The organism is Clostridium celatum DSM 1785 (assembly GCF_000320405.1).
Lineage (GTDB): Bacteria > Bacillota > Clostridia > Clostridiales > Clostridiaceae > Clostridium > Clostridium celatum.
The window spans coordinates 1-57,671 of sequence record NZ_KB291616.1; the positions used below are offsets into that span (position 1 = coordinate 1).

The 57,671-nt window shown below is 27.1% G+C and carries 44 protein-coding genes, 3 pseudogenes and 1 riboswitch (1 of these 48 running past the window's edge); of the genes and pseudogenes, 38 read left to right on the forward strand and 9 right to left on the reverse strand.

What is annotated here, in order from left to right; translation table 11 throughout:
* The first annotated feature begins 52 nt into the window (after positions 1-52).
* Positions 53-1,303: a DUF6179 domain-containing protein gene (locus HMPREF0216_RS03395; protein ID WP_040418743.1), complete on the forward strand. Its 1,251-nt coding sequence runs from the start codon at positions 53-55 to the stop codon at positions 1,301-1,303.
* A 142-nt stretch (positions 1,304-1,445) separates the two neighbouring features.
* On the opposite strand, the gene HMPREF0216_RS03400 is transcribed toward HMPREF0216_RS03395, so the two are convergent.
* Entirely contained in the window at positions 1,446-1,790 is a 345-nt protein-coding gene (locus HMPREF0216_RS03400; protein ID WP_005211157.1) for a hypothetical protein, read from the reverse strand.
* Positions 1,791-2,119: 329 nt separating this feature from the next.
* Between HMPREF0216_RS03400 and HMPREF0216_RS03405 the strand changes: the two genes are divergently transcribed.
* The 4 genes from HMPREF0216_RS03405 to HMPREF0216_RS03420 all read left to right on the forward strand — a co-directional run bounded on the left by HMPREF0216_RS03405 (position 2,120) and on the right by HMPREF0216_RS03420 (position 8,095).
* Positions 2,120-2,797, forward strand: coding sequence for a response regulator transcription factor (locus HMPREF0216_RS03405; RefSeq protein ID WP_005211159.1), 678 nt, complete (start codon positions 2,120-2,122; stop codon positions 2,795-2,797).
* Positions 2,790-3,830, forward strand: coding sequence for a HAMP domain-containing sensor histidine kinase (locus HMPREF0216_RS03410; RefSeq protein WP_005211161.1), 1,041 nt, complete (start codon positions 2,790-2,792; stop codon positions 3,828-3,830). Before HMPREF0216_RS03405 ends, HMPREF0216_RS03410 begins: the two co-directional genes overlap by 8 nt.
* Positions 3,831-4,529: 699 nt before the next feature.
* The gene (locus tag HMPREF0216_RS03415) at positions 4,530-6,335 is read left to right on the forward strand and encodes an ABC transporter ATP-binding protein (RefSeq protein WP_005211163.1); all 1,806 of its coding nucleotides are present in this window, start codon (positions 4,530-4,532) and stop codon (positions 6,333-6,335) included.
* Entirely contained in the window at positions 6,335-8,095 is a 1,761-nt protein-coding gene (locus HMPREF0216_RS03420; protein ID WP_005211165.1) for an ABC transporter ATP-binding protein, read from the forward strand. The genes HMPREF0216_RS03415 and HMPREF0216_RS03420 overlap by 1 nt, the downstream gene beginning before the upstream one ends.
* Before the next feature lie 87 nt (positions 8,096-8,182).
* Here the strand turns inward: HMPREF0216_RS03420 and HMPREF0216_RS17615 are convergent, their stop codons facing one another.
* Positions 8,183-8,602: a hypothetical protein gene (locus tag HMPREF0216_RS17615; RefSeq protein ID WP_005211167.1), complete on the reverse strand. Its 420-nt coding sequence runs from the start codon at positions 8,600-8,602 to the stop codon at positions 8,183-8,185.
* A 56-nt stretch (positions 8,603-8,658) separates the two neighbouring features.
* Positions 8,659-9,186: a hypothetical protein gene (locus HMPREF0216_RS17620; protein WP_005211169.1), complete on the reverse strand. Its 528-nt coding sequence runs from the start codon at positions 9,184-9,186 to the stop codon at positions 8,659-8,661.
* 233 nt (positions 9,187-9,419) lie between these two features.
* On the opposite strand from HMPREF0216_RS17620, the gene HMPREF0216_RS18075 reads away from it, so the two are divergent.
* The 5 genes and pseudogenes from HMPREF0216_RS18075 (at position 9,420) to HMPREF0216_RS03450 (ending at position 13,837) form a co-directional block, all read left to right on the forward strand.
* Complete coding sequence (locus tag HMPREF0216_RS18075) at positions 9,420-10,061, forward strand: ABC transporter permease (protein WP_005211176.1); 642 nt, start codon at positions 9,420-9,422, stop codon at positions 10,059-10,061.
* Positions 10,061-10,963 carry a glycine betaine ABC transporter substrate-binding protein gene (locus HMPREF0216_RS18080; protein WP_316319959.1) on the forward strand — a complete coding sequence of 301 codons (903 nt, stop codon included), beginning with the start codon at positions 10,061-10,063 and terminating at the stop codon, positions 10,961-10,963. Before HMPREF0216_RS18075 ends, HMPREF0216_RS18080 begins: the two co-directional genes overlap by 1 nt.
* 52 nt (positions 10,964-11,015) lie before the next feature.
* Positions 11,016-11,747 (forward strand): annotated as a pseudogene (locus HMPREF0216_RS03440) (ATP-binding cassette domain-containing protein).
* 128 nt (positions 11,748-11,875) lie between these two features.
* Positions 11,876-12,745, forward strand: a complete 870-nt coding sequence (locus tag HMPREF0216_RS03445; RefSeq protein ID WP_005211182.1) for a DUF362 domain-containing protein — start codon at positions 11,876-11,878, stop codon at positions 12,743-12,745.
* Positions 12,746-12,997: 252 nt separating this feature from the next.
* Complete coding sequence (locus tag HMPREF0216_RS03450) at positions 12,998-13,837, forward strand: Cof-type HAD-IIB family hydrolase (protein ID WP_207733643.1); 840 nt, start codon at positions 12,998-13,000, stop codon at positions 13,835-13,837.
* 140 nt (positions 13,838-13,977) lie between these two features.
* Here the strand turns inward: HMPREF0216_RS03450 and HMPREF0216_RS03455 are convergent, their stop codons facing one another.
* On the reverse strand, positions 13,978-14,823 hold the full coding sequence (locus tag HMPREF0216_RS03455) for a MurR/RpiR family transcriptional regulator (protein ID WP_005211186.1): 846 nt from the start codon (positions 14,821-14,823) through the stop codon (positions 13,978-13,980).
* A gap of 54 nt (positions 14,824-14,877) precedes the next feature.
* Positions 14,878-15,771, reverse strand: coding sequence for an AraC family transcriptional regulator (locus tag HMPREF0216_RS03460; RefSeq protein WP_005211189.1), 894 nt, complete (start codon positions 15,769-15,771; stop codon positions 14,878-14,880).
* A 151-nt stretch (positions 15,772-15,922) separates the two neighbouring features.
* Here HMPREF0216_RS03460 and HMPREF0216_RS03465 point away from each other — a divergent pair, with 151 nt between their 5' ends.
* The 6 genes and pseudogenes from HMPREF0216_RS03465 (at position 15,923) to eutH (ending at position 20,777) form a co-directional block, all read left to right on the forward strand.
* Positions 15,923-16,816: a PHP domain-containing protein gene (locus HMPREF0216_RS03465; protein ID WP_005211191.1), complete on the forward strand. Its 894-nt coding sequence runs from the start codon at positions 15,923-15,925 to the stop codon at positions 16,814-16,816.
* A 158-nt stretch (positions 16,817-16,974) separates the two neighbouring features.
* A pseudogene (locus HMPREF0216_RS17625) lies at positions 16,975-17,277 on the forward strand (DapH/DapD/GlmU-related protein); the annotation flags it as partial.
* Positions 17,264-18,625, forward strand: coding sequence for an MATE family efflux transporter (locus HMPREF0216_RS03475; protein ID WP_005211196.1), 1,362 nt, complete (start codon positions 17,264-17,266; stop codon positions 18,623-18,625). The pseudogene HMPREF0216_RS17625 and the gene HMPREF0216_RS03475, both read left to right, overlap by 14 nt.
* 30 nt (positions 18,626-18,655) lie before the next feature.
* On the forward strand, positions 18,656-19,276 hold the full coding sequence (locus HMPREF0216_RS03480) for a sugar O-acetyltransferase (protein ID WP_040418747.1): 621 nt from the start codon (positions 18,656-18,658) through the stop codon (positions 19,274-19,276).
* Between the two features lie 21 nt (positions 19,277-19,297).
* Positions 19,298-19,426 carry a hypothetical protein gene (locus tag HMPREF0216_RS17875; protein ID WP_005211198.1) on the forward strand — a complete coding sequence of 43 codons (129 nt, stop codon included), beginning with the start codon at positions 19,298-19,300 and terminating at the stop codon, positions 19,424-19,426.
* Positions 19,427-19,646: 220 nt separating this feature from the next.
* Positions 19,647-20,777: an ethanolamine utilization protein EutH gene (gene eutH, locus HMPREF0216_RS03485; protein WP_005211200.1), complete on the forward strand. Its 1,131-nt coding sequence runs from the start codon at positions 19,647-19,649 to the stop codon at positions 20,775-20,777.
* A gap of 173 nt (positions 20,778-20,950) precedes the next feature.
* On the opposite strand, the gene HMPREF0216_RS03490 is transcribed toward eutH, so the two are convergent.
* Complete coding sequence (locus HMPREF0216_RS03490; RefSeq protein ID WP_005211202.1) at positions 20,951-21,421, reverse strand: GNAT family N-acetyltransferase; 471 nt, start codon at positions 21,419-21,421, stop codon at positions 20,951-20,953.
* 255 nt (positions 21,422-21,676) lie between these two features.
* Here HMPREF0216_RS03490 and HMPREF0216_RS03495 point away from each other — a divergent pair, with 255 nt between their 5' ends.
* The 9 genes and pseudogenes from HMPREF0216_RS03495 to HMPREF0216_RS03530 all read left to right on the forward strand — a co-directional run bounded on the left by HMPREF0216_RS03495 (position 21,677) and on the right by HMPREF0216_RS03530 (position 36,988).
* Positions 21,677-21,886, forward strand: a complete 210-nt coding sequence (locus HMPREF0216_RS03495) for a FeoA family protein (RefSeq protein WP_005211204.1) — start codon at positions 21,677-21,679, stop codon at positions 21,884-21,886.
* 13 nt (positions 21,887-21,899) lie between these two features.
* Positions 21,900-22,121, forward strand: a complete 222-nt coding sequence (locus HMPREF0216_RS03500) for a FeoA family protein (RefSeq protein ID WP_005211207.1) — start codon at positions 21,900-21,902, stop codon at positions 22,119-22,121.
* A 39-nt stretch (positions 22,122-22,160) separates the two neighbouring features.
* A complete protein-coding gene (gene feoB, locus HMPREF0216_RS03505) occupies positions 22,161-24,308 on the forward strand; it encodes a ferrous iron transport protein B (RefSeq protein WP_005211209.1) in 2,148 nt (715 codons plus the stop codon).
* Between the two features lie 37 nt (positions 24,309-24,345).
* The gene (locus tag HMPREF0216_RS16670; RefSeq protein WP_005211211.1) at positions 24,346-24,507 is read left to right on the forward strand and encodes a FeoB-associated Cys-rich membrane protein; all 162 of its coding nucleotides are present in this window, start codon (positions 24,346-24,348) and stop codon (positions 24,505-24,507) included.
* 469 nt (positions 24,508-24,976) lie between these two features.
* Positions 24,977-29,545 (forward strand): annotated as a pseudogene (gene gltB / locus HMPREF0216_RS03510) (glutamate synthase large subunit).
* Positions 29,546-29,557: 12 nt separating this feature from the next.
* On the forward strand, positions 29,558-31,027 hold the full coding sequence (locus tag HMPREF0216_RS03515; RefSeq protein WP_005211218.1) for a glutamate synthase subunit beta: 1,470 nt from the start codon (positions 29,558-29,560) through the stop codon (positions 31,025-31,027).
* A gap of 237 nt (positions 31,028-31,264) precedes the next feature.
* Positions 31,265-31,648, forward strand: a complete 384-nt coding sequence (locus tag HMPREF0216_RS03520; protein ID WP_005211219.1) for a MerR family transcriptional regulator — start codon at positions 31,265-31,267, stop codon at positions 31,646-31,648.
* A 66-nt stretch (positions 31,649-31,714) separates the two neighbouring features.
* Positions 31,715-32,572, forward strand: coding sequence for a peptidoglycan recognition protein family protein (locus tag HMPREF0216_RS03525; protein WP_005211221.1), 858 nt, complete (start codon positions 31,715-31,717; stop codon positions 32,570-32,572).
* Positions 32,573-33,067: 495 nt separating this feature from the next.
* On the forward strand, positions 33,068-36,988 hold the full coding sequence (locus HMPREF0216_RS03530; RefSeq protein ID WP_005211224.1) for a beta-N-acetylglucosaminidase domain-containing protein: 3,921 nt from the start codon (positions 33,068-33,070) through the stop codon (positions 36,986-36,988).
* A 158-nt stretch (positions 36,989-37,146) separates the two neighbouring features.
* On the opposite strand, the gene HMPREF0216_RS03535 is transcribed toward HMPREF0216_RS03530, so the two are convergent.
* On the reverse strand, positions 37,147-37,725 hold the full coding sequence (locus HMPREF0216_RS03535) for a hypothetical protein (protein ID WP_005211226.1): 579 nt from the start codon (positions 37,723-37,725) through the stop codon (positions 37,147-37,149).
* 170 nt (positions 37,726-37,895) lie between these two features.
* Positions 37,896-38,012, forward strand: a riboswitch (FMN riboswitch).
* A 305-nt stretch (positions 38,013-38,317) separates the two neighbouring features.
* Between HMPREF0216_RS03535 and ribD the strand changes: the two genes are divergently transcribed.
* The 6 genes from ribD (at position 38,318) to HMPREF0216_RS03565 (ending at position 44,131) form a co-directional block, all read left to right on the forward strand.
* On the forward strand, positions 38,318-39,442 hold the full coding sequence (ribD, locus tag HMPREF0216_RS03540) for a bifunctional diaminohydroxyphosphoribosylaminopyrimidine deaminase/5-amino-6-(5-phosphoribosylamino)uracil reductase RibD (RefSeq protein ID WP_040418751.1): 1,125 nt from the start codon (positions 38,318-38,320) through the stop codon (positions 39,440-39,442).
* Complete coding sequence (locus HMPREF0216_RS03545; protein WP_005211230.1) at positions 39,443-40,096, forward strand: riboflavin synthase; 654 nt, start codon at positions 39,443-39,445, stop codon at positions 40,094-40,096.
* An 82-nt stretch (positions 40,097-40,178) separates the two neighbouring features.
* On the forward strand, positions 40,179-41,375 hold the full coding sequence (locus HMPREF0216_RS03550; RefSeq protein WP_005211237.1) for a bifunctional 3,4-dihydroxy-2-butanone-4-phosphate synthase/GTP cyclohydrolase II: 1,197 nt from the start codon (positions 40,179-40,181) through the stop codon (positions 41,373-41,375).
* 140 nt (positions 41,376-41,515) lie between these two features.
* Positions 41,516-41,977 (forward strand): 6,7-dimethyl-8-ribityllumazine synthase, encoded by a 462-nt coding sequence (gene ribH / locus HMPREF0216_RS03555; RefSeq protein ID WP_005211239.1) that lies wholly within the window; start codon positions 41,516-41,518, stop codon positions 41,975-41,977.
* 23 nt (positions 41,978-42,000) lie between these two features.
* A complete protein-coding gene (locus HMPREF0216_RS03560) occupies positions 42,001-42,684 on the forward strand; it encodes an HAD family hydrolase (protein ID WP_005211241.1) in 684 nt (227 codons plus the stop codon).
* 223 nt (positions 42,685-42,907) lie between these two features.
* Positions 42,908-44,131: a chloride channel protein gene (locus HMPREF0216_RS03565; RefSeq protein ID WP_005211242.1), complete on the forward strand. Its 1,224-nt coding sequence runs from the start codon at positions 42,908-42,910 to the stop codon at positions 44,129-44,131.
* Between the two features lie 88 nt (positions 44,132-44,219).
* Here HMPREF0216_RS03565 and HMPREF0216_RS03570 read toward each other — a convergent pair whose 3' ends face one another.
* Positions 44,220-44,435 carry a hypothetical protein gene (locus HMPREF0216_RS03570; protein WP_005211244.1) on the reverse strand — a complete coding sequence of 72 codons (216 nt, stop codon included), beginning with the start codon at positions 44,433-44,435 and terminating at the stop codon, positions 44,220-44,222.
* A gap of 282 nt (positions 44,436-44,717) precedes the next feature.
* Between HMPREF0216_RS03570 and HMPREF0216_RS03575 the strand changes: the two genes are divergently transcribed.
* The 6 genes from HMPREF0216_RS03575 to HMPREF0216_RS03600 all read left to right on the forward strand — a co-directional run bounded on the left by HMPREF0216_RS03575 (position 44,718) and on the right by HMPREF0216_RS03600 (position 53,777).
* Positions 44,718-46,175, forward strand: coding sequence for a hypothetical protein (locus tag HMPREF0216_RS03575; RefSeq protein WP_005211246.1), 1,458 nt, complete (start codon positions 44,718-44,720; stop codon positions 46,173-46,175).
* 280 nt (positions 46,176-46,455) lie between these two features.
* Positions 46,456-46,944: a hypothetical protein gene (locus tag HMPREF0216_RS03580; RefSeq protein ID WP_005211248.1), complete on the forward strand. Its 489-nt coding sequence runs from the start codon at positions 46,456-46,458 to the stop codon at positions 46,942-46,944.
* A 134-nt stretch (positions 46,945-47,078) separates the two neighbouring features.
* Positions 47,079-47,696, forward strand: coding sequence for a hypothetical protein (locus HMPREF0216_RS03585; protein ID WP_005211258.1), 618 nt, complete (start codon positions 47,079-47,081; stop codon positions 47,694-47,696).
* A 286-nt stretch (positions 47,697-47,982) separates the two neighbouring features.
* Entirely contained in the window at positions 47,983-52,266 is a 4,284-nt protein-coding gene (locus HMPREF0216_RS03590) for a DUF445 family protein (protein ID WP_005211261.1), read from the forward strand.
* A 203-nt stretch (positions 52,267-52,469) separates the two neighbouring features.
* Entirely contained in the window at positions 52,470-52,988 is a 519-nt protein-coding gene (locus HMPREF0216_RS03595; RefSeq protein ID WP_005211263.1) for a GNAT family N-acetyltransferase, read from the forward strand.
* Between the two features lie 216 nt (positions 52,989-53,204).
* Positions 53,205-53,777 carry a hypothetical protein gene (locus tag HMPREF0216_RS03600; protein ID WP_005211266.1) on the forward strand — a complete coding sequence of 191 codons (573 nt, stop codon included), beginning with the start codon at positions 53,205-53,207 and terminating at the stop codon, positions 53,775-53,777.
* Between the two features lie 25 nt (positions 53,778-53,802).
* On the opposite strand, the gene HMPREF0216_RS03605 is transcribed toward HMPREF0216_RS03600, so the two are convergent.
* Entirely contained in the window at positions 53,803-55,158 is a 1,356-nt protein-coding gene (locus tag HMPREF0216_RS03605; RefSeq protein ID WP_005211269.1) for an MATE family efflux transporter, read from the reverse strand.
* 494 nt (positions 55,159-55,652) lie between these two features.
* Between HMPREF0216_RS03605 and HMPREF0216_RS03610 the strand changes: the two genes are divergently transcribed.
* Positions 55,653-57,671, forward strand: partial view of a 3'-5' exonuclease gene (locus HMPREF0216_RS03610; RefSeq protein WP_005211272.1) — the 5' portion only. 564 nt of this gene lie beyond the right edge of the window; 2,019 of the gene's 2,583 nt are visible here — the first part of the coding sequence; its start codon is at positions 55,653-55,655; its stop codon lies off the right edge, out of view.

Consider the following 57,671-nt stretch of genomic DNA (forward strand, 5'->3'; position numbering starts at 1 on the left):
AGAGCAATGTTCATATAACTTAACAGATCGAAATATAGTTTTAGGAGGGATTATGAAAGAAAATAATAATGGCTTATTTAAACTTTCTGATAATTTACAAATAGATAAAAATATTAGTGAAGATGACAGAAATCTTATTGAAATTAAAATATGGAAACTGCTTAGTGATAGAATTGAAAGATATACAATGGGGGATAGTACTTCAGTTCCAATAGAAATAGCAGAGGAATTACTTAAATCAATTTGTTTTTCGCTAGAATTAGAGTTAAATGAATTAGAAAGTAAAAATAAAATAATTATAGAAGAGGACTTATCAAATTTATTGAAAGATTCTTGGAGTAAAATAGAATCTATGATGAAAGAAGGAAAAGAGCTATTAGAAGCGGTTATAAAAAGCTCACCAGATATAGAAAATATATCTTATAATGATACCTTAAATGAAATAGGTGAATTTTTTAAAAGATATGATTATAGGTTTTTTGCTCATAAGATAGATTGTAGTATAGATTATCAACTTTCCAATCCTATATCGGAAAGCTTACAAGGAATTGAATATATAAACGAATATTTAAAAGCATTACTTATTGAAAATGAATTTTGCAGCTGTTTCCGTAAGGAAAATATAATTAATATTTTAAATAGTTATTGTCCAGATTATAAAGGTTTATTAATTAATATTTTTGAACCAATAGTAATAAATACTATAGGTCTTGATATTTTAGGAGAAGATATACTAAGATTAGATATTTCAGAATTTCAAAGAGAAATGTTATTAAATACTTTTAAAAATATGTCTAAAAGTGAAGTTTTAGAAGTATTAATGAATTCAACAAGAAATATATGCAATACTTTAAGAATAATTAATAGAGAAAAGATAGATTACATAAATAAAACTGTTCTAAATATATATCCTAGAATTGAAGTAGCATTGTTAGTAGGTAATATTGATAATATATTTTTAAGTTTTAAATATAAAGAGCATTTAAAAGAAGTTGATTTTATAGATAATGATACTATGGATAATGAAAAGTTACGTGATTTAATTGAAGAGATAAAAGAGTGTAGATTTATTTCAGATAAGATAGCTATGGTAAAAGAAGAAGTTAAGAGTGTAAGAGATTTAGTAGAAGTGTTAAATGAGTGTTTTTGGGATGATGAAGCCTTCGAGCTATTTAAAACATTTTCAAAAGAAGAGTTATATTTAATTAAATATTATTTAGATAATAATGATAAAAGTTATATTTCAAATTCAAAATGGGAATTAAACTTTTTAAAGTATTTAAAAGGTTATGAAATACCATAAAATAAGTTTTACTTTGGAGATAATAGAGTACAAAAATCAATTAAAACCTTATGAATTAGGGAAAACACATATATTTTTTAGATTTTTCAAATAAAGAGCACATAGTAAGATTAAATATTCTTATTATGTGCTTTTATCTAAATTATTTAGAAGGCTCAAATGATAAAGCCACTTCACCTTTACCAACTATTCCTATTATTTGCCCTGGTTCAACGTTACGGATATAGAATTTATAATTGTAAGGTATCTTACTAATAAATTCAATATTTCTTTCGTCATCAAGAATCATAATTTTAGTAGGAGTATCAGAAAGTAGTGTTACAGTTATATCAACATTAACTAAATTATCAAAAGTATAAAATCCTTCTTTATAAACATTTGAAACAGCAGGTATAACTGTAGTGCTAGAAATTGTATTTGCAGTAACATTAATTGGTAATGTTATAAATAGCATAAGCGGTATGAAAAAATATATCTTTTTAAGCATATAAATTCTCCCTTATTTTTTATATTAGTATTTGAAGAAATTATTTTTTTATGCATAATACATTGCTTCGTGACTACTATTCATTCCATATCTAAATTCTATTTGCTTAAAGCTTAAGTAAATAGAATTTAGATATGGAAAATATAGTACTCTTGATAAATAAGCTGAAAATAAACTAATGATGTTATGAGTTTATTTTCAGTTAATAATTTAGTATTATTATAAAAGTAAAAAAATGTTTATACCAATTAGATTAATAAATACATCTTATTGAAGTTTAGATTATTTTAATATATATTTTTTATTAATGATAAAGGAGATTTTATACTATGGTTAATATATTAGTCGTTGAAGATGATAAGCATACAAGAAAATTATTAGAAACTATTTTAAAAAGAGAGGGATATGGGGTTTTAAAAGCAGAAGATGGGGTAGTGGCAATGGAAGTATTAGATAATCATCATATAGATTTGATTATATTAGATATAATGATGCCTAATATGGATGGTTATGAGTTTGCAAAAGAGCTTAGAGATGCAAATTGTATGATACCAATACTTATGGCTACAGCAAAACAGCTTCCAGAAGACAAAAAGAAAGGATTTATTGTAGGAACTGATGATTATATGACAAAACCTATTGATACAGAAGAAATGATCCTTAGAATAAAAGCTCTTCTTAGAAGAGCACAAATTGTAAATGCTCGAAAACTTGTAATTGGAAATGTGACTTTAGATTATGATACTTTAACAGTAACTCGTGGAGATGAAAAGCAAACACTTCCTCAAAAGGAGTTTTATTTATTATATAAGCTTTTATCTTATCCAGATAAGATTTTTACACGTATTCAATTAATGGATGAGATTTGGGGAATGGAAACAGAAAGTGGGGATACAACTGTTAATGTTCATATTAATAGATTAAGAAGGCGTTTTGATTCTTATCCAGAATTTGAAATAATTTCAGTTCGAGGATTAGGGTATAAGGCGGTAAAAAATAATGAATAAACTAAATAAAAGGATTACCTTATCAATGCACTTTGGTATTTCAATATTTATTATTAATTTAATAACTACAATTATTACAGGATTTTTAATGTATTTATCATTTTCTTTAGGTATTTTAAATGAAAATACTATTGAAAATGTAATGGTACTGCCAATAATGACATTAATAGCTTCCATAATTATAGGAGTTATAGTATCAGCTTGTTCAAGTAGGATTGTATTAAAAAATGTTAGAGAATTTATTACTGCAACGGATAAACTTTCAAAGGGTGATTTTTCAGCGCGTCTTAATATAAAAAGACCTCCTGAATTTAAAGTGCTTTCTAAAAACTTTAATAAAATGGCAGAAGAATTAGGTGGAATAGAAGTATTACGTACAGATTTCATAAATAATTTTTCTCATGAATTTAAAACACCAATTATATCTATTAAAGGTTTTGCAGAAATATTGAAGGATGATGAACTGCCTAAGGAAGAAAAAAATGAATACTTAGATATAATTATTGAAGAATCTAAAAGGTTAACTTCTCTTGCAACAAATGTTTTAAATCTTTCAAAAATAGAAACACAAGTTATATTAAAAGATATACAAAGATTTAATATGGGAGAACAAATTCGTCAAAGTATATTACTTTTAGATTCAAAATTTGAAAGTAAAAATATTTTATTAGATGTTAATATTCAAGATTGCTATATAAATGGAAACAAAGAAATGCTAAATCAAGTATGGGTAAATTTATTAGATAATGCAATTAAATTTAATAATAAAAATGGCATGGTTAGTATTAATATGAAGAGGGAAGAGGACAACATTCTTATAACTATTATTGACACAGGAGTAGGAATTAATAAAGAAGCCATTAATAAAATATTTGATAAATTTTATCAAGAAGATACCTCTCATGCAACGAATGGTAATGGTCTTGGTCTATCAATAGTAAAGAAAATAATAGAACTACATGGTGGAACCATTCAGTGTGATAGCATTGTTTCAAAAGGAACAAAATTTACAGTAACAATACCACTAAATTAATATTGATAGTTAAAGTTAACCGAAAAAGTGCTGATATAACATTACAGGAATTAATATGATTTCATCAAGAATTTATATCCTCAGCTACAGAAAAGCTACTAAAGCCTCCAATTGTCTTATGAGGCAAGTCGACTTCTTAACGTAGCTTTTCTTACACCAAGGATTAAATTCTAAGATTCATCATATATATTCCTTCCAGTTATATCAGCACTTTTTCTATTGTAATCTTTAATCTACTTGGTTGAGTAAGAATCTTTTAAGTCAATGTTTCATTCTATAAAATCATATTTAATGACACCTCATAAAAATATAAAATTACTTATTAATTTTACTAATTTGAATTTAATCACTATATAGAAGAAACATTAACTTTTTAGTTTGTCCACCAAGTATTATTGCTAAATTAAGTGATATAGAAAAGGTGGTTATGTTATCGTAAGGAACATTTATAATAAGCTTTAGAATTTAATCAGAATTGAAATAAAAATAGCGTGAAGAAACCGACGGAGCGTGAGCGACTTGGAGGTTTTAGCTATTTTTATGGAAATTATGATATAAATTCTTAGCGAAATTATAGTAGTTCCTGGAGATAATATAGGCAACTTTTTGGCATCACGATTATTAGTAATATAAGTTTATTTTCAGTTAATCTTTCTGTTGTAGTATGTAAATATGATAACAAGGAAGGAGTTTTAGCGTATGTTAAAAATATTTAAGAATTTTAAGGCGAAGGAATGGATACTTTTTAGTATTAGTATTATATTTGTTGTTTCACAAGTATGGCTTGATTTAAAGTTACCAGATTATATGAGTGAAATAACTAAACTTGTTCAAACACCAGGAAGTGAAATGAAGGAAATTTTAAGTTCTGGAGGATGGATGTTACTTTGCGCCTTAGGAAGTTTAGTTGCTTCAATTATTGTGGCTGCTCTTGCTGCAAAAATGGCTTCAAACTTTTCAGCAAGAATTAGATTTAGATTATTTGATAAAGTACAATCATTTTCTATGGAGGAAATTAATAATTACTCAACAGCTAGTTTAATAACTCGTTCTACAAATGATGTTACTCAAGTTCAAATGTTTATAGTTATGGGATTGCAAGTATTAGTAAAAGCACCAATTCTTGCAGTATGGGCAATATGCAAGATATTAGGTAGAAACTGGGAACTGTCATTAGTTACAGGTGGAGCAGTGGTATTATTAATGATTATTGTTGGAACTTGTATTGTTCTAGCACTTCCTAAGTTCACAAGGCTTCAAAAATTAACAGATAACTTAAATCGTGTTTCAAGAGAAAATATTTCAGGAATAGCTGTTACTCGTGCTTATAATGCAGAAAAATATCAAGAAGATAAATTTGAAACTGCAAACTCTGAGCTTACAAGTGTTAACTTATTTGCAAATCGTGTTATGGCAACTTTAATGCCAAGTATTAGCTTTATAATGAGTGGTGTAAGTCTTGCAATTTACTGGGTTGGTGCAGTGCTTATTCAAAATGCAGATATTACAGAAAAGATGACATTATTTTCAGATGTTATAGTATTTTCTTCATATGCAATGCAAGTTATTATGGCATTTATGATGTTAGTTATGGTATTTATCATGCTTCCACGTGCTACTGTAGCTGCAAAAAGAATTAATGAAGTATTAGATACTAAAGTTACAATAAAAAATGGAACATCTACTCAATCACCAATTGGAGTACTTGGAGAAGTAGAATTTAAAAATGTAAGCTTTAAATATCCAGATGCAGATGACTATGTTATAAAAGATATTAGTTTTAAAGCTAATAGAGGAGAAACAATTGCATTTATTGGAGCAACAGGTTCAGGTAAGAGTACATTAATCAATCTTATTCCACGTTTTTATGACGCTACAGAAGGCGAAGTATTAGTTGATGGAGTTAATGTAAAAGAATATGATCAAAAATATCTTAGAAATAAATTAGGATATGTTTATCAAAAGGTTACTTTATTTGAAGGAACAGTTGAATCAAATGTAGCTTTTGGAGAAAATGGAAAGGCTGAAATTACAAAAAATGATGTTGTTTATGGTGTGTATGCAGCACAAGCATCTGAATTTGTAGAAAATTTAGAGGGTGAATATGATGCACATATTTCACAAGGTGGTACTAATCTTTCTGGAGGTCAAAAGCAACGTATATCTATAGCAAGAGCAATAGCACGTTATCCAGAAGTATTAATTTTTGATGATTCTTTCTCAGCACTTGATTATAAAACAGACAGTAAACTTCGTAAGTTCTTAAAGAAGGAAAGTAAAGGAACAACTATGATTGTAGTTGCTCAAAGAATAAGTAGTATAAAGGATGCAGACAAGATTATTGTATTAGAAGATGGAAAAATGGTTGGTATGGGTAAACATGACGAATTAATGAGTACATGTAATGTATATCAAGAAATTGCATATTCACAGCTTTCAAAAGAAGAGTTAGCTGTAGATAAAGAAGTAGCTTGTTCAGAATTATCAAAGGAGGAAGCTGTATAATGGATAAAAAGAAAAATTCAGAAAAAAACTTAGGTAAGCTTATAACTTATTGTAAAAAGCATATTCCAGTAATAGTTATTGCACTTATCAGTGCAGTAATAGGAACTATATTATCTTTAATAGGACCAGATAAGCTTTCGGAGATGACAGATATTATTACTGAAGGAATAATGGGTAATATAGATATAGATAAAATAACATCTATAGGATTAACATTAGTTGTTATTTATGTTATTAGTGCTATATTAACTTTCACTCAAGGTTATATTATGGCAACTATCACTCAAAAAGTTTCTAAAAGTTTAAGAAGTGATATTTCTAAGAAAATAAATAAACTTCCTATGTCATATTACAATAATAATACTACAGGAGATTTACTTTCTCGTATTACAAATGACGTAGATACAATAGGCCAAGCTTTAAATCAAAGTCTAGGAACATTAATAAGTGCAGTATGTTTATTTTTTGGTTCTTTAATTATGATGCTAAAAACAAATGTAATAATGACAGTAACTGCAGTTTTAGCTACTATACTTGGTTTTGTATTAATGATGATAATTATGAAAAGCTCTCAAAAGTATTTTACTAGCCAACAAGAATATCTTGGTAAAATAAATGGGCATATTGAAGAAGTATATTCAGGTCATACTATTGTTAAAGCGTATAATGCAGAAGAACAAATGGATAATAAATTTAGAGATTTAAATTCTAACCTAAAAAATAGTGCATTTAAGGCACAGTTTCTTTCAGGACTTATGATGCCTATTATGACTTTTATAGGTAATTTAGGGTATGTTGCAGTTTGTATAGTAGGTGCAGCACTTGCAATGAATGGAAGTATTTCTTTTGGTGTAATTGTAGCATTTATTATGTATGTTCGTTACTTTACTCAACCTCTTTCTCAAATTGCGCAAGGCGTTCAAAATATGCAGTCAGCAGCAGCTGCAAGTCACCGTGTATTTGAATTCTTAGAAGCAAAGGAAATGGATGATGAAAGTCATAAAACTACAGTACTTGAAAATGCTAAAGGAAAAGTAGAATTTAAAAATGTTAAGTTTGGTTATGAAGGTTCTGATAGAATTATAATAAATGATTTCTCAGCAGTTGCAAAACCAGGACAAAAAATTGCTATTGTTGGACCTACTGGAGCTGGTAAATCAACATTAGTAAATTTATTAATGAGATTTAATGAGATAAATAGTGGAGAAATTTTAATTGATGATATTTCTATAAAGGATTTAACAAGAGAAAATATTCATGATTTATTCTGTATGGTTCTACAAGATACATGGCTATTTGAAGGTACTATTAGAGAAAATCTTGTATACAATCAAAAGGATGTACCAGATGAAGTAATAAAAAATGCTTGTAAAGCAGTTGGCTTAGATCATTTTATAGAAACATTACATGATGGATATGACACAATTTTAAATGATAAAGTTAATTTATCTGCTGGTCAAAAGCAACAACTTACAATTGCAAGAGCAATGATTAAAGATTCTCCAATGTTAATTTTAGATGAAGCAACAAGTTCAGTTGACACAAGAACAGAGCTTTTAATTCAAAATGCAATGGATAAACTTATGGAAGGAAGAACTTCATTTGTTATTGCTCATAGACTTTCAACTATAAAGAATGCTGATGTTATTCTTGTGTTAAAGGGTGGAGATATTTTAGAAAGTGGAAATCATGATGATTTAATTGCTAAAAATGGCTTCTATGCAGAATTATATAATAGCCAATTTGAGCAAGCATCTTAATAATAATATATAAGAATAAAACCCTCGATAATTCAAAAATGAGTTATTGAGGGTTTATTTTTTGACCTTTTGTTTACCTACTTCTTTTTATTTCGTTTGCCAGTTTTCATGACAAACTTCTTCTTTTATGCAGAAGTTTATATTATCTCTATAAAGAGACATTTTTTTAAGGTTACTATTAAAAGAATAGTTAAAGTTGTTTAAAATTTTTGGTATTAATGTTACTAATCTATTAAAGATTTCTAAAGGATTAGCATAATCATTATTAACTCTATACTTATCCAAAAAATCAAAAGCTTCAATACTTGATTCTTTAGCAATTTCATTTATTTTTCTTTTCAATGATTCATCAAAAGCATCTGGATAGGAAACTTGTAGTACTAATTTATAGTTGCTATTTCTATATTTTAAACAAGGAATTTTAGCAGTTATAGAATCTTCATCAATATATCCTATGGTTTCAACAATATAATCTTCCTTAATTTCAGGGATATTAATAGAAGTCAAAACTTGAGTATAATAATTTCTATTTCCGTTTAATGTATATTCGTTGCAAGTTATTTTTAAATTATCATCTTCATTTCTAGAGTCTCTATTATCTTAACTCTATAACAGATAAAAGAATCAATTCTTCTTAAATCTAAGCCAAAATATACCCAATTTCTTCCTAGCCATCTAAATCCAGATACAGTAGTCCTATCTATATAAAGTAAGAAGGTCCAATAGCTTCTACCACTTGTTTCCCATATATAAGTATATTTATATAGGCAAAAACTTATAGAAGTAGGGCTTACAGCTTTTGTACTGATATTATCTTTAGATTCTCCCCCTTTAAGATTTTGAACTCCTTTATCTTTTTTACTTGGAACATAATTAGGAGGAGGACTTTGAGGCATAGGAGTAGGGTTAAATCCTTTACCAGGAATATTTGGAGATGGTCCAAAAGGAAAAGAACCACCGGGATTAAAGTTGCTAGGATTAAAGTTCCCGAAAGGAGGTTCTTCCTGCCGATAATTTTCATATGGGATAGGAGAAAATTCATAGTTTAAGTAATCAAATAACGTATTATCATGATCTTTATTATTAGTCATAAAAAAAACTCCTAAGTATTTATATAAAATAAGATATTTTTTCTTATTAGTATTTATGCATATATTTTTTAGTTAATTGATATTATAAGCGGTATAAAGAGAGAAGACATCAAATATGGAGAATTTTTAAAAGTATAGTGGCATAAAGTAAATAGAATAATATTTAAATTTCTATAAATGTTTATATAAGAAAATTTATAGAAATTAATTATAAAACAAAGGGGAGGGAAATAATGTTTCAAAAAGTAATTGAATTATTTATAAGTAGGTATGATTTTTTCTTAAAGTTAACTTTAGAACATCTAAGAATTTCAGCAGTTTCAATATTAATAGCGTCAATATTAGGATTAGCTTTAGGAATATTAATTAGCCAATATAAGAAGACAAGCCCTATAGTTTTAGGTATAACAAACTTTATATATACAATACCATCAATATCATTATTGGGGTTTCTTATACCTATTTCAGGAATAGGAGATACTACAGCAATAATTGCTTTAACAGTTTATGCATTATTACCAATGGTTAGAAATACATATACAGGAATTTGCAATATAGATTCTTCAATAATAGAAGTAGCAAAGGGAATGGGAAGTACACCTTTTCAAATCTTATATAAGGTTAAATTACCTTTAGCAATCCCAATTATTATAGCTGGATTAAGGAATATGGCTGTAATGACAATAGCACTTACAGGTATAGCATCATTTATAGGGGCAGGTGGACTAGGTGTTGCAATTTATAGAGGTATTACTACAAATAATTCAGCAATGACAGTTGCAGGAAGTTTATTAATTGCAATACTAGCATTAGTTATTGATTTTATAATTGGGAAAGTTGAGAAAGTAATTAAGAAAAAATGGAGGTTATTATAGTGATTAATTTAAAAAAGCATATTAAAAATGGAATTTTAGGAATATTAGCTATAGGAATTATTTCAATGGCTGGATGCTCTAAATCAGAAAATAATGAAACTATAAAAATAGCAACAAAGCCAATGACGGAACAGTTAATATTAGGTGAAATGTTAGGAATGCTTATAGAGCAAGATACTAATTTAAATGTAGAAATTACTCATGGAGTTGGTGGAGGAACAAGTAATATTCATCCAGCAATATTAAAAGGTGATTTTGATTTATATCCTGAATATACAGGAACGGGATGGAATTTTGTATTAAAAGAAGAAGGAACTATAAATGAACAAGAGTTATTTGATAAATATGAAAGTGAGTATAATTTAGAGTGGGTTGGTATGTATGGATTTAATAATACTTATGGATTAGTTATTAGAAAAGAAATTGCAGATAAATATAATATTAAAACTTATTCAGATTTAGCTAAATATTCACAAGAACTTAACTTTGGAGCAGAATATGATTTTTATGAAAGAGAAGATGGATATGATGCTTTATGCAAAGAATATGGACTTAAATTTAAGAGTACTTCTGATTTAGATATAGGGCTTAAATATGCAGCTATAAACTCTGGAGAAATAGATGTTATGAATATATTTACAACAGATGGACAACTATCTACATCAGATATAGTAGTTTTAGAAGATGATAAAGAATTTTATCCTACTTATTATTGTGGAACTGTAATAAGAAAAGATACTTTAGAGAAAAATCCCAAACTTAGAGATGTATTAATGAAGATGGAAAATATAATAAATGAAAGTGAAATGGCTAAATTAAATTATCAAGTTGAGGGCAATGGAGTTGATGAAAAGACTGTTGCTAAAGACTTTTTAATATCAAAAGGATTACTAAAAAATTAGAAGCGTAAGTGTATAGCTAATATTTATAATATATATTAGGGAGTATTAATTTATGAAAAGCGAAGTAATAATAAAATTCAAAAACATTTCCAAAAGTTATGAAAATAATTTAATATTAGATAACTTTAATTTAGAAATAAATCGAGGAGAATTTTTAACTATAATAGGTAGTTCTGGTTGCGGAAAAACTACAGTATTAAAGCTTATTAATGGATTATTGACACCAGAGGCCGGTAATATTTATGTAGAAGGAAAAGATATAGGAGAAGTAGACCAAATAAAGTTAAGAAGAAAAATAGGCTATGCAATACAAGGTATAGGTTTATTTCCACATATGAGTATTGAGAAAAATATTTCATATGTATTAAATCTTATAAGTAAAAAGGATAAAGTTAAAATTGACAAGAAAGTTAGAGAATTAATAAAGCTTGTTGGTATGAATGAAGATGTTTTAAAAAGATATCCTTCAGAGCTTTCAGGTGGACAAAGACAAAGAATAGGTATTGCATGAGCTTTAGCTGCCGAACCACATATATTACTGATGGATGAGCCATTTGGAGCTGTTGATGAAATAACAAGAAAGATGTTGCAAGAAGAAATAATTAAGATTCATAAGGAATTAGGAGTAACAATTATTTTTGTAACTCATGATATTAGAGAGGCTTTAAAGCTTGGAACTAAAGTATTAGTTATGGATAAGGGACAGATCATTCAGTATGATTCTCCAAGTAAAATACAAGAAAATCCTAAGAGTGATTTTGTTAAAGAACTTATAGGGGCATAAATAAAATAAATTATAAAAAGCATTGACTTAGAGTTAACTCCAAAGACTAAAATATAAATATATGAAAATTTTTTGTATTACAAGATTCTTTATCTATTAAATATTAGATATAAAAGGGAGGTAACTCTATGAAAACAGCAAAGGTTTATTTTACAAAGGATATTACATCTGAAGGATTGATTAAAGCATTTGATGCTTTAGGAATTACTTTAAATGGTAAGGTAGCAATAAAGATATCAACGGGAGAACCAGGAGGTCACAATTTCTTAAACCCACAATTAATCAAGCCATTAATAGATAAGTTGAATGGAACTATTGTAGAGTGTAATACAGCTTATGAAAGAAAACGTAATACATCAGAAGAACATTGGAAAGCAATAAAAGATCATGGATTTTTAGATATAGCACCATGTGATATTATGGATGAAGATGGGGATATAGCAATCCCTGTAAATGGAGGAAAGCATTTAAAAGAAAACTATGTTGGAGCACATTTAAAAAATTATAAGTCTATGGTAGTATTATCACATTTTAAAGGGCATTTAATGGGTGGCTTTGGTGGTGCTTTAAAGAATATGTCAATAGGAATAGCATCTTCTAGAGGAAAGGCGTATATTCATGGAGCAGGAAATCCAGATGAGATTTGGACTGCTGACCATGATTCATTTTTAGAGTCAATGGCTGATGCAGATATGTCTGTTATGGATTATATGGGAAGAGAAAACATAGTTTATATAAATGTAGCTAATAATTTATCTGTAGATTGTGATTGTGATGCAAATCCTCATGCTCCTGAAATGGCCGATATAGGTATATTTGCATCAACTGATCCAGTTGCACTTGATCAGGCATGTGTAGATGCTGTATATAATTCTAAAGATAATGGAAATAAAGCATTAATTGAAAGAATGGAGAGTCGAAATGGAATTCATACAGTTGAAACTGCTTACGATTTAAAGTTAGGCTCTACATCATATAATATCATTTCTTTAGATTAATAGTATTTAATAAAAAAAGATTAACAAAGAAATTCACTTTGTTAGTCTTTTTTTTATAGGAAATACACTTAAGTTTGAAAGAAAATTTTCAAGATATTATTTAATAAATATAGTAAAGATGAAAAAATAATTCTTTAATAAGCTAATATATTTACTTTATGTTTATAAAATTTATAATCTATCTTAGAGATAGATATAGAGCAAAAGAGATTACTTATATCTATTAAAACAATGTTTTACGGGGGAGTAATTATGAGTATAAAATTAATAGCAATGGATGTTGATGGAACATTAACTAATAGTAAAAAGGTAATAACTGAAAGAACTAAAGAAGCACTAATTAAAGCACAAGAAAATGGAGCTATATTAATTTTAGCATCAGGAAGACCTACTTCTGGACTAATGGATTTTGCAAAAGAGTTAGAGATGGATAAACATCATGGACTTTTAGTTTCTTTTAATGGATCTAAAGTTGTTGATTGTGAAAGTAACAAAGTATTATTTAATGAAACTATGACTGTAGAAGAGGGACAAGCTGTACTTGAACACTTAAAAAACTTTAATGTTAAGCCAATGATTGATAAAGATGATTATATGTATGTTAATGATGTTTTTGATAATGAAATAATACATGATGGTAAAGCAATTAATATAATTCAATATGAATCTCGTGGTGGTAAGTTTAAGTTATGTGAAGAACATGATTTAGCAGCATTTGCTGATTATCCATTAAATAAAATTTTAACTGCAGCAGATTCAGAATATTTAAAAGAAAATTATAAAGCTATAATGGAGCCTTTTAAAGATAAATTAAGTTGTATGTTTACAGCACCTTTTTATTTTGAATTTACAGCTAATGGAATTGATAAAGCTAAGGCATTGGATACTGTATTAACACCTATGGGGTATAAGAGTGAAGAAATGATTGCTTTTGGAGATGGACATAATGATGCATCAATGCTTAAATATGCTGGTATTGGCGTAGCAATGGCAAATGCTGTAGATGATTTAAAAGAAATAGCTGATGAAATAACTTTATCTAATGAAGAAGATGGTATTGCTATAGCTTTAAGTAAATATATGAATATATAGTGTTATTAAGAATTTTTTAATTAACTGGAAAACATATTTATAAATATTTACAATATTTTTACTTTTTATTAAATTATTTATAAAAATATTATGTGTAAAAGAGGATTCTAGTTAGAATCCTCTTTTTATTGTATATAGTATTATTCACAAATCTTTTTATAATATGTTAATTTCTTTTTTAGGTTATTTTCATAATCAGTTTCAAAATAGCAAGCAAATAAAATATCTAAAATGTATAACAAAGATAATCTAGTGGAGAAAGATGAAATTTTATTATAGTGATTTTCATTAGAGCATAGATAAAGTTGATAATTTGCATATTCTTTAATTGGATTATCATCTGTTGAAGAAATAAGTATTATAGGGGTTCCATTGTTTTTTAAAGTTTTTGCAATTTTATTTACTAAAAGTCCCCTACCACCAAAAGAGATTAATATAGCTATATGCGTTTTATCACTACATGCTGCTACAAGCCTTTGATTATATTCTTCTTCTGGAACATTAACATTAATACCGATTTCTTGCATTTGAAATTTAAAATTCTCAGCAAAAAATATATTTCCAGCAGAAGTATATATATCAATATGTTTTGCTTTTTTTAAGGCATTAATAGAAAGTTTTAATTGCTCAAGATTAAATAAATTAAAAGTAGATAATAATGTTTGGTCATAACCTTCTTTTATTTTTGTAAGTATTTCATAATGGCTTTGATTTTGTTTAACTGGAAAATCAAAATCGAAATCTTTATTTTCTTTAAGGTAATTATCAATTGAAGCAGACATTTTAACTTTAAGTTCTGATAGACCAGATAAATTTAATTTTTGGCAAAGACGATATAAGGTAGTTGTGGAAACAAAACATTCTTTAGAAATTTGTTCAGAATTCATATCTAAAAATTTACTAGGATTTTCTAAAATTAAATCTACTATTTGCTTTTCATTATTGGTTAAATTATTGGTATTTTTTAATTGAGTAAAGATATTCATTGTATTCTCCTTGAAAAATAGTTTAATTATTACGGTATTGTATTAATATAATAACTACATTTTAATTAGATTATTTTTTCTGTATTCAGATGGAGTGCATCCCATAGTTCGTCTAAACATTTCAGTAAAGTAACTTGAACTATTAAAACCACATTGAAGTGCTATTTCCGTAACTGAATATGAAGAAATTTTAAGTAGTTTAATACTTTTATCTAAACGGTACTCCATAAGATAAGTTATTGGAGATTTATTTAATAATGATTGAAAAATTTTGCAACAATTACTGCGACAAACATTGCCAGAAACTGCTATTTCGCTTAAGGTAATTTTATTTTTATAATTTTTTTGAATATAGCCAACCATATCATGCAGAGCTTCTAAATTTTTATCCTGAAAGTTTTCTTGATATACTTTATCATTCTTTACATTGTGATAAAGATTATAGCAAATTGAATAGAAGTTGCTCATGATTTGTAATTCAAAGCCTTCTTTAGCCTCAGTGCAAAGTTCATAGATTTTAATAAGTTTTTCAATAAATTCTTTTTGCCATGCTATAGATGGATCAAATATATAAAATGGATGTGAAGTATCTGTACATACTGGAACAATATAAGAATCTTTTATATGTCCTATACCTGAAAGAAGAAATGGATTCAATAATATACAAATAAAATTGCAATCAGAATTATCAGAAGAATAACCATAATGCATTTGAGTTGAATTCACAAAAATAGCTTGTCCTTCTTTTAAATAATGATTTTTCCCATTAACAGAGTAAGTCATTTTTCCATTTAAAATTATTATAAACTCAAAATCATTATGCCAATGATTAGCAGCAGTCATATTAGGATATTCTGAAAGTCTTGATTTACAAGAACGAATTGGAAAGTGTTCGAAATTATAAGATACAACTTCAGAATTATCATTTAATAAATTTAATTCAATCATTTTAAATCTCCTATGTCGCAATAATATACTATTGTTATAAAAAAATAGTCAATTATTATATTTTATATTAATTATATAGAATATTATTATAATATAAAGATGTAAAAAGAAAAAGGAAAATTAAATATAAAAATAATGTTAGGAGATAGATATGAGTTATATAGATTTACACATGCATTCAAATTATAGTGATGATGGAGAATTTTCACCAAAGGAATTAGTAAGGTTATGCTTAGAGAAAGGAATTAAGTATTTTTCAATATCAGATCATAATTCTACTAAGGGGATAAATGAAGCTATAAGATATTGTGAAGATAAAGAAATAACAATAATACCAGCAATAGAATTAGATTGCACTATTGATGGAGTAAATTTACACCTTTTAGGCTATGGGATAGATTATGAAAGTGATGTATTTGAAGATATAGAAGCAAATATAATCTCGCAAGAACAAATAGCATCTAAAGAACGAATGAGATTAATAAGAGAATTAGGAATAGATTTTGACAATGAATTAATAGATAGATTATCTAAAAATGGAGTAGTTAATGGTGAAATCATCGCTGAAGCTGCAATGATTTTTGATAAAAATCAAGAGAATCCATTATTAAAGCCCTATTACGAAAATGGTTCAAGAAGTGATAATCCTTATGTTAATTTTTACTGGGATTTTTGTTCTCAAGGAAAAGCTGCATATTCTGAGGTGAAGTTTATTTCATTAAAAGAAGCTATTAAAGTTATTAAAGATAATGGTGGAGTTACTGTATTAGCTCATCCTGGTAATAATGTAAAAGAAAATAAGGAGTTATTAGAAAAGATTATTTCATTTGGAGTTGAAGGAATAGAAGTTTATAGTAGTTATCATAATAAAAATCAGATTAATTTTTATTATGATTTCGCACTTAAGAATAATTTACTTATGACATGTGGAAGTGATTTTCATGGTAAAACAAAACCAAGTATAAGTATTGGTAGTGTAAGTAGTGGAGATAATGAAGAAAAAATAATAAAAGAATTAAAAAGCAGAATAATGTTTAAAAAGTAAAAAGAAATTTTATAAGGGGATAAATAAACATGAATAATACAGATCGTAGAGATGCTGAAATGCCCTATATATCTGATAGCTCTGTTATGGAGGAGCAAAGGATAACGAGAAGACTAGTACAAGAACTTAATACTTCAGATAGAGGAGATTTTGAAAATATTAAACCAATTTCACGAAATTCTACTTATGAATATGGAATAAAAGTAGAAATAGGAAATAATGTATGGATTGGTGGTAATGTTGTAATTACACCAGGAGTAACTATTGGAGATAACGTTGTAATTGGAGCTGGTAGTGTTGTAACTAAAGATATACCTGCAAATGTAATTGCAGCAGGAAATCCTTGTAGAGTTATAAGAGAAATAACTGAAGATGATAAAAGATATTACTACAAGAATAGAGAATTTGATGAAGAATCATGGAAGGTTATACAAGGGGAAGGAAGTAGTGAAAGTAGATAAAGTATTTTATAGAAAATTAACTACATTGATATTTCCAATTGCATTTCAAAATTTCATGATGGCTGCAGTAAGTGCTTCTGATGCATTAATGCTAGGAGTATTAAATCAAGATTCTTTATCAGCAGTTTCATTAGCTGGACAGGTACAATTTGTATTAAATCTGTTTCTAGCGGCATTAACAATAGGAACAACGGTTTTAGTAGCTCAATATTGGGGTAAGAAAGATAAGGTAGTGGTAGAAAAGGTATTTGCAATTGTAATGAAGATTTCAATTATAATATCAGTAATATTTTTTATAGTAACAACGTTTGCTACTAAATATGTAATGAGAATTTTTACAGCAGATTCAATTTTAATAGAAAATGGAATAAAGTATTTAAGAATCGTTGGTATATCTTATTTTCTTACTGGAATTTCACAAATTTACTTGTGCATAATGAAAAATACTGGCTATGCTTTGAAAAGTACTGTTATTAGTTCATTTTCTATGATATTAAATATTATTTTAAATATAATTTTTATTTTTGGAGTAGGAAATATTCCAGTAATGGGGATATCAGGAGCAGCTATTGCAACAGTTGTTTCAAGAGTTATTGAATTAGTTTGGGTAGTTATTGAATCATTTAAGCAAGATAGAATCAGAATACGAAAGAGTTACATTATTAATGTAGATAAAATTTTAAAAACTGATTTTTGGACATATACAATGCCTATATTAGGAAATGAATTAGTATGGGGAGTAGGCTTTACAATGTATTCAGTTATTATGGGGCATTTAGGAAGTGATGCTGTTGCAGCAAATTCCATTGCAAATATTATGAAAAATCTAATAGATTGTGTTTGTATAGGAATAGGTGGAGCTAGTGGAATTATTGTTGGAAATGAATTAGGTAAAGGTGAATTAGAAAAAGCAAAATATTATGGAGATAGTTTATGTAAATTATCAGTTGTTGGTGGGATTATTTCAGGTTTAATTTTATTAATAATTAGTCCAATTATTTTAGCTTATTCAAATCTTAATATAGAAGCACATGAATATTTAAAAGGAATGTTAATTATGTGTTCATATTATTTAATCGGTAAATCAATTAACTCTACGGTAATTGCAGGTGTTTTTTGTGCAGGAGGAGATTCAAAATTTGGTCTTAAATGCGACACAGTAACAATGTGGGCAATAACTGTGCCATTAGGTATAATAGCAGCGCTATATTTAAAACTTCCTGTATTAGTTGTATATTTTATTATTAATTTAGATGAAATTATTAAGCTACCAGCTGTTTATTATAATTATAAAAAGTATAACTGGGTAAAGGATCTTACAAGAATTACTATAACAAAATGTACTTAAAGAATGAGATATAAAGGGGAGAAAGTAGGTATGACAATGAGAGAAAGAATTGCTAAAGGAAAATTATTTACAGATTATTGTGAAGGGCTACCTGAAGATAGACAAAATGCTAAAAGAAAAATGATAGCGTTAAATTCCACAGGTCCAGATGATTTAGAGAAACGTAATAGTTTGATAAATGAGATTTCGGGTAGAGAAACAAAGGCATGGATAGAACCACCATTCTATTTTTGCTATGGTAAGAATATTGAAATAGGAGAAGGATCGTATATAAATTTTAATTGCAATTTTATTGATGATGGAAAAATATTAATTGGAGAGAAAGTAATGTTTGGACCAGCTGTTACAATTGCAACTGTAGGTCATCCAATAAACCCAAATTACAGAGAATATATGTATGCTGATTCAGTAGTAATTGAAGATAATTGTTGGATAGGAGCAGGGGTTGTTATTTGTCCTGGAGTAACTATTGGTAAAAATAGTGTTATAGGTGCAGGTAGTGTGGTGACAAAAAATATTCCAGCTAATTCAGTAGCTGTAGGTAATCCCTGTAGGGTTTTACGTGAAATTAATGAAAATGATATGAAATATTATTATAAGCATAGAGAAATAACTAAAGAAGATTTAAAAGAAGAAGCTAGCTTAAGATAATTAAGTAAAGGAGATATATAAATGAAATTTTTAAAATCTATTAAGCAATTAATGATTACACGTTTATGTGAAACTATTGTACATGAAGAAAATAAATTCTTTAAAGAGATTTATAAAGAGTATTTAGAAAGGCTTATTGAAGAGGTATAAATTTCAATATAAAATGAAGATTTTTAAGTGGTTAAAAATATAAGTGATATCTTAAAAGGATATTACTTATATTTTTTTTATGTAAATCTTTATTTTTTATCTAATAATTATAGTATTTAAATTAATATGGTATAATTTTAAAAATGTAGAGGTGTGAAATTTATTTTAAGGATAGAAAGCTTTCTGTCAAATATAAATAAAAACTTTATATAGGAGATAAATGCCAAATAAGAAAAATTTAAATATAGGAGAAGATATAATTATGACATTTGACAATTTTATAATATGGTTAATGGCAATAGGAATTTTACTTGGTGCCATTGATAGACTGCTTAAAAATAAGTTTGGATTAGGAGAAAAGTTTGAAGAGGGATTAAATTCAATGGGTCCTTTAGCTCTTAGTATGGTTGGAATAGTAAGCTTATCACCAGTAATATCTAAGATATTAAGTCCTATAATAATACCTGTATATAAATTATTAGGAGCAGATCCAGCAATGTTTGCTTCAATTTTAGCAAATGATATGGGAGGATACCAGTTAGCTTTATCATTAGGAGAGAATAAAGAAATAGCATTATTTTCAGGTTTAATAGTTGCAGCAATGCTTGGATGCACAATTGTATTTTCTATTCCTGTTGCATTAGGTTTAATAGAAGATAAAGATAAAGAGTTTTTTGCCAAGGGATTATTAATAGGTTTATCAACTATACCATTAGGTTCTATTGTTGGTGGTTTAGTAATGAAAATAAATATAAAGATACTTTTAGTAAATGTTATTCCTATTATTTTAATATCACTTTTATTAATTTTAGGATTGAAATTTTTCCAGAAAACAATGATAAAAGGGGTATTATGCTTTGGAAAATTTATCTTATGGCTTAGTACTATAGGCTTAGCAGCTGCAGCTTTTGAGAGCTTAACTGGTATAGTTTTAATAAAGGGAATGGCACCTATTCAGGAAGGAATGAATGTAGTAATAAATATTGGAATAGTTCTTTTAGGAACATTTCCTATGTTAACTTTAATAATAAAGGTATTGGACAAGCCTTTAAGAAAAATAGGTAAATATATAGGGTTAGATGCTACAAGTATTGCAGGAATAATCTTTTCTTTAGCTAATAGTATTCCTGTTTTTAAAATGTTAAAAGATATGAATAACAGAGGTAAAATTATAAATGTTGCTTGGTTAGTTTCAGCAACATCAACTTTAGGTGCTCATTTAGGCTTCACCGCTGGAGTTGAAACAAAAATGATAATTCCAGTAATAGTAAGCAAACTATTTGCAGGAGTATGTGCAATTGTAATAGCACTATTTTTCACTAGGGATAAGAGTAAAATACAAGAGTATTAATTATAAGAATATAATAAAGATAATGATTTAATTAAAATAAAGCACATATAGACTTAATTATATAGTTTATATGTGCTTTATTAAATTTATATATTTTAGATTTATAATAGGAGTTTAATTTTTAAAATATTAATATTATTAAGCTAAAAAGATTTATATAGCTAAGAGAATAACTATAGTGTTTTTATGTACCATACATCACAAGCATAATGTTCAGTTTCTATTAAAGGTTTATCTAACTTAGTAAAACCTGATTTTTTATAAAATTTATTTGCTGCAACCATATTACTAAATGTTTCAAGGTAGCATTTTTTATAGTGTTCTTTTGCAAAATCTAAGGATAGCTTTAATAATTTTTCTGCAATTCCAGTACCACGTACTTCTTTAAATGAATACATTTTTTGTAATTCACATACATCTTCTGCACCATTTAATGGTCCTATACCACAACCAGCAACTATCTTATTATTATCTTCTACAACATAATACTTTGATTTTTCATTTTGATATACTTGAAAAAATCTACCTAAATCAGGGTCACTCCAAGCACATCCAGGTTTATTTGCTCCAAATTCTATTAAACAACTACGAATAAGGTTTTCTACGTCCTTATTATCTTTTTCTTCTATTTCTCTTATTATCATAAGATGCCTCCATAATTAGTAATTTACCTACTAATAAGTATAGCAGAAGTTGTGATATTATTCTCAAATTAGTTTTAAAGTACTTTAAGATTACTTGAAAAATTCATAGACGTTAAACTTTTTTGTTTAAGTATATTTAGGAAGATTCTTAAATATTTTTGGATAAAAGTAAAAATATATTTACTTTTCCACAAAAAGGAGTATAATGTAATTAAAGAAAATGATAATCAATATCGATAAAAGAGGGTGGATATAATGTCATTAATATTATCTCAAGTTGGAGAAGAGGTTAAAATAAAAAAAATTACAGGAAATAGCGAAACTAAAAAGTTTCTAAATAGTTTAGGTTTTGTTATTGGAGAAGGAATTACTATTGTTTCTGATTTAGGAGGTAATTTAATAGTTAATATTAAAGGTGCTAGAATTGCATTAGATAAAGGAATGGCTAGTAGAATTATTGTTTAGGGGGAAAAGCTTTATGACTAAATTAAATGAAGTAAAATGTGGAGAAACAGTTAAGGTAAAAAAGGTAGAGGGAGCAGGTGCTGTTCGTAGAAGAATAATGGATATGGGCATTACTAAGGGAAGTGAAGTGTATGTTCGTAAAGTTGCACCGCTTGGAGATCCTATAGAAATAAATATAAGAGGATATGAGTTATCATTAAGAAAGTATGATGCAGAAATGATAATAGTTGAGTAAATAAATAATCTAATAATTTAACTTATAGGGGGATTAAATATGTCAATAAAAATAGGTTTAGCTGGTAATCCTAATAGTGGAAAAACAACTATGTTTAACAATCTAACAGGTGCTAAGCAATACGTTGGAAATTGGCCTGGAGTAACAGTAGAAAAGAAAAGTGGGAAAATTAAGGGACATAAAGATGTAGAGTTAGTGGACTTGCCAGGGGTATATTCTTTATCACCATATACGCTAGAAGAAGTAGTAACGCGTAATTTTATGATAGATGAAAAACCAGATGTAGTTATTAATATTATAGATGCATCAAATATTGAAAGAAATCTTTATTTAACTACACAAATATTAGAGCTTGGAATTCCAACAGTTATAGCTTTAAATATGATTGATATAGTTAAAAAAAGAGGAGATATAATAGATATTAACAAGTTATCTAAACTTTTAGGATGCCCAGTTGTTAAAACAAGTGCTTTAAAAGGTGAAGGTACAAAGGAAGTTGCAAATAAGGCTATTCAATTAGCAAAATCTAACAATGATAATGAATTTCAGCTTCAATTCTCAAGTGAAGTTAAAGAAGCTATAGAAGCTATAAAAAAAGTAATTATAAATAATAATTTATCTAATGAAAATATCAATGAGCAATGGATGGCAATTAAGCTTTTTGAACGTGATAGTAATTTACTTGAGAAAGTTAGATTATCTAACAGTGTAAGTAATGAATTGGAAGATATTATTAAAAAATGTGAAACTGAATTTGATGATGATGCTGAAGGAATAATAACTTCTGAAAGATATGAATATATTGGTACGTTAATTTCTAAGGTATTAAAAAAGAAAAATAATTCTAAGCATACAGTATCAGATAAGATAGATAAGATAGTTACTAATCGTATATTAGCATTACCTATATTTGCATTAGTGATGTGGGCAGTATACTATATTTCAGTTAGTTCATTAGGTGCTATATTAACAGATTGGACAAATGATACACTATTTGGTGAAATAATAGGAGAAAATGTTGCGGCATTTTTAGAAAATATAGGAACAGCACCATGGTTACAAGGACTTATTAATGATGGTATTATTGGTGGTGTTGGTGCTGTATTAGGCTTTGTTCCTCAAATAATGTTATTATTCTTTTTACTAGCTTTATTGGAAGATTGCGGATATATGGCTAGAATAGCATTTATCATGGATAGAATTTTACGTAAATTTGGTCTTTCAGGAAAATCATTTATACCAGTACTTATAAGTTCAGGTTGTGGTGTTCCAGGAATAATGGCAACACGTACAATGGAAAATGATAAAGATAGAAAACTTACAATTATGCTTACTACATTTATTCCTTGTGGAGCAAAATTACCTATTATTGCTTTATTTGCAGGAGCTATATTTGGTGGAGCATCATGGGTAGCACCAGCAGTATACTTCTTAGGAATTTTTATGATTATAATTTGTGGAATTATATTAAATAAAACTAAAGCATTTAAAGGAGAACCAGCTCCATTTGTTATGGAACTTCCTCAATATCATATACCAAGTCTTAAAGGTGTTTTAATCCATATGTGGGATAGAGGAAAGGCATTTATAATTAAGGCAGGTACAATTATATTTGTTGCTTGTGCAGTAATTTGGTTCACTAGTTCATTTAATTGGACTTTACAAATGGTAGATACTCCAGATAGTATATTAGCAAGCATTGGTAGAGTTATAGCTCCAATATTTGCACCACTTGGATTTGGAAATTGGCAATCAGCAGTGGCAACTTTAACTGGATTTGTAGCTAAGGAAAATGTTGTAGCAACATTTGGAGTAATATTTGGTATAGCAGAAGCAGCAGAAGATACACCAGAGCTATTAATGCAAATGAATACAATGTTTACAGCTGCAAGTGGATTTGCATTTATTATGTTTAATATGCTTAATGCACCTTGTTTTGCAGCAATTGGCGCAATAAGAAGAGAAATGGGTTCTTGGAAATGGATGTGGATAACAATAGGATTCCAAACAGTAACTGCATACATTGTAGCTCTTATAATTAACCAAGTAGGAAGCTTAATTTTAGGAACAGGAAGTGTAATTGGAGCTATAATATCAGTACTAATAGCAATACTTGCAATTTTCTTAGCAGTAAGGTCTGGAAATAGTATTAAAAATACAAAAAAAGTACAGCAAGTAAATGCATAATAAGTACTTATTAAATATGAAAGTGAAGTGATTAGGAATGGCAACATTTATAGTAGGAGCAATAGTTTTTATATTATTATTTTTAGCTGTATATAGCATGGTTAAGAAAAAAAGAGAGAATAAAGGTGGTTGCGGTTGTGGTTGTTCAGGCTGTCCTTCAAATAAGTCTTGTGAAAGTAATATAAAATTAAAAAAATGATTAAATAAAGTTAATTAGATTGAGATTATATCAAGTGTAAGTGTATAAAATATACTAAAAATTTGATATAGTCTCTTTTTGTTAAGTTTTATAATTAATAATATAAAAATGATTTAAGTGATAATTTAATAGGTTTCATACATATAAATTAAAATTAGCTTTTAAGAAAAATGACAGTATTAAAATTAATTCAGTCATAAATCTGTAATAACTATATAAAAGTTAGGTGACTTTAATAGAGTTGTCAAAATGATAAATTCTTAATAAAAATAAGGTTGTAGAATGCAATGATTAATTTTGTTTATAAATTTATATGAAAATGTTAATAAAAATTTGAAATTTAATGATAATTTGTATATAATGTTAATAATATGAAATTAATATAAAAATTGAAAATATGAAGTGATTTAATTTCATATTTAGATTTTTTTATCAAATATTAGACTAATTAAATAAAGGAGCGTTATAAATGAAAGAAAATTTGGGGTTATATCATAGTAGTTTTGAACATGACGCATGTGGAATAGGAGCAGTAGTAAGTATAAAGGGGGAAAAATCTAATAAAGTTATAAATGATGCTTTAGATATTTTAGAAAATTTAAAGCATAGAGGAGGAACAGGAGCTGATGAAAATACTGGTGACGGTGCTGGTATATTAATGCAAATACCTCATAGCTTTTTTAAGAAGGTATGTAAAAAAGAAAATATTGTTTTACCTGAAAGTGGACAATACGCAGTTGGGGTATTATTCCTTCCAATAGAAGAAGATAAAAGAAAATTAGCACTAGATATAATAAATAAAGTTTTAATTTATAAGGGCTATAAAACTTTATTATTAAGAGATGTACCTGTAGATTATAGTAATTTAGGAAAGGCTGCATTAGGGTCTATGCCTAAAATTATTCAAATTATATTAAATAAACCAGAAGATATAAAAGAAAATAAGGAATTTGAAAGAGATTTATATATATTAAGAAGAAATATTGAAAAAGCTTTTAATGATGAAGAAAAGTTAAATAATTGTACTACTTATATAGCTTCACTTTCTTCTAAAACAATAGTTTATAAGGGAATGCTATTATCTACACAAGTAAGAACTTTCTACAATGATTTATTGGATAAGGATTTTAAATCAGCTATAGCTTTAGTGCACTCAAGATATTCAACAAATACTTTTCCAAGTTGGGAAAGAGCACATCCAAATAGATTAATGGTTCATAATGGAGAAATAAATACTTTAAGAGGTAATGTTAATAAGATTTACTCAAGAGAAGGTTCTATTAAATCAGAAGTCTTTAAAGATAGGTTACAAGAAGTATTACCTATAATAAACAAGGAAGGTTCAGATTCGGCAACCTTTGATAATGTATTAGAATTTTTATATATGGGTGGAAGAGATATAGCAAGATCAATATTAATGTTAATTCCAGAACCATGGGAAAAGTCTAAAAATATAGATGAAGATAAAAAAGCATTTTACAAATATAATTCAACAATAATGGAACCATGGGATGGACCAGCATCTATAGTATTTACTGATGGGGATAAAGTAGGTGCAGTTTTAGATAGAAATGGTTTAAGACCTTCTAGATACTATGTAACAGATGATGGATATCTATATCTTTCATCAGAAACTGGCGCAGTATACATAGATGAAGAAAGAGTCGTAAGAAAAGAAAGATTAGAGCCAGGAAAGATTTTATTAGTAGATACTGTTAAAGGAGAATTAATTGAAGACTCTGAGCTTAAAAAGCAATATAGCTTAGAGCATCCATATAAATAGTGGCTAGATGAAAGATTAACAACACTTAAAAGTATAAATATAGATAATTATCAGCAGAAATTTATGGATAAGGATGAAAGAACAACTTATCAAAAGGCTTTTGGGTATGGATATGAAGATTTAAAGACTAATATATATGAAATGGCTCAAAATATGCACGAACCAATGGCAGCCATGGGAATTGATACACCACTTGCAGTATTATCTTTAAAAGATCAACCACTATTTAATTATTTTAAACAGTTATTTGCTCAAGTAACTAATCCTCCAATAGATGCAATAAGAGAAGAAATCGTAACATCTACTAATGTTTATTTAGGTTCTAAAGGAAATATGTTAGATGATTGTCCTGAAAGTTGTAGACAAATAGAAATAGTAAATCCAATTATTAATAATAAAGATTTAGTTAAAATAAAATCATTAGATGGACAAGGCTATAAAATAAAGACATTAGATATTACTTTTGATAGAACTAAAAAAAATAGTTTAGAAATATCACTAAAATATTTATGTAGAGAAGCACTTCAACTTATTAATGAAGGAGCAAATGTATTAGTATTATCAGATAGATTTGTTGATGAAGCTAATGTTCCAATACCATCATTATTAGCTGTTGCAGCAGTAAATAATTATTTAATAAAAAAAGGTGTTAGAAGCTTAGCAGACATTATTATAGAAACTGGAGAACCAAGAGAAGTTCATCACTTTGCAACACTTTTAGGTTATGGTGCTACAGCTGTTAATCCATATTTAGCCTATGAATGTATTCATGAAATGGTTGAAGACGGAATTATAACAATTCCATATGAAGAAGCAACAAATAATTATGATAAAGCTATTGTTAAAGGTATAACTAAGATTCTTTCTAAAATGGGTATTTCAACTATTAGATCATACCAAGGAGCTCAAATATTTGAAGCTTTAGGTATAGATAAGAGTTTAATAGATAAATATTTTACAAATACAATTAGTAGAATTGGCGGATTAAACTTACAGGATATAGAAAAAGAAGCATTATCTAAGCATGATAAGGCTTATAATAAGAGATATAAACAACTAAACTTCCAATTAGATAATTTCGGTAGAGATAAATTAAGAAGTGCAGGTGAAAAACATCTTTACAATCCTGTAACTATTTATATGTTACAACAAGCAACAAGAACAGGTGACTATAAAAAGTTTAAGGAATATACTTCATTGATAAATAAAGAAGAGGAAGGCTTAACTTTAAGAGGATTACTTGATTTTGAATTTACGGAAAATCCTATTCCATTAGAAGAAGTAGAACCAGTATCTTCAATTGTAAAAAGATTTAAGACAGGTGCAATGTCTTATGGTTCAATTTCAAAGGAAGCTCATGAAACTCTTGCTATAGCAATGAATAGATTAGGTGGTAAATCTAATACAGGAGAAGGTGGAGAAGATAGAGAAAGATGGATTCCACTTGAAAATGGAGATTCTAAGAGATCTAAAATAAAGCAAATAGCATCAGGTAGATTTGGTGTTACTTCAGAGTATCTAGTTAATGCAGATGAATTACAAATAAAAATGGCTCAAGGGGCAAAACCAGGAGAAGGTGGACAACTTCCAGCAAATAAGGTATATCCATGGATTGCAAAAACAAGGCATTCAACAACTGCTGTTGGTCTTATTTCTCCACCACCTCATCATGATATTTACTCAATAGAGGACTTAGCTCAGCTTATATATGATTTAAAAAATTCTAATATATATGCAGATGTTTCTGTAAAGCTAGCTTCAGAGGCAGGAGTTGGAACTGTTGCAGCTGGTGTTGCTAAGGCTGGTGCTGATGTAATTTTAGTAGCTGGTTATGATGGTGGTACTGGAGCATCTCCTAAAACTTCTATTCAACATGCAGGATTACCATGGGAATTAGGTCTTGCAGAAACTCATCAGACTCTTGTTATGAATAACTTAAGAGATAGAGTTAGAGTTGAAACTGATGGTAAGCTTATGACAGGTAGAGATGTTGCAATAGCAGCATTACTTGGAGCAGAAGAGTTTGGATTTGCAACTGCCCCACTTGTAACGTTAGGTTGTGTAATGATGAGAGTGTGTAATTTGGATACATGTCCAGTTGGTATTGCAACTCAAAATGAAGAACTTAGAAAGAGATTTACAGGAAAACCAGAGTATGTAGTAAACTTTATGGAGTTTATTGCTAGAGAATTAAGAGAGTATATGGCTAAGCTTGGATTTAGAAGTTTAGATGAAATGGTTGGTAGAGTAGATAAATTAAAGAAGAAAGAAACGCTTAATAATTGGAAGGCTGAAAGAATCGATTTATCATTAGTATTAGATAAAACTCAAGTTAATTCAGAAAATGGAGTTAAATTTAATACTAATAATAAGTATAATCATAAGCTTAATGAAGTTAAAGATTCAATAATGCTTTTAGATCTGGCAAAACCAGCCTTAGATAATAAGGAAAAAGTAAAAATAGAGCTTGAAATCCATAATACAGATAGAACTTTTGGAACCATCTTAGGTTCTGAAATTACTAGAAGATATAAAGAAGAAGGATTAGAAGAAGATACTATTTGGATTAAAGGCATAGGAGCTGCAGGACAAAGTTTTGGAGCATTTATACCTAGTGGTTTAACTTTAGAAGTTGAAGGTGATGGTAATGATTACGTTGGTAAAGGATTATCAGGTGGTAAGATAGTTGTATATCCGCCTAAAAATAGTAAAATAATTGCATCAGAAAATATAATTGTTGGTAATGTTGCATTATATGGAGCTACATCAGGTAAAGCATTCTTTAATGGCATTGTAGGAGAAAGATTCTGTGTAAGAAATTCAGGAGCAATTGCTGTAAATGAAGGATGTGGAGCTCATGGTTGTGAATATATGACAGGGGGAAAAGCTGTTATATTAGGAGAAACAGGAGTAAATTTTGCCGCAGGTATGAGTGGTGGAATTGCTTATGTATTAGATGAAAATGAGAAGTTCAATTCTAGAGTAAACAAAGAAATGGTGATTATAGAAAAGCCAAATAATGAAGATATTGAGTTTTTAAAAGATATAATTACAGAACATTATACTCTTACAAATTCATTAAAAGCTAAAACTATTTTAGATGATTTTGATTTATATATAACTAAATTTAAGAAGGTAATACCTAAAGACTATAAGGAAGTTTTAGAACTTGTTAAAATAAATGAAGAAAAAGGTTTTACTAGAGATGAAGCTTTAGTTAATGCCTTTTATGAAAAGACAAGAAAGGTAATGTAAGGAGGTATTATCATGGGAAAAGCAACAGGTTTTATGGAATTTAGTAGAAAAAATTGTAGTAGAGAGGATGCACTAAATAGAATAAATCATTGGAATGAATTTGATACACCTCTTAGCGAAGAAGAAAGAAGAAATCAAGGGGCAAGATGTATGGACTGTGGAGTCCCATTTTGCCAATCTGGAATTATGTTAAATGGAATGGCAACAGGTTGTCCACTTCACAACCTTATTCCAGAATGGAACAATTTTATATACTTAGGAAAATGGGAACTTGGATTGGAAAGACTTTTAAAAACTAGTAACTTCCCAGAATTTACTTCAAGAGTATGTCCGGCATTATGTGAAAATGCTTGCACCTGTGGACTGCATGGACAATCAGTTACTGTGAAAGCTAATGAAAAATATTTAATAGAAAAAGGATTTAGTGAAGGTCTAATTAAAGCAAATCCACCTGAAGTAAGAACAGGAAAAAAAGTTGCAATAATTGGATCAGGCCCTTCAGGACTTGCAGCTGCTGACTTTTTAAATAAATTAGGTCATAGTGTTACTGTATATGAAAGAGAAGACCATGTGGGTGGACTAATGATGTATGGTATACCAAATATGAAGCTTGAAAAGAGTGTTATAGAAAGAAGAGTTAATATACTTAAAGAGGAAGGAATAACATTTAAAACTTGTGTTAATGTTGGTATTGATGTTACTTTTAATGAACTAGACATAGAGTATGATGCAATTGTAGTTACTATAGGTGCATCTAAACCTAGAGATCTAAAGGTGCCAGGTAGAGAATTAAATGGTATTCATTTTGCAGTAAAATATCTAACTAACAATACAAAGAGAGTTATTGGTTCAAATTTTAATAAAGGTGAAGATATTTTAGCAACTAATAAAGATGTAATAGTAATTGGTGGTGGAGATACAGGAACTGATTGTGTTGGTACAGCTCTTAGACAAGGATGTAAGTCTGTAAATCAATTTGAAATAATGGGAGAACCTTCAAAAAAAAGAAGTGAAAATAACCCTTGGCCAGAATATGCAAAGATATTAAAGGTTGATTATGGTCAAGAAGAATATATTGCAAAATTTGGCCATGATCCAAGAAGATATTTAACAAGTGTTAAAGAATTTTTTGGTGATGAACATGGAAATATTAAATCTCTTAAAACTGTTGATGTACAATGGGTTAAAGATGAAAATGGAAGAATGAATCTTAAGGAAATTGAAGGTTCAGAAAAAGTTTGGAATGCAGATTTAGTCTTAATAGCTATGGGGTTTACTGGAGTTGAAGATTATATAGCTAAAGATTTAGGAGTTGAGTTAACTGCTAGGGGAAGTATTAATGCAAATGATATAGATTATAAAACATCTAAATCTAAGGTATTTACTGCAGGAGATGCAAGAAGAGGTCCTTCGCTAGTTGTTTGGGGAATTACTGAGGGAAGAAATGTTGCATTAGCTGTTGATAAGTATTTAATGGGTTAAAATATATTTTAGTATAAATATAAGCATTAAATTTATTTTTTAGTAAAATAAGCATAATACAGATAATAACGAAGTTATTCCTAATAAATTAAGTGATAACTTCGTTATTTTTTATCCTAATAAAAATTTTAAATAAACAAAAGAAATTCTTGAATTGGAGTTAACTCTAAGTGTTATTGTATATGTAAGGAAATATATAATAAAATTAAAGTTAAAGAATATTAAGGAGTGTTGTAAATGACAATAACAGAAGTAAGTAAAAAGTATGAATTATCTACAGATACATTACGTTATTATGAAAGAATTGGATTAATTCCACCAGTTAATCGTAATAAAAGTGGAAATAGAGATTATACAGAAACTGATTGTAAATGGGTAAATTTTATAAAATGCATGAGAAACGCAGGACTTTCTATTGAAATTCTTATTGAATATGTAACTTTGTTCCAACAAGGAAATGATACTATAGCTTCAAGAAAGCAATTATTATTTGAACAAAGAAAACAAATTGTTGAAAAATTTGAAGAATTACAGAGTACGCTTAATTATTTAGATAAAAAGATAGATAGATATGATGAACTTATGCTAAAGTGTGAGGACGAATTAAAAAATAATAAATAACTATGCTTTTTATTAGTAACAACATATTATAGCTTTTCATAATATAAATCAAAGGAGATGAATATTATGTTATCTATACAAAAGAAGATTAGCTCTTATAACTTTTCAAGTAGAAATAGTAATAGCATTAAATATATAGTTCTTCATTATACTGCCAATAAAGGAGATACAGCTAAAAATAATGTTGACTATTTCTATAATGGAGATAGACAAGCTAGTGCACATTATTTTGTAGATGATACGTCTATATGGCAATCAGTAGAAGATTCAAATGCTGCATGGTCTGTTGGTGATGGTAATGAAGTATATGGGATCACTAATCAAAACTCAATTTCTATTGAAATGTGTTGTAATTTAAGTGGTATAGTTTCAAGTACAACAGAAAGTAATGCCATTGAATTAGTTAAATATTTACAAGGTAAATATAATATTTCTAATAGTAATGTAGTAAGACATTACGATGCAAGTAGAAAAATATGTCCAAATTGGTCAGAGAATAATTGGAGTAGATGGATAAACTTTAAAAATAAATTAACAATTACAGAAAATGTAGAAAAGGAGCTGAACTATAGTATGTATATTTTCTCTGCAAATTGGTATTTGAAAAAATACTCTGATGTAGCTAATAGTGCTACCTATAAGAGTAATCCATATAAACACTATGTAGACTATGGTAAGAAAGAAGGCAGAAAACCACTTCCACCTATTCCAGTAGAATATAATGAGGGAGCTTATCTTGAACTAAATAAAGATGTAGCAAAAGCAGTAGAAAAGGGGAGCTTTGTATCAGGAATAGATCATTATATGCAATATGGTTTTTGTGAAAATAGGAAAGTGTGCAATGAAGATAGTTATGAATCAATAAAAAAAAGAGTAGAGGAGCTTAAATTAAAATTAGAAGAAATAAAAAAAATAGTCGAATAAGTTATAGTGAATTTTATCTAAATCTATATTTGTAAAAATATGATGGATATTTTATAAAAATAAATTATATAAGTTAATATAATAAAAGTTCATGGCAAGAGTATTTAGTCTTACTATGGGCTTCTTATTTTATAATCTATACTATGAAAAAAGTTTAAAAAGAAAGTAACTTGTATAAAACTAATATTATATTAAAAAATAAAAAGTATAATAACACTTTATTAAAAAATATAATGTAGAAATGATAAAATTTTCACTAAACTAGAAAAATATATAATGAATTTATAAAAATTGGAGAAATTGTTTACAAAGCAACGTTTACATAGTAGAATGATTTTGTAATATTTGAAAAGGCATGTAACCAAAGAAAATTTTGGGCATTAGCCATAACAAAATTATGCGTAATAGCATATTTTTGTTATGGCTTTTTTTATACAAAAAGCCGGATTAAGTATTAAAATCATAAAAGCTAATTATTAGAAAGAGGGATAAGAAATGAAAAGAACAAAATTAAATTCTATTTTAGCCAAAGTAGTTACAACATCATTCATATTTACTATTTTACCAACTAATGCATTTGCAGATGTTGTTAATACTGAAAAAGAGATAGTAAAGCTACAAGTATCTATGCCAACTATAAGTCCTACACCTCATAATGTTGAAGCTTCAGGAGAAGGATTTGTTATTACAGAAAAGGTAAATATAATTGGACAAGATCAAGCTGATGAAGATGCTATAAGAGAATTAGTTCAAGCATTGAAAGAGTTAGGTATAGAAATTAATAATGATTTCGATGAAAATTCAGCTACAATAATAATTGGAGAAGATGATGATAATATTGAGGAAATGGATACTTTCCTTACAAGTATTGGCAAGGAAGGTGCAGAATCAATAGATGTTAATGAAGGTTATGTACTTGCATCTAAACAAGATGAAGATGGAAAAATAACAATTGCTATAGAAGGAACAGATGAAGTTGGTACTTACTATGGAGTAAAAACTTTAAAACAATTATTAATAGAAGAAAATGATAAAAATGTTGTGCCAGAGGTTTATGTAAATGATTATCCAAGTCAACATATTAGAGCTATAGTTGAAGGATTCTACGGAAATCCATGGACTCATGAAGATAGATTAGATCAATTTAAATTTTATGGTGAAAATAAATTAAACATGTATATATATGCTCCAAAAGATGATCCATATCACAGAGATCAATGGAGAGAACCATATCCAGCAGAAGAAATGGAGAGAATGCAAGAGCTTATAAATACAGCAGCTGAAAATAAAGTTGATTTTGTATTTGCAATTTCACCAGGTAAGGACATAGATATAAATTCAGAAGAAGATTATCAAGCACTTGTAAATAAATGTGAATCACTATATGACATGGGTGTTAGAAGCTTTGCTATTCTTTGGGATGATATATTCACAGATGATGGAGAAGGACAAGCTGCTATAATGAATAGATTTAATGCAGAATTTGTTAAAACTAAAGAAGGGGTTAAGCCACTAATAACAGTTCCAACTCAATATTGGGGAGCATCAATGTATAATGATGGTGAGGTTAAACCATATACTAAGGGATTTGCTGAAAACTTAGATAAAGATATCGAAGTTATGTGGACTGGTGAATGGGTTATGTCAGAATCAGTAACAGCAGAGGAAGCACAAAAGGTAAATAATCTTTACGGAAGAGATATGCTTTTATGGTGGAACTATCCGGTAAATGACTATAATGTTAATAAGTTAGCTTTAGGACCAATATATAATTTAGGAAATGATTTAGCTGATTATATGGGTGGAGTTGTAATGAACCCAATGGAATTTGCTGAAGCATCAAAAATAACACTTCATACAGGTGCAGATTATTCTTGGAATACAGAAGCATATGACTATAATAAAGCATGGGATAATGCAATTGCTGATATAGTTGGAGAAGAATTAAAAGAAAGCTTTAAAGTATTTGCTGATCATACTACAAGACTTGATACAGGTAGAGCAGATGCACCAGAAATGAGAGCTACAATGGATTCATTCTGGCAAAAGGTTGATAATAAACAAATTCCAGCAGAAGAATTAGAAATTTTAAAAGGTAACTTTGAAACAATAAAATCAGCTGTAGCAGATACACAATCAAAGTTACATCAAGCAATGTTAGATGAAGTTGCACCACAACTACAAAAGCTTACTGATTATGCAGAAGCAGCAACTACTGCAGCTGATATGGTTATAGCAATGTTAAATGGTGATAGTAAATTATGGTGGGATTTAAAAACAGAACTTTCAGGACAAATAGATGTTTTAAATGCATCAAAGGCAGTTATTTCAGATACTGTATTAGATGATTTTGTTAAGCAAGCAAATTCAAAAACAGACGTTATGTACTTTGAAGGTGTATTAAAAGATGAGGTTAAAACTTATACGTATTCAGGAACTGTATCTGATAATATTTCACCATTAAAGTATGAAGAATGGTATAATGGAAAATCTCCATATGAAGTTGCTAATATGTTTGATGGTGATTTAACTACAGCATATAGATCTGCTGCAAATGTTACAGCTGGAGATGAAATAGTTGTAGACTTAGGACAAGTTGAAAACTTGAATAATATTTATATGTTAATGGGAAGAACATCTCATGATACTGAAATTATGAATGGAAATATTCAAATTTCAGTAGATGGAGTTCAATGGAAAACAGTATTAGAAAATAATTCATTTAGAGAAGTATTTATTGGAGATTTAAATGAAAGTGTTAGATATATTAAGTATGTAGCAACAGAAGATCAAGAAAATAGAGTATATGTTAGAGAGTTTATGGTAAATAAAAATACTATAAGTGGAATTAGAACTAACGTAGAAGGTAACTTTGAATATAATAAAATCTTAGATGAAAGAAATGAAGTTAATTCAGTAGTTAATACAGAAAAAGTAGCTTTAAAAGTGGGAGATACTATAGGATTAGAACTTCCAGAATATAAATATATAACTGAAGTAAATATTAACAGTGCTGTTACAGGAAAAGTTGAATATACAATCAACGGAATGGATTGGTTTGTATTAGGAGAAGTAGCTGGAGAAACTACTTTATCTTTAGAAAAACCACAAGTTGTTAAGCAAGTAAGATTTGTTTCTACTGAAGAAAAATCTACTAAAAACTTTGCAATAGATGTAGTGATAGAAGGAAGAGCAGAACAATCAGTTACAACAAATAGAAATGGTAGTGGAAATTACAAGGATTTAAATGCAATTGTTGATGGAGATCTTGACTCAAGCTTTATTTCAGCAAGTGCTTTAAAGGCGGGAGATTATTTTACATTAGATCTTGGAGAAATAACTAATGTAAGAAATATTCAATTCATTGGAGATAGAAGCTACGGTGCAGATAGAATAAGAGAAGGTAAGCTTGAATACTCTTTAGATGGTGAAAACTGGACAGAACTTTATAATGGAAAAGTATCTGAAGAGTTTAGAATGTTTGATTTAGATTTTAATGCAAAATATATAAGAATGACTGCAACTGCAGGAACTGATGCATGGCTTAGAGTATCTGATTTCTCAGTAAACTCTCCAGAAGCTGAAGTTGTATTTGAATCAACTGTTAAACCAGTAGATGATAATCATAGATTAAACAATTTAATGGATGAAAATATTCAAACTTCATATATTCCAAGTACTGAAGTTAATAGTGGGGATAAGGTAGTTTACAATATATTTGATGGAGCATTAGTTAATAAAGTTGAAATATTCCAAAATGAAAGTACAATTTCTAATGCAAAAGTTATTGCAAGAACTTCTGATGATAGAAGAATCGAGCTTGGTATTTTAGATAAAGGTTACAATATGTTTGCTATGGAAAAGCCAGAAGATATTATTTCTATAACTTTAGAATTCCAAGATGGTTCTGGTACACCAGAAATATATGAAATAGTAACTGAAAACTTTACATTAGAAGCTATTAGAGAAATTGCAAAAAATACTTTAGAAGAAGCAAAAGAGTTATTAGCAAATACTGAAGGTAAATCAGAAGAAGTTATAAATGTATTAAAATCAGCTACTACTGAGGTTGAAAATGCTTTAATAGATGGTGCTTCTAGAGAAGAACTATTTAAGCTAAATAAACAATTAGAAAATGCTATTAAGGTATATGTAGATTATACTGAAGGGGAAAACCCTGAAGAAACTCCAGGAGAGAATCCAGATGTTAAACCAGAAGAAAAACCTGAAGTGAAGCCAGAAGAAAAACCTGAAGCAAAACCTGAAGTTAAACCAGAGGTTAAGCCAGAAGCAAAACCAGAAAATAAACCAGGAAAGCTTCCTCAAACAGGAAATCCAGCAGGCGTTGTAGGATTACTTGTAGGTATGACATCTTTAATTGGTGGAGCATTCTCATTAAAGAAGAAGAGAAAATAATAAATAGATACTTATAGTATAAATATAATTTAGTATATAAGAAAAGTGGATTTTATTAGAATCCACTTTTTTTATAATCTCAAATTATTAATTTAGAGATTATTTTAAGAAATTATTTTAGAGACTATTATAGAGATGGTTTTATTTTTAATAAAATATTATTGACAAATTCCACCTTTAAGAGCATTTAATGCATCTTCAATTGGATCTGCTTGGAAATATAACCCGCATGTCCTAGCTGGATAAGAAGCATTTACATGTGATTTACGTTGTAATGCACAATAAAGTTTTGCTAATTCTAATGATGATCTATCTCTTGAAGTTACTTTTATAATTGCATCTTCTAAATATTGGATAGAAAGGTCACATAGTATAGATCTTGCAAGTTGAATATCAGTAATTGATTGACAATCAGAGTCACCTACAACAAATCTAAAAACTGAGCATCCATCACATATTGATTGTATTGAATAACCGTCAATTCTAACTTCTTGACCACATAATTCTTGTAAAACATTGCATATTGTTTGAGGACTTGCCTTTATAATAAATTCTGTTCTTATAGTAGTTCTAAAATTTGAACGATTACAGTTATCGTGGTTAGGGCAATCATCATCCATATCAGAATGTCTACAGCACATGTCATCCATTGTATCATCGAAGTTGCAGCACATATCCTCTATTCTATCATCGAAATTGCAGCACATATTGTTCATCATATTATCAAAATTTGTCATATTAAATTTCCTCCTAAGTTTAATTATATAGATTACTAAATAGTCTATATTACTTTATAATTCATAATATGAAGAAATAGAAAAAAAGTTTAATGTAAAATATATAAAAGTTTTTAGTAAACTATAGACAAAACTTGTTAAAAAATGTATTATATAAAATATAAAATTTAATAAATCTTCAGGGCAGGGTGAAATTCCCTACCGGCGGTAAAGCCCGCGAGCTAATTTAAGCACGATTCGGTGAAATTCCGAGGCCGACAGTAAAGTCTGGATGAAAGAAGATAAATAAAAAGTATAGTAATCTTATTTAGCTATATTATCTTAGTGTTATTCATGCTCTGAAATATTATATATTTCAGAGCATTTTTATTTTTAAGTTAGCTTACTTTACAAGTTACATATATTTATTAATAAGCTTATTATTATAACTTTTTTAAACATAGTATTTAAGAGTTATTTTTTTAGAAACTTATAGTAAATATGTGTATAATATGTATATAATGCCCTGAGTGTTTTCTCAGGGCTTATTTTTTTACTTAAAGATTTATTTAAATTTTAAATTATAAATAATTGTTAAATGGAGGTGAAAAAATTGGATAAGTTTTATATGAATATTGCTTTACAGTTAGCTAAAAAAGGAAAGGGGAAGGTAAATCCTAATCCATTAGTTGGAGCTATTATTGTAAGGGATGGTGTGATACTTGGACGAGGGTATCATAAGGAATATGGGAAAGCTCATGCAGAAGTAAATGCTTTTTTAGATGCTAAAGAAGATATAACAGGGGCAACTATGTATGTAATTTTAGAACCCTGTTCTCATTATGGAAAGACCCCCCCTTGTGTAGAAAGAATAATAGAAAATAAAATTTCTAGAGTTGTTATTGGAATGATTGATCCTAATCCATTAGTAGCAGGAAAAGGAATAGAAAAGCTAAAAAAATCAGGAATTACAGTTACTGTTGGAGTTTTAGAAGAAGAATGTAGAAAATTAAATGAGGTTTTTATTAAGTACATTACTAAGAATGAACCTTTTGTAGTACTAAAAACAGCAATGTCACTAGATGGTAAAATAGCAACGTCAAGAGGTGAATCAAAATGGATTACAGGAGAAAAAGCTAGAAATGAGGTTCATAACTTAAGAAATGAATTAGAGGCTATTATGGTTGGAGTAGATACTGTAATAATTGATAATCCAGAGTTAACTTGCAGATTAGAAAATGGTAGAAATCCAATAAGAATAATAGTAGATAGTACTCTTAAAATACCATTAAATTCAAAGGTATTAAAAAATCAAGATGAAGCAAAGACCATTGTGGCTACTAAAAAAGAAGCTATTGAAGAAAAAGTGAAAAAATTAGAAGCCTTAGGTGTAACTGTTTTAAAGATTAGTGATGATAAAGAGTATGAAAATAATAACATTAGAAATAAAAAAGTGAACTTAAACAATCTCATGAAGGAATTAGGAAAGTTAAATATTGATGGTGTACTTTTAGAAGGAGGAGCAACTTTAAATTATTCAGCTTTACAAGAAGGTATAGTTGATAAAATACAAGTTTATATAGCACCTAAAATAATTGGAGGTTTAAATTCTAAAGGGCCTGTTGGAGGTACTGGAATAGACTTCTTGAAAGATGCCTTTAAAATAAATGATTTAACCTCAAAGTTTATTGGTGAAGATATATTGATTGAGGGATATATAGAAAGAGAGGAATCTTAGATGTTTACTGGTATAGTTGAAGAAATTGGGGTAATTGATGGAATTAAAAGGGGAGAAAAATCTTCAAAGCTATTAATTAGAGGTAGTAAGGTTTTAGATAAAACTAAACTAGGTGACAGTATTGCAACTAATGGAGTATGTCTTACGGTAACAAGTATAAGTGGAAATATTTTTGAAGTTGATGTTATGGCAGAAACTTTAAGGAAGAGTAATCTTGGTAAGCTCAATATAGGTAGTAAAGTAAATTTAGAAAGAGCTTTAAATCTTGAAACTAGGCTAGGTGGTCATATTGTTAGTGGGCATATAGATGGAATTGGAATTATTACATCATTTATACAAGAAGATAATGCAGTTTGGATTACAGTTAAAGCATCTTTAGATATTTTAAAATATGTAGTTTATAAAGGTTCAATAACTATAGATGGAGTAAGCTTAACTATAGCCTATATAGATGATAATTGTTTTAAAGTTTCAATAATCCCACATACAGCAAAAGAAACAACATTGCTAAATAAAAAAGTTGGAGATAGTGTAAATCTTGAATGTGATTTAATAGGTAAATATGTGGAGAAGCTTTTAGGTTTTGATATTAAAAAAAATAACGAAAATAAAAGTTCAATTACTGAAGAATTTCTAAAAAACAATGGATTTTAGTAAAGAAAATAATTTAGAGTAGGTTTAAATTAAAGTTAAGAGTTATATGTAATATTTTATTAAAAAATAAGGAGTGATTTTTATGTATAAGTTTAATAGCATTGAAGAAGCAATAGAAGATATTAAAAAAGGAAAATTAGTTGTAGTAATAGATGATGAAGATAGGGAAAATGAAGGCGATTTATTAATGGCTGCTGAAATGGTTACTGCAGAAAGTATTAATTTTATGGCCACTTTTGGAAGAGGGCTTATTTGTATGCCTATTGAAGAAAATAGAGCAAGAGCTTTAAATTTACATCCAATGGTAGAGCATAACACAGATAATCATGAAACTGCATTTACAGTATCTATTGATCATATTAACACTACTACAGGTATTTCAACTTTTGAAAGAGCATTAACTATTAAAAGTGTATTAGAAAGTAATGATGAATTAGAATTTAGAAGACCAGGACATATTTTCCCATTAATAGCTAAAGAAGGCGGAGTTTTAAAAAGAGTTGGACATACAGAAGCTGCTGTAGATTTAGCAAGACTTGCAGGCTTTGAGCCAGCAGGTGTTATATGTGAAATTATGAGTAAAGATGGAACTATGGCAAGAACACCTGAACTTATGGATTTTGCAAAGAAACATAATTTAAAAATAATTACTATAGCAGATTTAGTATCATATAGAAGAAGTAATGAAAAGCTAATAGAAAGAGTTGTAGAGATAAAAATGCCTACTAAATATGGTGATTTTAAAATGTATGGTTTTGTAAATAAGTTAAATGGAGAACATCATGTAGCATTAGTAAAAGGTGAGATAAGTGAAGATGAACCAGTATTAACGCGAGTTCATTCAGAATGTTTAACTGGAGATGCCTTAGGTTCAAAAAGATGTGATTGTGGTGAGCAATATGATGCTGCCATGAGAAGAATTGCAGAGGAAGGAAAAGGAATTCTTTTATATATGAGACAGGAAGGAAGAGGTATAGGTCTTATTAATAAGTTAAAGGCTTATGCACTTCAAGATAAGGGATATGATACTGTAGAAGCTAATATTAAGTTAGGTTTCCCAGCAGATATGAGAGATTATGGTATAGGTGCACAAATTCTTAAAGACTTAGGTGTAAGAAAATTAAAATTAATGACTAATAATCCAAGAAAGATTACAGGTTTAAGTAGTTATGATATTGAAATAGTTGAAAGAATAGCAATTCAAATGAATCATAATGAAAATAATGAGTTTTATTTAAAAACTAAGCAACAAAAACTAGATCATATGCTTAAGTTTTAATAACTTTTATAAATATAAAGCAAAATTTAACGTTAAATAAAGCATTGTAATAAAAGTTTAAAGATTTACTTTAATGTTAATATAAAAGTTCAATTAAATATATTAAAAATAAATAATCATAATAAGTGGAGGAATGAAAGATGAAATTTATAGAAGGAAATTTAGTAGCACAAGGAATTAAAGTTGGAATAGTAGTAGGTAGATTTAATGAATTCATAGTTTCAAAATTATTAGGTGGAGCTTTAGATGGGTTAAAAAGACATGGGGTAGAAGAAGATAATATAGAAGTGGCTTGGGTACCAGGTGCTTTTGAAATTCCATTAGTAGCTAAAAAGATGGCAAAGAGTGAAAAGTATGATGCAGTAATATGTTTAGGAGCAGTTATAAAAGGTTCAACACCTCATTTTGATTATGTTTGTGCAGAAGCTTCAAAGGGAATTGCTTCAGTTTCATTAGCTACTGAAAAGCCAGTTATTTTTGGAGTTTTAACTACAGACACAATTGAACAAGCTATAGAAAGAGCTGGTACTAAGGCAGGTAATAAAGGTTATGATGCTGCAGTAACTGCTATTGAAATGGCGAACTTATTAAAGCAATTTTAGAGATAAAAAGAATTTTTAATATTATGGATAAAGTTAAAAATACTAATTCAAAAGAATTTAAAAATATAAAAAATATAGTCTTTGATTATGATGGAACTCTTCATAATAGTATAAAAATATATGCACCTGCTTTTAGAGAAGCTTATAATTATCTTATAGAATCAGGACAAGCTCCAGCTAAAGAGTTTACTGATAAAGAAATTAGTAAATGGCTAGGATTTAGTAGCATTGATATGTGGAATTCTTTTATGCCTAATTTAAAAGAAGATGAAAAACTTAAATGTAGCAATATTATCGGTTCGAATATGATTAAGCATATTAATGAAAATGAGGCTGAATTATATGAAGGTACAGTAGATGTTCTTAATTATTTAAAGAATAAAGGATATAATTTAATATTTCTAAGTAATTGTAAATTAGAATACATGAATAGACATAAGGAAATATTTAGTTTAGATAAGTATTTTACAGAATTTTATTGTACAGAAGAGTTTGATTTTATTCCTAAATATGAGATATTTAAAATTATAAAAGAGAAATATAATGGGGATTTTTTAATAATTGGAGATAGGTTTGTAGATATAGAAATTTCAATTATTCATAATGAATTGTCTATAGGATGTAATTATGGATTTGGAGAAACTAATGAACTTAAAAATGCAAATTTAATTATTAATTATATAAGCGAATTAACGACATTATTATAATTATAATATGAAAATTTAAACAATAAAAATGATGATATAAATAGAAAAGTGTAATACCTTCTATAAAATATATCATCATTTTTTATAAATTTATATTATTAAAGGATTACGGTTAGTTAAATAATTAGTTGGGCAATATAAAATTATTAGGTTATTTAGTAAATATGTTTTATTAGTATTTCAGTATATTTACTTAGAATAGATCACAAAGGATGAGAAATATATGAAAAATAATAATGAGAAAATACTTAATAATAAAATCGAAAATTTTACTATTATAAAATTAACTTTAATTGCTTTAATTATAGGTTTATCTTCTGGTTTGATGATTGGCTTATTTTTGATTTTACTCAAAAAAGCTATAGATTTAAACTTAAAGTATTATTGCCTTATTTTTATATTACCTATATCAGGTATGTTTATGACATTTTTATATAGTAAATTTGGTGGTAATGCACAGAAAGGAAATAATTTGCTAATTGAAAACATTAATGATAGTGATGAAAAAATTAATTTTATTATGGCTCCTTTAGTTTTTCTCGGAACAATACTTACACATTTATTTGGTGGATCTGTTGGAAGAGAGGGGAGTGGAGTTCAAATTGGGGGCTCTTTTGGTAGCTCATTATCTTATATGTTTAAATGTAATAAAGAAGAAAAGAAAATATTAGTTATTAGTGGAATCTCAGCTGGATTTTCTTCTGTATTTGGAACCCCACTTGCTGGAACAGTTTTTGCATTAGAAGTATCTAACATTGGTTATTTAAAATATAGTGCCATGTTGCCAGCCATAGCTGCGGCTATAGTTGGTGATTATGTAGTTAGAATTTTAAAGGTTAAGCATACTACATTTGATATGATAAAAATAGATACGATATCAATTACAAGTATCTTTAAGATAATAATAATTGCAATTTGTTTTGGACTTGCAAGTAAATTATTTGTTTTTATGACTGGAGTTTTTAAGAAGTATTTAAACAAATATTTTAAAAATAAGTATTTAAAAATATTTGTTGGTGGTTCATTGATGGTTATTGCTACTTTAATTATAGGCAATAGAGTATATAACAATTTAAGTTTAAGTTTATTAACAGGAACATTTACAAAAAATTATAGTAATTTTGCGTTTATAATAAAACTTTTATTAACAACTTTATGTCTAGGAGCTGGATATCAAGGTGGGGAGGTAACTCCACTTTTTGTAATAGGGGCCACTTTAGGATCAACACTTGCAGGCTTTATAGGATTACCACTTGCAGTTTGTTCTGCACTTGGATTAGTAGGGGTGTTTTCAGGAGCAACAAAGACACCACTTGCATCATTTCTAATGTATTTAGAACTTTTTGGTTCAACAAATATAATATTTGCACTATTAGTTTGTATTATAAGTGTATTTGTTTCTGGAAAGAAAGGTATTTATTCATCACAAATTTGGCTTAATGAATAAATAGATAGAAGTATTTATTAAGATAAAATAGCCTTAAATAAAAAACCTGAATATAATTAAGAGATGCAGCATCATTAGGTGCTGTATTTTATTTAACTTTTTCTTCTAAATTAGTTATAGCTTCAGCATTTTGTTTATAACCATCAAATAAAGCTTCAATTCGAGGTTTTATTTCATTTTCTATAACCATATTAGTTTTACTTACTTCACATTCCATTTTATCTAGTCTAGAATTTACTGCTAAAAATCCATTTTGCATTTCATTATACATTTTAGTCATTAAATCAAATATTTCCCTATCCATAATAAAGCTCCTTTTAAAATATATTTTAATTTATATGGTAATATTTGATTATATGTATTACCATTAGCAAAATAAATTAAATTAAATAGTAGAATTTAATTATAAATCAACAATTGTTATATTAAAACAAGTAAATTATAGGAATTACACTTTAAGTATTCAAACTTTGAAATAAATATATTCAAATTAATCACTAAAATACTATTTATATAGTTTAAATGCTATTATCACTTTTAAACTTGGAGAATAAGATATAATGAAACTAATTTTTAAGGAAGTATTATGAGAAAAGAAGTAATAATTGATATAAAAAATGCTAATATTACAGGAAATAGTTGTGATGAAACTATAATATTAAAGGGTGATTACTTACATGAAGATAACAATTATGTAGATAGTGCTAAACTGATAATAAAGAATGAAGAAAATGGAGAAATAAAGGAATGTCCTATTAGTGTAGGTGGATATAACCTTAAAATTTTTACTTGTCATATTACTAGTACAAAAAAAGAAGATATTCTTCTTTATGGAGAAACAGGTGGAACAGGAGGATATGCTATTGCAATAGTATATAAATATGAGGATGGAGAGCTTAAAGAAATTTTTAATGGCGAACATTTCTCAGAGAAATATTGCTGTGTAGGAAAATATTTAGAAAACAAAAAGATAGAAATTGTATGTAAGTATTACGAAAAGAAATATATACTAGATATTTGTAATATTAACAAAAGATATTTAAATGAAATTTATAATAGGGATGGAAAGGTAATAACTAATGAAGATCCAACAGTATCTTATATAAATAAGATTAATCTAATAAAAACTTTAGATAGTGATTTAATGAAGTTAGAGCTCTATTCAAGGATAATAGGAGTAAATAATAGCAACACATTAGGCGTTATTAAAACACTTATATCTCTTGAAGATGAAAAAGTAGAAATTTTAGAGCAATGTGCAGTAACTTATGGAGAAAGTATTTCAGTACTTCATAGGGGCATAGATAGAAAAGAAGAAATATTAAATCAATTACCTGAAGATGCAACTCTTATTAATTTAAATAAGTTTGGTGGAAATAATGGTTTAATAGAAATTGATATTGATGGAGATGGAAACAATGAGATTCTTTGTGGTTATAAATCAAAGGGAAATCAATATTTATCAGCTTTTAGAGAAATAAACGGTATATTAAAACAATTAGATTCAATTGGTGGAGAAGGTTATGATATTTCAGATTTAGTAATAACTCCACTTAAAGTTAAGAGTACTAATAATATACTAGTTGGATGGAGAATAGGATCAATTTGGTCAGTACTTGATATATTAGATTTTAAAAATGACAAATTTAATAAACTACTTAAGGGAGAAAAAATAAATTATTCAAAAATTGAAGTTATAGAATCAGACTCTAGAAAGGGAGGGGAAAAGACCTTAGCTTTATGGAGTCATGAAGTGGGTGAGGCATATAATATTCAATTGTATGCTTTCAGAGGAGAAAATTTCCAAAAGACTTTTAGGAGTGATAGAGGATATTTTGAAAAAGTTGAAGATTATTATAAAGATCTTATTAGTAGGACAAGGGAAACTCCACAGTATTTGTATTATTTAATAGATGCACAATATAGGGCAGGAAATAAAAGAGAAGCTATGGAAAATGTAAATAAAGCAATTAAATCTAATAAACCTTATCCTTCTTTAGAAGAGTTAAAGAGATTAAGAAAAAGAATTGCAAGTATGAGGTAAAAGTTAATTGTATAACTAATAACTTAAAATTGCTAATTACTCTTATGTTTTTATAAATGCATCTAATAAAATTTACTATGTTTATTAGATGCATTTATTACATTTTTAAAATTAAATATAGTAAACAATATTTATCATTTTAATAATTATTTTATAAGGGGTAAGTGGTACCTTAAAATCTTCTAGAAGTCAAAATATACTGTAATTTAAATATCAAGAATATAGTTATATTTTTAATATTTATGCATATACATAATCATCAATATATAGAGGTGATATTATGTATATTTATAGAATTATCTTAGATGGTCTAATTTTATCATTTTTAATGGCAGTAACCATTATAAGTATTTTAAGGCTTAATCCAAGATATGAAATGAAAAGTTATCCTAAGGAAATATTAAATGAAGTAGAACCTCAAACAGAAGAAGAAAAGCAAGGCTTTTTAAGAATAGCGCTACCTATGATGATTTTGATATTTATATTTTTAGTAGATAGAGTAAGAAGTGCTTATCTTAATTCATATGTTACATATGCACTATTATTTTTGCATACTTTTTTTATTTTAATGATTTGGAATACAATTGATCTTTTATTTATGGATTGGCTATTGTTTTGTACAATAACCCCTAATTTTATTATATTGCCAGGTACAAAAGGGAATAAAGAATATAAAAATTATAAGTATCATTTTATTAGCTTTTTAAAAGGAATAGTAATTTCAGCTTTTTGTTCGTTAGCTATAGCAGCAATTGTAATGATAATATAGAAAAATATGATAATTTTAAAGGCAGCCTTATTTAAAAAATTAATTTCATAAAATATTTTGTCGCAATAAAAAAGAATAAAAAGTATTTCTTATATGTAATATAGTATTAATAATACTATATTGGGGGGATTAATTTGTCTTCAGATCTTAAGGAAGTAAAAAGATTGAAAGAAGTATTATGTAGAAAAAAAGTATCTCAAATAAAAAAGAAATATCATAAAGCTGAAAAGAAAGTATGTAAAAAGATATTTGAAGATTATAATTATAAAGATTATGATTTTTTGCTTAAAAGTAGATTTATAGAGTTTAGAAAGAGATACTTTAGTAAACTTTATAAGAATGTTAATGATTTAGTTAATAATTACATTGGAAGTTTAGAAGGTGAAATGCAAGAATATATTGATGAAATAGAGAGAAATAGAAGTTTTGAAGTTATAGCTTTAGTAAAGAGTATTTTAGATAGAAATTGTATACTATGGGCATTGTTTGATGATTATATTGAATGTAAGAAAAAATGTATTTGTCCAGAAGTTATTAGTCTTATTGTATGTGAAGAACATAAAAGTGCAGCTTTAAATATTTTTAATGTTTTAGGAGTCAGAGATAATGAAGGCATATATGATATTAATAGTGTAAAAATTAGGCTTTGTTTTGCTTTTACTATTGATGATAATATGTATAACTTAACTAATGATAATATAAGATATTGTCCTGTTGAAGATGAAGAATTACCAATATTAAAAGTCTATTAATACATTGATTATAAATGATAAATTTCAAGGTAAAGGATATTTGATTCAATTTATCTGTAAGAAAATAAAACATATTAAGAAATTAACTAAAAATATTTAGTGAATGAAAAAACTGCGATTAATTTTTATATCGCAGTTTTTACTTTAGAAAAAGTAAATTTATTTATATATTTAAAGAATAATATTATATAGTATAAAAATTAGAATAAATACTTAATATATACAAAATATGAAAATGTGTTAAAATAATAAAGTTATACTAAAACTTTTAATAGGAGACATAACTATGATTAATATATCAAGGATACTAATATATATATTACAAGGATGTTCAGGTGCAGTTGCAGGGTATATTACAAATAAATATGCAGTAAGCATGCTATTTAAGGAATACATACCCTTTAAGATAGGAAATAAAGTAATACTTAATTATAAAGTTGGAGGAGTTATAAAAAATAGAAAAAAAGAATTTGTTGAGGAAATAAGTTCTCTAGTTGAAAGAGATATAATAAATGGTAAATCTTTAAAGGAAAGCTTAGCGAGCGATAAGGTAAGAAAAGAGATAACAAATATCTTTAATACTTTCTTAAATAAAGCATTAAGTGAAGCCTTTAATGATAAGACTTTAAGTAAATTAAAAGGATTTAATAATAGTATAGAAAATATAAGAGTATTTACTAATGAAAATTCTGAAGAAATATTAACTGGACTTTTACAAAAGTGTGCTGAAAATATTGATTTAAATAAACTGTTATCACAAAAACAAATTGAATCTGTAAGTGAAAATTTATATAAATTAATATCTGAAGGAATAAATGAAAATAGTAGTATTTTAAATACTATAGATAACATATATAATGAGAGTTCTAATATTAAGGTTAATGATTTAATTAGTGATAATACTATTAGAATTATTAAGGAAAATATAAATTACATAATTACAGATATTATCGAAGAGTATTTTAGTAATGATGAAAATATAATAGACTTAACAAAGAAGTTAATTGATTTAAGTGAAATAGTAGAAGTAATAGATAGCCTTCAAGTTAAATTAAAAGAGAAAGTTTTAGAAGATTTTATTGATGATAAAGAAATTGAAGCTTTTGGAATAGAAATTAGCAATTATTTATGTAAGTACTTAAAGTCTAATGAAGGAATTAAGCTTACAAGTGATATTATTAAAGAGTTTATTGAAATAATTAAAGAAATAGATCTTTCACTTTATGATATTATGCCAAATGAAATAGGGGAAAGGCTAACAAACTTTATCAATGAAAAGCTTCCTATATTTTTACCTTATATAAGTGAATGGATATTAGCTAATAAAGATGAATTTGATAATATAATTGAGCAATCCATAGATGAAGGTATTGAAAATATGGATGCTAGCATTAAAAGACTTATAGTATCATTAGTTAGAGAACATTTCTTAGATGATATTAGTACTAAAAATGAAGTTATAAACAAAATAGTTAATTTTATTGAAGCTTATAAATTAGATAATAGTGAAGCTAAAAAATTAAGTACTGGTATAGTTAAGTATTTAAAGAATACAAAAATTAAAGATATTGTTATAGCATTAGAAAATAATAATATTTTAAATGATAATATTATTAATAAAGTAAGTGAATTTGTTATTAATGAACTTTCTAATAATGGTACTAACTTAGTAAATCAATTATTAGTAATGCAAAAAAATAAAAAGATTGGTGATTTTGTAACTGTTGATTTTAAAGAACTTTTCAATAAAAAAGGATTAGAAATTATAAGTGGCTTTGTACTAAATAAAAAAGAAAGCTTTAAAGATATTATTTTAAAATTTACTTCAAGCAAAATTAATTCAAAAATAGATAGTATTAAGGATAAGTCTATTAAAGATATTATTCCAGATAAACTTATTAAAAATATAAAAGATAGTAGTAATGAAAAAATAAAAGGATTGTTAATAAGCAATGAATTAGCTTTAAAGGAGTATTTAAGTAATGAAATACAAAGAGAAATAAATAAAATTGATTTAAGTAATGTTATTGAAAAGAATAATTCTAATATAATCGAAAGTATAAAAAGTAAACTTTTAGATTTTGAAGACTTTATCTTTGATAAATGTAATGATATTAAAATAGCAGATATTATTTCTAAATTTAATAAGGATGATAAGAGAATTGCCAGTATTAGCAATGAAGCAGCTATATATCTTGAGAATAATTTAGAAGATTTATTAAAAGGGAAAATTAAAACTATAGTTTACGATAATTTAATTAAACTTAATGAAGATGAAATTTGTGATTTAGCTCAAAAGTTTATGGGAACTGAATTACAGCCACTTTCAATATTTGGAGGAGTACTTGGATTAATTGGTGGTCTTATATTTGGATTGTTTTCAAACAATATAAGCTTATTTGGAACTTATAATAATATATATCAGTTATTAGGTTCAATACTTCTTATGGGATTAATAGGTGTATTTACAAATGTAATTGCAATTGCAATGTTATTTAGACCATATAAAAAGAATAAATTCCTTGCCAAAATACCATTTTTAAAGCAATTTTCTTTAGGATATATTCCAGCTCATAAATCTGATTTAGCAAATGGAATTGGTAGTGTAATTGATAACGAAATATTAAATGGTATAAAAATACAAGAGTTATTTAAAAGTAAAAAGGAAACGATGAATAGCTCACTTGTTAATTTAATTTCAAATAGCAATTATAAATATTTACATGATTCACTTGTAAAAAATAAGAAGTTTGTTTGTAGGTATTTTTATAATAAACTAATTAAAGCTTCAAAGGATAATAATGAAAATATTAGCCAGATTTTAAGTGATGAAATATTAAATATAAAAACAGATAGGATAATTAATATCATAGGAAAAGATTATATAGATTCTACTAATATAAATAGAAAGGATACTTTATATAATAAAATCGGATGTGTAGTTAAAAAGCAAAGAGATTTATTAAATAAATATTTATTAACATACTTAGAAAAAAATATAAATTCTGATAAAAGGATAGTTAACTTATTACCAGAATCATTACTAAATGGAATTGAAGATATATTAGATAACTTAATAAAAAATAAGACACAAGAATTATTAAAGGAGAGTGTTATTAAAGATATTATAATAAGTAGTGATGCTGCTTATAGTACTTTAACAAATAAAAGCTTACAAAATGTATTTGATAATAGCAAAATTGAAGCTTTAAAACAAGTATCTTTTAATAAAATAGAAGGCTTTATTTATATAGATTTAAGATATATTTTAAGTTGTAAAATCAAAGAAATCTTAACAGAAGAGTTAAGTGATGAAAAAACTATTGAATCTATGTTTAATGGTAACATTAAAAAGTTAATTGATAATAATTTAAGTAAGATAAGTGATTTCATAATTATTAAGTTAACAGATATTATAGCAGAAAAGGAAAACTATATTGGAGATTTTGTTAAGCAAAACATAAATTCAAGATTAAATTTCCTTCAAAAAATGGGTTATGCTATGGCTGGTGGAGATAGAATAGTTGATAATTGTGTAAATGTTGCTGTTAATAAAAATTTACCATTATTTATTAGCAAAAAGGTAAATGAAATAGAAGCTATTGTAGGTAATAGTCTAAATACTATTATTTATCCAGTAAAATTAAGTGATTTAAATATTGGAATTAATGAAATAAATAGTAGTGATTTAATTTATAATATATTTGAAGGATTAGCAAATGATAAAAAATTAAATAAAGCTATTAATATAATCAATGATGAATTAGTTGATAAAATTAAAGAGCTAAAAATAGCTTCCCTATTACTACCTTTAAATTTAGATAATCCTGAAAAACTATACTTAAAGTTTAAGAATGAAATAAAATTTGGTAGGAATGAAGTAATAGATAATATTAATAAAAATAGCAAATCTTTAGTGAAGTATAGTAAAGAATTATTTAAAGATAATTTAAAACCTACTATAGAAAATATAACTTTACAGCAGGTATTTAATAATTTAACGGAAAATGATATTAAATATATTTCAGAAAAAGCTATTAACTTACTTTTAAACAGTGAAGCTTTAAATGATGGAGTTGTTAATACACTTAAAGAAATATATTGCAAATCATTTAAAAATAAAGATATATCTATTATTTTAAATGATGAATTGTTAACAAAAGATATTAAAGAAGTTATGTATAATGTTTTAATAAATACAGAAATTCAAAATGAATTATTATTAGCAATTGAAAATATATTTGATAAGTTATCTAAAGAAAACTTTAATATTTTAGATATAGAGCTTAAAGATGATATTAATAAAATAGTTTCTGAAGCAATATTAAATGTTCTTATTATTCATACAAAAGCAATACTAGAAAGCTTAGAGCTTAAAGATATAACCTATAAGCAAATTGAAAAAATGGATTCTAAAGAAATAAATGATTTATTTGACTCCTTTGCTGGTGAATATTTTAAAAAACTATATGGCTATGGTATGGTTGGAGCAGTATTTGGAATAAATTTATGGATTCCTATTATATGGGCTATTATTGAATATATTAGAGGGAAAAAGAATCTTAATTAAACTAAGTTATCCTAAAAATCAAGTTATAAATAAATTAAAAATTTATAACTTGATTTTTATAAATATATTGTTAATAGCTTTATAATTTTTATAGCTAAATAAACTTATTATCTGGTTGTTAAATTAATATAAAGTATTGATTATTTTAAAGGAGTATTAAATTAAAAAAATAATTAATAGTTAAACAAAAGGTGGAATGAAAAATGGAGTTTAGAAAAACAATTAAAACAGATATAGATAGTGTAATGAATATTATTAGACAAGCCCAGGAGTATTTTAAGATACAGGGAATTAACCAATGGCAAGACAATTATCCTAATCCGGATGTAATTAATAGTGATATTGCTAAGGGAGAAAGCTACGTATTATTAAAAGATGATAATATTGTAGCTACTGCCGCCATTTCTTTTGATGGGGAAAAGACATACGAATCTATTTATGAAGGTAAATGGATTACTAACAATAAATTTGCAGTTATTCATAGAATAGCTGTTGACAATAATTATAAAGGATTAGGATTATCATCAAAAATTATTAAATACGTTGAAGAGCTTTGCTTAAATAAAGATGTTTATAGTATAAAGATAGATACACATGAAGAAAATATTTCTATGCAAAAATTACTTGAGAAAAATGACTTTAAATATTGTGGAATAATCTATTTAGCAGATAAAAGTAAAAGAGTTGCTTTTGAGAAGGTGTTAAATAAAAATAGCAAATAATAGATTAATTGTTTTAGTATAATACAAATTAATCAAGGAGCTTGTTTAAAAATAACCTATAAGTTAATACTTATAAAAGAGTATTAACTTATAGGTTATTTTTATAATATTACCTTTTTATATAAAGCCATATTTAAATTTAATATAAATAATGAATATTATGTATAGTTGATAAATATATTTATAATAATTTACTAGTTAGGGGGAGTATAATAATTGAAAATTAGTGATGAAATAAAAGAGCATAGCATTTCTGAACATATAGGGCAAAAAGAAGATTACTATGAATATATAAAAGAATCTAAAGAAGAGCTTGTTGAAGAAATTACAAAAAGAATTATAAGTGAAATTAAAAGAGAAAAAAATAATGTAATAAATAATATATATGTTAAGGAAATAGAAGAAGAGGAGGAAGAAGAAGAAGTCATTGATAATAAAATACAATGGGCTCCAATTATAGTTGTTATATTAATAGGAATGTTTTTTTTATTTATATTAGTTTATTTTACTTCTAATAGTGAAATTTCAGATAATAGTAAAGTATTAACTGAAAGTGCAGAAGAAAAAGTAGTTTTAGTAACTCCTATTACTGACTCAATAGAAGAAAATGAAGAATTAAGAGAAAGTATGGAAAAAAATGAAGTTAAACATTCTAATGTAATAGAAAGTTTATTTTCATTTACTAATAATTCTACTGATATTCAGTCAATAGATTTTAAAGCTTTTGAAAAGTCAGTTAAAAAAAGTATAATTGATATACTTGATAAAGTAAAAGAATCATTAGAATAAAAAGAGCTGAAATCAGCTCTTTTTACTATGAGGCAATTATATTTTCATTAGTAGATAATTTCTCTTTTCTATTTTGCCAATAAAAATATCCGAAACAAATTATAATTGAAACAAAGGTAGAGATTGGTGCTGCTAACCCCAACTCATAAAGGGTAGCTCCATCAATTCTGCTTATAAAATAGGTTAACGGAATTCTAAACCCAAAAGTAGCAATTAAACTATGAATAAGAGAAATTGTTGATTTTCCTTGTCCACTAAAATATCCATTCATACAAAATACGAAGCTTACCATAATACAATCAATAGAAAAAGATTTTAAATATTCTCCTGCAACTTTTACAACATTGATATCATTTGAGAAAATTGAAGTTAGTGTTTCGGGATATAGTTGAGAATATATCATTGCTAAAACCCCAAATATCAAAGAATAAATTATTCCATAACGAAGAACCGTCTTAGCTCTCTTAATTTCTCCAGCGCCAATATTTTGTGCCGTCATTGCAGAAACAGTAGAACCAAAAGCTGTAGGAGGAAGCATTGCAAATATAATAATCTTTTCAACTACCCCAACAGCAGCTGAAGCAACTAATCCCATTGTATTTATTACAGCTGTAATAATTAAAAATGATATATTAACTAAAGCATCCTGTAGAGCTAGTGGAAATCCTACTATTAATATATATTTAACAGACTCCTTGTCCAATTTAAAATGTTTTTTGTTTATTTCAAAAGAAAATCCTTTCTTAATCATATAAATTAAAGAAATTATAAAGCTTATTGCTTGTGATGAAATAGTAGCTATTGCTGCTCCAATTGCTCCAAATTTTAATACACCAACTAAAACAACGTCAACAATTATATTTACTATACAAGCTATTAATACAAAGTATACTGGGGTCTTTGAATCGCCTAATCCTCTAAATATACCACTTACAGCATTGTAACCAATAATAAAAGGAATGCCTAATGAACAAATTATAATATATTGTCTTGTAAAGCTAATAGCTTCTAGTGGTGTATGCATTAGAGAAATAGCAGAATTTGTTGCTAAAAACATTAATGGCGTTAATATTATTGCAAATAGTATAAATAGAATACTTAATGATCCGATAGCTTTTGCTGTTCCTTCAGCATTCTTTTCTCCTATACGTCTACCAATTAATACTGTTCCACCCATTGAAATACCTAAAATTATACCAGTTATAGTTTGCATTACCTGACTACCAATAGCTACAGCTGAAACTGCAGCCGAATCTGAGAATTGACCAACAACAAATAAGTCGGCAGCTCCATATAATGCTTGTAATAAGCTTGCAAATAAAACTGGGATTGCAAATTTTAATAGTGTTGTACTGATTTTACCTTTCGTTAAATTACTCATAGTTAATATCCTCCTATAAATATTTAATTTTGTGTATATAATATTTTTTTCTTTAAAACAAAAAAGCTGGATAAGCTAGTAAGCTTTCGCTTACCATCTTATCCAGCGCAAATTTCTTAAAGAAAATTATTACACCCTCCGATGAACGATTATATTGTACAGATATAGGTAAATTTAGTCAAGAATTATTTTTTAATACCAAACAATATTAGCTACTTTTTCTAGTTCTTCTTTTGAAAAAATATCAGTTAAACATCGGTATTCTTTTGCTGAAACACCTGCTGTTTTATAATACATATCACATCCTAAAAGATTTGAGATTTTCATTTAGTAGATAATTCGTCTGAAATAAATATATATCAAAAAACTTTTAGTAAGAAATTGCTAGAAGGCTTTTGTTATAAAAAATAGTTTTATATTTAAATATAGAATATATGTTCAAAATGTAGTATAAAATTAGTATAAGGTAAAACTCATATGAATGGAGTGAAAATATGATATTAAATGCTAAGCAAAAGGAAGTCGTTAATGAGCTTGATAAGAATATTCTTTTATTAGCTTCTGCAGGAACAGGTAAAACTGATGTATTATCAAAAAGGATAGCTAATATTATTAATCAAGGAAAAGCTAAATCTTCAGAAATACTTTGTATAACCTTTACTAATAAGGCCTGTAGAGAAATGCAAGATAGAATTGAAACCGTAGTAGGGGCTAATGCTAAGGATATTAGTATTAAAACCTTTCATAGCTTTTGCTTTGATGTAATTAAAGAACAAGCAAAAAAAAGAACTGATATATTTACAGACTTTTTAATTTTTGATGAAGAAGATTGTAAGGAGCTTATAGCTACTTGTAATTATTTTGATTACCCAGTAAAGGGATTAAAGTCATTTATAGATATGGTTAAAAGCGAAAGAGCAAGACTTAATATTTATACTGATGATTATAATGAAGATATAAAAAAAGTTATAGATGATATTTTCCACCACAAAGAAGAAGCTATAGATCAAATGTGTAAGGAAAATAGAATTATTAACTTTGATATGAAAGATTATCTTAAAGATAGAGGACATGAATTAATAAAAACATATAATGCATTACTTCACAATAATCATGGCTTAGATTTTAATGATTTAATAGAAAATGCTCAAGTTATTTTTAGTGATGAAGCTGTAGTAAAGTCACTTTCTGAAAAATATAAGTATATAAATATAGATGAGGTTCAAGATACTAGTACACTTGAATATTCAATAATAGAAAAAATCTTTAATAAAAATAATATATTATTATGTGGAGATATGTTCCAAACTATATATGAATGGAGAGGTTCTAATCCAGATACTATATTTAATCTGTATACCTCTAAGTATTCACCTAATAAAATAGTATTTAACAAAAATTATAGAGCTACAAAAAATTTAACTAATGCATCTTTAGCTTTTTTAAACAATGCATTTAAAGAAAAAGCTAGCACAATATATGAAGAAGGTATAATTTCAGAGTCACCTATAGATGGAGATAAAATAGCTTTTGCTGTAAGAGACGGGATTTTTCCAGAGAGTAAGTTTATTGTTGATGAAATAAATAAGTTAATTCAAGGTGGAAATGATATTTCTAAGACATGTATATTAACTAGAGACAATAGTTATAATATTGCATTAAGTAAAGCATTAAGTAATTTAGGCAATTCTACCTATCAATTTATATTGGTAGATCAATATAAATTTTTTAGAAGACAAGAAATTAAAGATATTATAGCTTTTCTTAAATTAATAGCTAATAGAAATGATTCTTTAAGTCTTAGTAGAATTATAGAGAGATTACCAACTGGTATAGGTGAAGTTACATTAAGTGATATAGCATCTAATAAATATAAAGAAATAGGAATTAGATTATCTGATTATATTGATCCAAATGTTATAAAGTATGGTGAAAGATATGCATTACTTATAAATGAACTTGAAAATAATAATGTTGTTATATTTGATGTTGAAAGCACAGGAGTAGATGTAACTGAAGATGAAATAATCCAAATAGCAGCTATAAAGATTGATAATAAAGGAAAAGTTATAGAAAAGTTTGAAAGATTTTTAAAAAATAATAAATCTGTTAAGTCTTCTGAATTTGTTCATGGATTTTCAGACGAATTTTTAAGAATTAATGGAGAGGATAAAATCTCTGTTTTTAATGACTTTTTAGAATTTAGTAAAGATACTATAATAGTAGGTCATAATGTTCAGTATGATATAAGCATTTTAACAAGTGAACTTGAAAGACTTAAAATGGCTAAACCTATGTTTAAAGGTGTATTTGATACATTAGATATATATAGACGATTTTATCCTAATGCTATAAATCATAAGCTTGAAACTTTAAGTAGAATATTTGACACAAGTCATAAGCCATCACATAATGCAATGGATGATATACTTGCAACAGGAGAGTTATTAGTTTATGCAGTTAATAAATATTTAAAACCAACTTCAATGGAAAGAATGGCTTTTATGAGTAAA

What these genes read in the sequence shown, in the direction of transcription:
- HMPREF0216_RS03395 (WP_040418743.1), top strand. Translation starts at nt 53, where the DNA reads ATGAAAGAAAATAATAATGGCTTATTTAAACTTTCTGATAATTTACAA.
- HMPREF0216_RS03400 (WP_005211157.1), bottom strand. Translation starts at nt 1,790, where the DNA reads ATGCTTAAAAAGATATATTTTTTCATACCGCTTATGCTATTTATAACA.
- HMPREF0216_RS03405 (WP_005211159.1), top strand. Translation starts at nt 2,120, where the DNA reads ATGGTTAATATATTAGTCGTTGAAGATGATAAGCATACAAGAAAATTA.
- HMPREF0216_RS03410 (WP_005211161.1), top strand. Translation starts at nt 2,790, where the DNA reads ATGAATAAACTAAATAAAAGGATTACCTTATCAATGCACTTTGGTATT.
- HMPREF0216_RS03415 (WP_005211163.1), top strand. Translation starts at nt 4,530, where the DNA reads ATGTTAAAAATATTTAAGAATTTTAAGGCGAAGGAATGGATACTTTTT.
- HMPREF0216_RS03420 (WP_005211165.1), top strand. Translation starts at nt 6,335, where the DNA reads ATGGATAAAAAGAAAAATTCAGAAAAAAACTTAGGTAAGCTTATAACT.
- HMPREF0216_RS17620 (WP_005211169.1), bottom strand. Translation starts at nt 9,186, where the DNA reads ATGACTAATAATAAAGATCATGATAATACGTTATTTGATTACTTAAAC.
- HMPREF0216_RS18075 (WP_005211176.1), top strand. Translation starts at nt 9,420, where the DNA reads ATGTTTCAAAAAGTAATTGAATTATTTATAAGTAGGTATGATTTTTTC.
- HMPREF0216_RS03445 (WP_005211182.1), top strand. Translation starts at nt 11,876, where the DNA reads ATGAAAACAGCAAAGGTTTATTTTACAAAGGATATTACATCTGAAGGA.
- HMPREF0216_RS03450 (WP_207733643.1), top strand. Translation starts at nt 12,998, where the DNA reads ATGAGTATAAAATTAATAGCAATGGATGTTGATGGAACATTAACTAAT.
- HMPREF0216_RS03455 (WP_005211186.1), bottom strand. Translation starts at nt 14,823, where the DNA reads ATGAATATCTTTACTCAATTAAAAAATACCAATAATTTAACCAATAAT.
- HMPREF0216_RS03460 (WP_005211189.1), bottom strand. Translation starts at nt 15,771, where the DNA reads ATGATTGAATTAAATTTATTAAATGATAATTCTGAAGTTGTATCTTAT.
- HMPREF0216_RS03465 (WP_005211191.1), top strand. Translation starts at nt 15,923, where the DNA reads ATGAGTTATATAGATTTACACATGCATTCAAATTATAGTGATGATGGA.
- HMPREF0216_RS03480 (WP_040418747.1), top strand. Translation starts at nt 18,656, where the DNA reads ATGACAATGAGAGAAAGAATTGCTAAAGGAAAATTATTTACAGATTAT.
- HMPREF0216_RS17875 (WP_005211198.1), top strand. Translation starts at nt 19,298, where the DNA reads ATGAAATTTTTAAAATCTATTAAGCAATTAATGATTACACGTTTATGT.
- eutH (WP_005211200.1), top strand. Translation starts at nt 19,647, where the DNA reads ATGCCAAATAAGAAAAATTTAAATATAGGAGAAGATATAATTATGACA.
- HMPREF0216_RS03490 (WP_005211202.1), bottom strand. Translation starts at nt 21,421, where the DNA reads ATGATAATAAGAGAAATAGAAGAAAAAGATAATAAGGACGTAGAAAAC.
- HMPREF0216_RS03495 (WP_005211204.1), top strand. Translation starts at nt 21,677, where the DNA reads ATGTCATTAATATTATCTCAAGTTGGAGAAGAGGTTAAAATAAAAAAA.
- HMPREF0216_RS03500 (WP_005211207.1), top strand. Translation starts at nt 21,900, where the DNA reads ATGACTAAATTAAATGAAGTAAAATGTGGAGAAACAGTTAAGGTAAAA.
- feoB (WP_005211209.1), top strand. Translation starts at nt 22,161, where the DNA reads ATGTCAATAAAAATAGGTTTAGCTGGTAATCCTAATAGTGGAAAAACA.
- HMPREF0216_RS16670 (WP_005211211.1), top strand. Translation starts at nt 24,346, where the DNA reads ATGGCAACATTTATAGTAGGAGCAATAGTTTTTATATTATTATTTTTA.
- HMPREF0216_RS03515 (WP_005211218.1), top strand. Translation starts at nt 29,558, where the DNA reads ATGGGAAAAGCAACAGGTTTTATGGAATTTAGTAGAAAAAATTGTAGT.
- HMPREF0216_RS03520 (WP_005211219.1), top strand. Translation starts at nt 31,265, where the DNA reads ATGACAATAACAGAAGTAAGTAAAAAGTATGAATTATCTACAGATACA.
- HMPREF0216_RS03525 (WP_005211221.1), top strand. Translation starts at nt 31,715, where the DNA reads ATGTTATCTATACAAAAGAAGATTAGCTCTTATAACTTTTCAAGTAGA.
- HMPREF0216_RS03530 (WP_005211224.1), top strand. Translation starts at nt 33,068, where the DNA reads ATGAAAAGAACAAAATTAAATTCTATTTTAGCCAAAGTAGTTACAACA.
- HMPREF0216_RS03535 (WP_005211226.1), bottom strand. Translation starts at nt 37,725, where the DNA reads ATGACAAATTTTGATAATATGATGAACAATATGTGCTGCAATTTCGAT.
- HMPREF0216_RS03545 (WP_005211230.1), top strand. Translation starts at nt 39,443, where the DNA reads ATGTTTACTGGTATAGTTGAAGAAATTGGGGTAATTGATGGAATTAAA.
- HMPREF0216_RS03550 (WP_005211237.1), top strand. Translation starts at nt 40,179, where the DNA reads ATGTATAAGTTTAATAGCATTGAAGAAGCAATAGAAGATATTAAAAAA.
- ribH (WP_005211239.1), top strand. Translation starts at nt 41,516, where the DNA reads ATGAAATTTATAGAAGGAAATTTAGTAGCACAAGGAATTAAAGTTGGA.
- HMPREF0216_RS03560 (WP_005211241.1), top strand. Translation starts at nt 42,001, where the DNA reads ATGGATAAAGTTAAAAATACTAATTCAAAAGAATTTAAAAATATAAAA.
- HMPREF0216_RS03565 (WP_005211242.1), top strand. Translation starts at nt 42,908, where the DNA reads ATGAAAAATAATAATGAGAAAATACTTAATAATAAAATCGAAAATTTT.
- HMPREF0216_RS03570 (WP_005211244.1), bottom strand. Translation starts at nt 44,435, where the DNA reads ATGGATAGGGAAATATTTGATTTAATGACTAAAATGTATAATGAAATG.
- HMPREF0216_RS03575 (WP_005211246.1), top strand. Translation starts at nt 44,718, where the DNA reads ATGAGAAAAGAAGTAATAATTGATATAAAAAATGCTAATATTACAGGA.
- HMPREF0216_RS03580 (WP_005211248.1), top strand. Translation starts at nt 46,456, where the DNA reads ATGTATATTTATAGAATTATCTTAGATGGTCTAATTTTATCATTTTTA.
- HMPREF0216_RS03590 (WP_005211261.1), top strand. Translation starts at nt 47,983, where the DNA reads ATGATTAATATATCAAGGATACTAATATATATATTACAAGGATGTTCA.
- HMPREF0216_RS03595 (WP_005211263.1), top strand. Translation starts at nt 52,470, where the DNA reads ATGGAGTTTAGAAAAACAATTAAAACAGATATAGATAGTGTAATGAAT.
- HMPREF0216_RS03605 (WP_005211269.1), bottom strand. Translation starts at nt 55,158, where the DNA reads ATGAGTAATTTAACGAAAGGTAAAATCAGTACAACACTATTAAAATTT.